The sequence below is a fragment of the Streptomyces sp. NPDC036764 genome (assembly GCF_055609385.1).
The window spans coordinates 55,854-111,643 of sequence record NZ_JBVJPT010000003.1; the positions used below are offsets into that span (position 1 = coordinate 55,854).

At 70.7% G+C, this 55,790-nt stretch carries 51 protein-coding genes and 1 tRNA gene (2 of these 52 cut by a window edge); 18 read left to right on the forward strand and 34 right to left on the reverse strand.

The features are described 5' to 3' along the window. Positions 1-1,080: the 5' portion of a hypothetical protein gene (locus tag ACZ69Q_RS15125; protein ID WP_471041636.1), read on the reverse strand. 516 nt of this gene lie to the left of the window's left edge; only the first 1,080 of its 1,596 coding nucleotides appear in the window; it begins with the start codon at positions 1,078-1,080; its stop codon lies off the left edge, out of view. A gap of 144 nt (positions 1,081-1,224) precedes the next feature. Next, the gene (locus tag ACZ69Q_RS15130; RefSeq protein ID WP_471041638.1) at positions 1,225-2,343 is read right to left on the reverse strand and encodes an alpha/beta hydrolase; all 1,119 of its coding nucleotides are present in this window, start codon (positions 2,341-2,343) and stop codon (positions 1,225-1,227) included. A 257-nt stretch (positions 2,344-2,600) separates the two neighbouring features. Between ACZ69Q_RS15130 and ACZ69Q_RS15135 the strand changes: the two genes are divergently transcribed. The 6 genes from ACZ69Q_RS15135 to ACZ69Q_RS15160 all read left to right on the forward strand — a co-directional run bounded on the left by ACZ69Q_RS15135 (position 2,601) and on the right by ACZ69Q_RS15160 (position 7,897). Then, entirely contained in the window at positions 2,601-4,430 is a 1,830-nt protein-coding gene (locus tag ACZ69Q_RS15135; protein WP_471041639.1) for a phosphatidylglycerol lysyltransferase domain-containing protein, read from the forward strand. Between the two features lie 196 nt (positions 4,431-4,626). Further along, entirely contained in the window at positions 4,627-5,532 is a 906-nt protein-coding gene (gene folP / locus ACZ69Q_RS15140; RefSeq protein ID WP_471041641.1) for a dihydropteroate synthase, read from the forward strand. Beyond that, positions 5,529-6,032 carry a nuclear transport factor 2 family protein gene (locus ACZ69Q_RS15145; protein ID WP_471041643.1) on the forward strand — a complete coding sequence of 168 codons (504 nt, stop codon included), beginning with the start codon at positions 5,529-5,531 and terminating at the stop codon, positions 6,030-6,032. Before folP ends, ACZ69Q_RS15145 begins: the two co-directional genes overlap by 4 nt. A gap of 351 nt (positions 6,033-6,383) precedes the next feature. After that, positions 6,384-6,743: a dihydroneopterin aldolase gene (folB, locus tag ACZ69Q_RS15150; protein WP_471041644.1), complete on the forward strand. Its 360-nt coding sequence runs from the start codon at positions 6,384-6,386 to the stop codon at positions 6,741-6,743. Then, complete coding sequence (gene folK, locus ACZ69Q_RS15155) at positions 6,740-7,351, forward strand: 2-amino-4-hydroxy-6-hydroxymethyldihydropteridine diphosphokinase (protein ID WP_471041646.1); 612 nt, start codon at positions 6,740-6,742, stop codon at positions 7,349-7,351. The genes folB and folK overlap by 4 nt, the downstream gene beginning before the upstream one ends. 57 nt (positions 7,352-7,408) lie before the next feature. Continuing rightward, positions 7,409-7,897, forward strand: a complete 489-nt coding sequence (locus ACZ69Q_RS15160) for a DUF3180 domain-containing protein (protein WP_471041647.1) — start codon at positions 7,409-7,411, stop codon at positions 7,895-7,897. 22 nt (positions 7,898-7,919) lie between these two features. Here the strand turns inward: ACZ69Q_RS15160 and folE are convergent, their stop codons facing one another. The 6 genes from folE to dacB form a co-directional block, all read right to left on the reverse strand. After that, on the reverse strand, positions 7,920-8,525 hold the full coding sequence (gene folE / locus ACZ69Q_RS15165) for a GTP cyclohydrolase I FolE (protein ID WP_062723369.1): 606 nt from the start codon (positions 8,523-8,525) through the stop codon (positions 7,920-7,922). A 138-nt stretch (positions 8,526-8,663) separates the two neighbouring features. Further along, positions 8,664-10,703 (reverse strand): ATP-dependent zinc metalloprotease FtsH, encoded by a 2,040-nt coding sequence (gene ftsH / locus ACZ69Q_RS15170; protein ID WP_471042583.1) that lies wholly within the window; start codon positions 10,701-10,703, stop codon positions 8,664-8,666. A gap of 207 nt (positions 10,704-10,910) precedes the next feature. Further along, entirely contained in the window at positions 10,911-11,471 is a 561-nt protein-coding gene (hpt, locus tag ACZ69Q_RS15175) for a hypoxanthine phosphoribosyltransferase (protein WP_471042586.1), read from the reverse strand. Between the two features lie 71 nt (positions 11,472-11,542). Next, positions 11,543-12,709 (reverse strand): tRNA lysidine(34) synthetase TilS, encoded by a 1,167-nt coding sequence (gene tilS, locus ACZ69Q_RS15180; RefSeq protein WP_471041649.1) that lies wholly within the window; start codon positions 12,707-12,709, stop codon positions 11,543-11,545. A gap of 213 nt (positions 12,710-12,922) precedes the next feature. Beyond that, entirely contained in the window at positions 12,923-14,062 is a 1,140-nt protein-coding gene (locus tag ACZ69Q_RS15185) for a zinc-dependent metalloprotease (protein ID WP_471041650.1), read from the reverse strand. 70 nt (positions 14,063-14,132) lie between these two features. Further along, positions 14,133-15,749, reverse strand: a complete 1,617-nt coding sequence (gene dacB / locus ACZ69Q_RS15190; RefSeq protein WP_471042587.1) for a D-alanyl-D-alanine carboxypeptidase/D-alanyl-D-alanine endopeptidase — start codon at positions 15,747-15,749, stop codon at positions 14,133-14,135. A 94-nt stretch (positions 15,750-15,843) separates the two neighbouring features. On the opposite strand from dacB, the gene ACZ69Q_RS15195 reads away from it, so the two are divergent. Both ACZ69Q_RS15195 and ACZ69Q_RS15200 read left to right on the forward strand, forming a co-directional pair. Next, entirely contained in the window at positions 15,844-16,335 is a 492-nt protein-coding gene (locus ACZ69Q_RS15195) for an inorganic diphosphatase (protein ID WP_015658794.1), read from the forward strand. Between the two features lie 118 nt (positions 16,336-16,453). Further along, positions 16,454-18,085, forward strand: coding sequence for a threonine/serine exporter family protein (locus ACZ69Q_RS15200; RefSeq protein WP_471041652.1), 1,632 nt, complete (start codon positions 16,454-16,456; stop codon positions 18,083-18,085). Positions 18,086-18,113: 28 nt separating this feature from the next. Here the strand turns inward: ACZ69Q_RS15200 and ACZ69Q_RS15205 are convergent, their stop codons facing one another. Next, positions 18,114-19,043, reverse strand: a complete 930-nt coding sequence (locus tag ACZ69Q_RS15205; protein ID WP_471041654.1) for a DedA family protein — start codon at positions 19,041-19,043, stop codon at positions 18,114-18,116. 137 nt (positions 19,044-19,180) lie between these two features. Here ACZ69Q_RS15205 and ACZ69Q_RS15210 point away from each other — a divergent pair, with 137 nt between their 5' ends. Further along, positions 19,181-19,546 (forward strand): YbjQ family protein, encoded by a 366-nt coding sequence (locus ACZ69Q_RS15210; RefSeq protein WP_471041656.1) that lies wholly within the window; start codon positions 19,181-19,183, stop codon positions 19,544-19,546. Between the two features lie 78 nt (positions 19,547-19,624). Here the strand turns inward: ACZ69Q_RS15210 and ACZ69Q_RS15215 are convergent, their stop codons facing one another. Further along, positions 19,625-20,386 (reverse strand): MerR family transcriptional regulator, encoded by a 762-nt coding sequence (locus ACZ69Q_RS15215; RefSeq protein WP_471041658.1) that lies wholly within the window; start codon positions 20,384-20,386, stop codon positions 19,625-19,627. Positions 20,387-20,474: 88 nt separating this feature from the next. Between ACZ69Q_RS15215 and ACZ69Q_RS15220 the strand changes: the two genes are divergently transcribed. Then, positions 20,475-21,893, forward strand: a complete 1,419-nt coding sequence (locus ACZ69Q_RS15220; RefSeq protein ID WP_471041659.1) for a glutamate decarboxylase — start codon at positions 20,475-20,477, stop codon at positions 21,891-21,893. Between the two features lie 16 nt (positions 21,894-21,909). On the opposite strand, the gene ACZ69Q_RS15225 is transcribed toward ACZ69Q_RS15220, so the two are convergent. The 5 genes from ACZ69Q_RS15225 to ACZ69Q_RS15245 form a co-directional block, all read right to left on the reverse strand. After that, positions 21,910-22,671: an ABC transporter permease gene (locus ACZ69Q_RS15225; RefSeq protein WP_471041660.1), complete on the reverse strand. Its 762-nt coding sequence runs from the start codon at positions 22,669-22,671 to the stop codon at positions 21,910-21,912. Further along, on the reverse strand, positions 22,668-23,648 hold the full coding sequence (locus ACZ69Q_RS15230) for an ATP-binding cassette domain-containing protein (RefSeq protein ID WP_471041662.1): 981 nt from the start codon (positions 23,646-23,648) through the stop codon (positions 22,668-22,670). The genes ACZ69Q_RS15225 and ACZ69Q_RS15230 overlap by 4 nt, the downstream gene beginning before the upstream one ends. Positions 23,649-23,722: 74 nt before the next feature. Then, complete coding sequence (locus ACZ69Q_RS15235) at positions 23,723-24,364, reverse strand: PadR family transcriptional regulator (RefSeq protein WP_471041663.1); 642 nt, start codon at positions 24,362-24,364, stop codon at positions 23,723-23,725. Between the two features lie 102 nt (positions 24,365-24,466). Continuing rightward, positions 24,467-25,927 (reverse strand): aldehyde dehydrogenase family protein, encoded by a 1,461-nt coding sequence (locus ACZ69Q_RS15240; RefSeq protein ID WP_471041664.1) that lies wholly within the window; start codon positions 25,925-25,927, stop codon positions 24,467-24,469. Between the two features lie 91 nt (positions 25,928-26,018). Then, the gene (locus tag ACZ69Q_RS15245; protein WP_471042590.1) at positions 26,019-26,843 is read right to left on the reverse strand and encodes a helix-turn-helix domain-containing protein; all 825 of its coding nucleotides are present in this window, start codon (positions 26,841-26,843) and stop codon (positions 26,019-26,021) included. 333 nt (positions 26,844-27,176) lie between these two features. Here ACZ69Q_RS15245 and ACZ69Q_RS15250 point away from each other — a divergent pair, with 333 nt between their 5' ends. Next, positions 27,177-27,701 (forward strand): ATP-binding protein, encoded by a 525-nt coding sequence (locus tag ACZ69Q_RS15250; protein ID WP_471041666.1) that lies wholly within the window; start codon positions 27,177-27,179, stop codon positions 27,699-27,701. Between the two features lie 99 nt (positions 27,702-27,800). On the opposite strand, the gene ACZ69Q_RS15255 is transcribed toward ACZ69Q_RS15250, so the two are convergent. The 8 genes from ACZ69Q_RS15255 to rpmG all read right to left on the reverse strand — a co-directional run bounded on the left by ACZ69Q_RS15255 (position 27,801) and on the right by rpmG (position 31,374). Beyond that, entirely contained in the window at positions 27,801-28,019 is a 219-nt protein-coding gene (locus tag ACZ69Q_RS15255; protein ID WP_471042593.1) for a DUF397 domain-containing protein, read from the reverse strand. A 192-nt stretch (positions 28,020-28,211) separates the two neighbouring features. Next, complete coding sequence (locus tag ACZ69Q_RS15260; RefSeq protein ID WP_471041668.1) at positions 28,212-28,697, reverse strand: SRPBCC family protein; 486 nt, start codon at positions 28,695-28,697, stop codon at positions 28,212-28,214. Further along, entirely contained in the window at positions 28,694-29,047 is a 354-nt protein-coding gene (locus ACZ69Q_RS15265) for an ArsR/SmtB family transcription factor (protein WP_471041670.1), read from the reverse strand. The genes ACZ69Q_RS15260 and ACZ69Q_RS15265 overlap by 4 nt, the downstream gene beginning before the upstream one ends. Positions 29,048-29,062: 15 nt before the next feature. Further along, positions 29,063-29,434 (reverse strand): VOC family protein, encoded by a 372-nt coding sequence (locus ACZ69Q_RS15270; RefSeq protein ID WP_471041672.1) that lies wholly within the window; start codon positions 29,432-29,434, stop codon positions 29,063-29,065. An 87-nt stretch (positions 29,435-29,521) separates the two neighbouring features. Next, complete coding sequence (gene rpsR, locus ACZ69Q_RS15275; protein WP_147994901.1) at positions 29,522-29,752, reverse strand: 30S ribosomal protein S18; 231 nt, start codon at positions 29,750-29,752, stop codon at positions 29,522-29,524. A 5-nt stretch (positions 29,753-29,757) separates the two neighbouring features. Beyond that, positions 29,758-30,948, reverse strand: a complete 1,191-nt coding sequence (locus ACZ69Q_RS15280) for a CobW family GTP-binding protein (RefSeq protein WP_471041675.1) — start codon at positions 30,946-30,948, stop codon at positions 29,758-29,760. 4 nt (positions 30,949-30,952) lie between these two features. Next, positions 30,953-31,201: a type B 50S ribosomal protein L31 gene (locus tag ACZ69Q_RS15285; protein ID WP_030944086.1), complete on the reverse strand. Its 249-nt coding sequence runs from the start codon at positions 31,199-31,201 to the stop codon at positions 30,953-30,955. An 8-nt stretch (positions 31,202-31,209) separates the two neighbouring features. After that, positions 31,210-31,374, reverse strand: a complete 165-nt coding sequence (gene rpmG / locus ACZ69Q_RS15290) for a 50S ribosomal protein L33 (protein WP_015658813.1) — start codon at positions 31,372-31,374, stop codon at positions 31,210-31,212. A 62-nt stretch (positions 31,375-31,436) separates the two neighbouring features. On the opposite strand from rpmG, the gene rpmB reads away from it, so the two are divergent. The 4 genes from rpmB to ACZ69Q_RS15310 all read left to right on the forward strand — a co-directional run bounded on the left by rpmB (position 31,437) and on the right by ACZ69Q_RS15310 (position 33,185). After that, the gene (gene rpmB / locus ACZ69Q_RS15295) at positions 31,437-31,673 is read left to right on the forward strand and encodes a 50S ribosomal protein L28 (protein WP_471041677.1); all 237 of its coding nucleotides are present in this window, start codon (positions 31,437-31,439) and stop codon (positions 31,671-31,673) included. Further along, positions 31,673-31,978: a 30S ribosomal protein S14 gene (gene rpsN, locus ACZ69Q_RS15300; RefSeq protein ID WP_471041679.1), complete on the forward strand. Its 306-nt coding sequence runs from the start codon at positions 31,673-31,675 to the stop codon at positions 31,976-31,978. The genes rpmB and rpsN overlap by 1 nt, the downstream gene beginning before the upstream one ends. A 158-nt stretch (positions 31,979-32,136) precedes the next feature. Continuing rightward, positions 32,137-32,610, forward strand: a complete 474-nt coding sequence (locus tag ACZ69Q_RS15305) for a hypothetical protein (RefSeq protein ID WP_471042596.1) — start codon at positions 32,137-32,139, stop codon at positions 32,608-32,610. A 53-nt stretch (positions 32,611-32,663) separates the two neighbouring features. Beyond that, the gene (locus ACZ69Q_RS15310; RefSeq protein ID WP_471041681.1) at positions 32,664-33,185 is read left to right on the forward strand and encodes a DUF4232 domain-containing protein; all 522 of its coding nucleotides are present in this window, start codon (positions 32,664-32,666) and stop codon (positions 33,183-33,185) included. A gap of 225 nt (positions 33,186-33,410) precedes the next feature. On the opposite strand, the gene ACZ69Q_RS15315 is transcribed toward ACZ69Q_RS15310, so the two are convergent. Next, a complete protein-coding gene (locus tag ACZ69Q_RS15315) occupies positions 33,411-34,526 on the reverse strand; it encodes a DUF2786 domain-containing protein (RefSeq protein ID WP_471041682.1) in 1,116 nt (371 codons plus the stop codon). Between the two features lie 96 nt (positions 34,527-34,622). On the opposite strand from ACZ69Q_RS15315, the gene ACZ69Q_RS15320 reads away from it, so the two are divergent. Then, positions 34,623-35,390 (forward strand): Clp protease N-terminal domain-containing protein, encoded by a 768-nt coding sequence (locus ACZ69Q_RS15320; RefSeq protein WP_471041684.1) that lies wholly within the window; start codon positions 34,623-34,625, stop codon positions 35,388-35,390. 34 nt (positions 35,391-35,424) lie between these two features. Continuing rightward, on the forward strand, positions 35,425-37,134 hold the full coding sequence (locus ACZ69Q_RS15325; RefSeq protein WP_471041686.1) for a bifunctional 3'-5' exonuclease/DNA polymerase: 1,710 nt from the start codon (positions 35,425-35,427) through the stop codon (positions 37,132-37,134). A 332-nt stretch (positions 37,135-37,466) separates the two neighbouring features. Here ACZ69Q_RS15325 and ACZ69Q_RS15330 read toward each other — a convergent pair whose 3' ends face one another. From ACZ69Q_RS15330 to ACZ69Q_RS15340, 3 genes are all read right to left on the reverse strand, one after another. Continuing rightward, on the reverse strand, positions 37,467-38,360 hold the full coding sequence (locus tag ACZ69Q_RS15330; protein ID WP_471041688.1) for a glycosyltransferase family 2 protein: 894 nt from the start codon (positions 38,358-38,360) through the stop codon (positions 37,467-37,469). Positions 38,361-38,508: 148 nt separating this feature from the next. Further along, positions 38,509-38,955 (reverse strand): DUF3052 domain-containing protein, encoded by a 447-nt coding sequence (locus ACZ69Q_RS15335; RefSeq protein WP_471041689.1) that lies wholly within the window; start codon positions 38,953-38,955, stop codon positions 38,509-38,511. Positions 38,956-39,201: 246 nt separating this feature from the next. Beyond that, positions 39,202-40,629: a Tat pathway signal sequence domain protein gene (locus ACZ69Q_RS15340; protein WP_471041691.1), complete on the reverse strand. Its 1,428-nt coding sequence runs from the start codon at positions 40,627-40,629 to the stop codon at positions 39,202-39,204. 550 nt (positions 40,630-41,179) lie between these two features. On the opposite strand from ACZ69Q_RS15340, the gene fxsT reads away from it, so the two are divergent. After that, positions 41,180-43,744, forward strand: a complete 2,565-nt coding sequence (gene fxsT / locus ACZ69Q_RS15345; RefSeq protein WP_471041692.1) for an FxSxx-COOH system tetratricopeptide repeat protein — start codon at positions 41,180-41,182, stop codon at positions 43,742-43,744. A 179-nt stretch (positions 43,745-43,923) separates the two neighbouring features. On the opposite strand, the gene ACZ69Q_RS15350 is transcribed toward fxsT, so the two are convergent. The 7 genes from ACZ69Q_RS15350 to ACZ69Q_RS15380 form a co-directional block, all read right to left on the reverse strand. Beyond that, positions 43,924-43,997, reverse strand: a tRNA-Thr gene (locus ACZ69Q_RS15350). 106 nt (positions 43,998-44,103) lie between these two features. Continuing rightward, positions 44,104-45,747 carry an alpha/beta hydrolase gene (locus ACZ69Q_RS15355; protein WP_471041694.1) on the reverse strand — a complete coding sequence of 548 codons (1,644 nt, stop codon included), beginning with the start codon at positions 45,745-45,747 and terminating at the stop codon, positions 44,104-44,106. A gap of 150 nt (positions 45,748-45,897) precedes the next feature. Then, positions 45,898-47,103 carry a DNA polymerase III subunit delta' gene (locus ACZ69Q_RS15360; protein ID WP_471041695.1) on the reverse strand — a complete coding sequence of 402 codons (1,206 nt, stop codon included), beginning with the start codon at positions 47,101-47,103 and terminating at the stop codon, positions 45,898-45,900. 175 nt (positions 47,104-47,278) lie between these two features. After that, positions 47,279-50,527, reverse strand: coding sequence for a dTMP kinase (tmk, locus tag ACZ69Q_RS15365; protein WP_471041697.1), 3,249 nt, complete (start codon positions 50,525-50,527; stop codon positions 47,279-47,281). 168 nt (positions 50,528-50,695) lie between these two features. Further along, entirely contained in the window at positions 50,696-53,518 is a 2,823-nt protein-coding gene (gene topA, locus ACZ69Q_RS15370) for a type I DNA topoisomerase (RefSeq protein ID WP_471041699.1), read from the reverse strand. A gap of 244 nt (positions 53,519-53,762) precedes the next feature. Next, positions 53,763-53,960: a hypothetical protein gene (locus ACZ69Q_RS15375; protein WP_471041701.1), complete on the reverse strand. Its 198-nt coding sequence runs from the start codon at positions 53,958-53,960 to the stop codon at positions 53,763-53,765. Positions 53,961-54,536: 576 nt separating this feature from the next. Next, positions 54,537-55,790, reverse strand: partial view of a DUF7059 domain-containing protein gene (locus ACZ69Q_RS15380; protein ID WP_471041702.1) — the 3' portion only. 273 nt of this gene lie beyond the right edge of the window; 1,254 of the gene's 1,527 nt are visible here — the last part of the coding sequence; the start codon falls outside the window, past its right edge — the gene reads right to left on this strand; the stop codon is at positions 54,537-54,539.

Consider the following 55,790-nt stretch of genomic DNA (forward strand, 5'->3'; position numbering starts at 1 on the left):
GCCGTCGCCCTTCGGAGGGTGGTCGTTCTTCGGGGACTCGACCTTCGAGGGGTCCTCCTTGGAGGACTCGCCCTTCGCAGATGCGTCCGTGAGCGGCTGGTCCGTGAGCGGCTGGTCGGTGGCCGACGGGTCCTTGACCGACGCGTCCTTGACCGACTCGTCCAAGGCCGATTCGCCCAGGGCCGATTCGCCCACGGGCGACTGCGACTCGTCCTCGGAGGAATTCCCTTCGGGCGAGTCCTCGTCGAGCGCCTCGCCCGCCGCCTCGTCCTTCGCCTCGCCCGCAGCTTCGTCCTTCGCCTCGCCCGTCGCTTCGTCCTTCGCCGGCCCGCCGTCCTCGTCGAACCGCGCCAACGCGGCCTTGGCCCGCAGGAACAGCCGCGAGCCCTCCGGCGAGAAGACCTTCGCGTCCGCCGGCGTCTCCTCGGCGGCCTGCACGTCCTCGCCGTCCCCGACCGTCCCGACCGCCTCGTCGTCCGCCCCGCTCTGCGCGCTCTCCGCACCCTCCGCCTCGGCCGGGGCAGCCACAGCCCCCGCCTCCTCGGCGGTCTCGGCGGCGACGTCATCGGCGGCGGCCTCACCCGCACCGTCACCCGGAACCGGCGGCAGCGCCCGCGCAGGCGTGGCGGCCTCTATCTCCAGAACCCGGCGCTCCTCCAGGACGCTCGCCCGCTCGGTCTCCGCCGTGGCGTACCGCCGCAGCAGCGAGGCGTGCTCGTTGCGCAGGCCGGCGAGCTCCGCCCGCTTGCCCCGCAGCCGCTGTTCCAGCTTCACGCGCAGCTCGCGCGACTCGTCGAGGTCGGCCTCCAGTTCGGCGACCCGCTCCTCGTACCGCCACTCGTCGCTGGCACGCGCGCGCGTGAGGTCGGCGACCTGCTTGCCCGCCTGCGTGTCCCAGCGGCGCATGACGACCGCACCCAAGACCGCCGTCGCCGCGGCGGCCGCGGCGAGGCCGCGCAGCGCCATGGGTTCGGTGAACACCCAGGGGGCGAGCGCACAGACGACGGACACGCCCGCGATCGCCGACGGGGGCAGCATCCTGTGCAAGGGCGGGGAATGGCGGTGACGTCCACGTGGCATGGCCAGAAACTTACCGCGCGTAGGCGAATCTTGGTGCCCCGCCCCGTAAAAAGACAGCCATCCCGAGTCGTTCACTTGGCATCAGGATTCAGTTCCGTCACCGAATTGGCCACGAACCAAGATCAAAAAGCCGGATCGGCCACCTCACCTGCCGCCCAGCCGTCCGCTCACCCACTCCAATGTCCCGGGAATCTCCCGCCGCCAGGTGTTGAAGTTGTGCCCTCCGCTTTCGAGGACGATCGATGAGATCCGGGTCAGCCCGGTCGCCTTCACGCGCTCAATGAACTTCAACGTGGCCTTGTAGTTGGATTCTCCAACTTTGCTGCTGCTGACGAGCAATGAAGTGTCCGGAGCCGGCATGTGCTTGAGGTACCACCACAGGTTCGCGCGATTGCGCAGTTCCTCGTCGCCGTGGAAGAGATCGCCGGTCGTGGCGTCGATCGGTGCCTTGTAGTAGGCGGAAAGTCCCGCCCCCGCGGCATACACCCGCGGATGGTGCATGGCGAGCTTCAGCGCGCAGTAACCGCCCGTGGAGTCGCCGATGATGCCCCAACTGCCCGGATTCCCGCTCACCCGGTAGTGACCGCTCACCGCCTCGGGCAGGTCCGACGCGAAGAACGTCTCGGTCTGCGGGCCCCCGGGAACGTCCACGCACTCCGTGTCCCGCGGCGGGGCCACGGTCGGCCGCATCATCACCAGGATCATCGGCTCCATACGGCCCTGCGCGACCAGCCGGGCGGCCGTGCGCGGGTAGTCGAGCTTGTCCACCAGCGCCTTTGCCGTACCCGGATAGCCGGTGAGGACTACGGCCGCCGGGAACGTACGCGTGCGGTACTCCGGCTGAAAATACTCGGGCGGCAGATAGACGTACGCGGGCGTCGCGATGTGCGTCGTACGCCCCACGATGTCGACCTTCTGGACCTGGCCGCCCCACTGCGGCGCGGCGTTCGCCGACCCCGGCACCCGCTGCGTCCCGGCGACCCGCAGCGGCCCGCCCGCCGGAACGTGGTCCACGACGACGCCCTGGCCCTTCTCCTGCCCGAACAGGTCGGCCCAGCCGGCGTAGAACCCGAAGGCCTGGTTGGCGAGGAGCCCGACCGACGCGAAGAGCGCCAACTGCGTGGCGAGCAGCAGCCCGACCCGCCCGGCGACGGCCCGCAGGCCCCGCCGCGCCAGCCGTGGCCACAGCCACACCGTGCCGACGAACAGCCCTACGGCCGCGAACACCGCCAGCGCCAGCACCTTGTCGCTCGTGAGACCCATCGATGCTTACCTGCCCGCACTTTCCGCCCGGGACCACGCGCGGGCACCTGTCCCACGCGTCGTCTCCCCCGCTCCTTCGCGAGGGCTTGCCCCGGACTTTCCTTGGCCTTTGAAACGCTTTTGGAGAGCTGAGTGAACCTCTCCCTTCAAGACACCGTCCTAGAGGGCGCAATGTCGCCGGATGCCCGAATCGGCACCGGATCCAAGGTCTCTCGCAGAACTAATGGGATGCGATGTCTGTCAGGACAGATGTGGAAATGTCGGGCAAGGTTCCTCAACGATCTCCCCAGGTGGGGCATCTGTCGAGCCGTGTGCGGAACGTGCTGCGCGGCCCGCGCCCCGAGGCCGTTCCCGTCGTCCTCGGCAGGGCCTGCGCCCTGGTGGGCCTGCTGGACGTCGCCGCCGGCGTCTTCCCGCGCTTCCGGCACAGCCGTATGCACGCCATCGCCGAAGTGCTGCCGGGCTCGACGGGCCCGTTCGCGGCCGCGCTCTCGCTCAGCGCCGGCGTGCTGTTGCTGCTGCTCGCGCACGGCCTCAAACGCTGCAAGCGCAGGGCCTGGCGCGCCGCCGTGGTCCTGCTGCCCGCCGGAGCGGTGGCGCAGTTCACGTACCGCCACTCCATCATCGGCGTCCTGATCTCCCTCGCGCTGCTCGCGCCCCTGCTGCGCCACCGCGACCAGTTCGCGGCCCTGCCCGACCCGCGCAGCCGCTGGCGCGCGCTGGCCAACTTCGTCCTCATGGGCGCCGGTTCGCTCGCCCTCGGCCTGGTCATCGTCAGCGCCCACCCGAAGACCCTGATCGGCGACCCGAGCCTGGCGGACCGCATCACCCACGTCCTGTACGGCCTGTTCGGCTTCGAGGGCCCGGTCGACTACCAGGGCAACACCTCCTGGACGGTCGCCTTCTCCCTCGGCGCCCTCGGCCTGCTCACCGCCGTCACCACCATCTACCTGGCCTTCCGCCCCGAGCACCCGGCCGCGGCCCTGACCGAGGACGACGAGGTCCGCCTGCGCGCCCTGCTGGTCAAGCACGGCGCCCGCGACTCCCTCGGCCACTTCGCGCTGCGCCGCGACAAGGCCGTCGTCTTCTCCCCCAGCGGCAAAGCCGCGGTGACCTACCGCGTCGTCTCCGGCGTCATGCTCGCCAGCGGCGACCCCATCGGCGACGTCGAGGCCTGGCCCGGCGCCATCGAGCGCTTCATGGACGAGGCCAAGGCCCACTCCTGGACCCCCGCCGTCATGGGCTGCTCCGAGACCGGCGCCGAGGTGTGGACCCGCGAGACCGGGCTCGACGCCCTCGAACTGGGCGACGAGGCGGTGGTGGACGTCCCGGATTTCTCGCTCACCGGCCGTGCGATGCGCAATGTGCGCCAGATGGTCAAGCGCATCGAGCGCGCCGGTTACGAGACCCGGGTACGGCGCGTCCGTGACCTCGGCGAAACCGAGCTGGAGCGGATCCGGCAGGCCGCCGAGGCCTGGCGCGGCACCGACACCGAACGCGGCTTCTCCATGGCCCTGGGCCGCGTCGGCGACCCGTCCGACGGCGACTGCCTGATCGCCACCGCCCACAAGGCCGACGACGAACCGGGTCCGTACGGCGACCTCAAGGCGATCCTGCACTTCGTGCCCTGGGGCACCGACGGAGTCTCGCTCGACCTGATGCGCCGCGACCGGGCGGCCGACCCCGGCATGAACGAACTGCTCATCGTGGCCGCCCTCCAGGCCGCCCCGAAGTTCGGCATCGCGCGCGTGTCCCTCAACTTCGCCATGTTCCGCTCGGCGCTGGCACGCGGCGAGAAGATCGGCGCAGGCCCGGTGCTGCGCGCCTGGCGGGGCCTGCTGGTCTTCCTCTCCCGCTGGTTCCAGATCGAGTCGCTGTACAAGTTCAACGCCAAGTTCCAGCCCCGCTGGGAGCCCCGCTTCGTGGTCTACCGGGCCTCGGCCGACCTGCCCCGCCTCGGCTTCGCCGCCATGCAGGCGGAGGGCTTCGTGAACATGGCCCTGCCACTGCCGCGCTTCCTGCGCCGCCGGCCGGCACCGCGTCCGTGCCAGCACCGGGTGGCGGAACAGGGCGTGCGCGCCGCATAGGGGTGTGCGCGCCTCATAGGGGTGTGCCCACCACATAGGGGCGTACGCCCCCGAGAGGCGTACGCCCCCGGCAGGCCGGCACCCCATGCCCGGCCGGACCCTCCCCCTGACAGGCCCGAGCGGAAGCCCGCCCCCCCCACTGGCTCCCGCTCGGGCCGCGGCACGTCGCGGCCCGAGCGGGGCCTACGCTGAACGTATGAGCAAGCACAGCGGACGCGGGCGCGTCGCGGGCCTTCCCCAGTGGGACCGGTGCGCGGTCATGGGGGTCGTCAACGTGACCCCGGACTCCTTCTCCGACGGTGGCCGCTGGTTCGACACGACGTCCGCCGTCAAGCACGGCCTCGCTCTGGTCGAGGAGGGCGCCGACCTGGTCGACGTCGGCGGCGAGTCCACCCGCCCCGGCGCCACCCGGGTCGACGAGGCCGAGGAACTGCGCCGCGTCATCCCCGTCGTGCGCGGCCTCGCCGCCGAGGGCGTCACGATCTCCGTCGACACCATGCGCGCCTCCGTCGCCGAGCAGGCCCTCGCCGCCGGCGCCGCCCTCGTCAACGACGTCAGCGGCGGCCTCGCCGACCCCGCGATGATCCCGGTCGTCGCCGACGCCGGCGCCCCCTTCGTCGTCATGCACTGGCGCGGCTTCCTCGACGGCGCGAACATCAAGGGCGGGTACGACGACGTGGTCGCCGAGGTCGTCGAGGAGCTCCACGCGCGCGTGGAGGCCGTTCTGGCGGGCGGCATCGCCCCCGACCGCATCGTCGTGGACCCCGGCCTCGGCTTCTCCAAGGACGCCGAACACGACCTCGTCCTGCTCGCCCACCTCGACCGGCTGCTCACCCTCGGCCACCCCCTTCTCGTCGCCGCCTCCCGCAAGCGGTTCCTCGGCCGGGTCCTCGCCGGCCCGCAGGGCGCGCCGCCGCCCGCCCGAGAGCGCGACGCCGCCACGGCCGCCGTATCGGCGCTCGCGGCGCAGGCCGGCGCGTGGGCCGTGCGTGTCCACGAGGTGCGCGCCACGGCGGACGCGGTACGCGTCACACGCGCCATCGAGGAGGCGCGTGACGTCCAGAACGCGCCCCGCGCGGACTCCGCTGAAGGAGCCCGGTGAACGCCCCCCACACCGACGTCGAGCAGGCGGAGGCGGCCAACACCGCCTTCTACGAGGCCGTGGAGCGCGGCGACTTCGAACAGCTCTCCAAGCTCTGGCTCAGCCCGTCCGACCTCGGCATCGACGAGACGTACCACGACCCGGCCGACGCCGGGGTCATCTCCTGTGTGCACCCCGGCTGGCCGGTGCTGACCGGGCGCGGCGAGGTCCTCAGGTCGTACGCGCTGATCATGGCGAACACCGACTACATCCAGTTCTTCCTCACCGACGTGCACGTCTCCGTCACCGGCGACACCGCCCTGGTGACCTGCACCGAGAACATCCTCAGCGGCGGCCCCGCGCCCGACGCCGGGGAGGAGCTCGGCCCGCTCGTCGGCCAGCTCGTGGTCGCCACCAACGTGTTCCGGCGCACGACCGAGGGCTGGAAGATGTGGTCCCACCACGCCTCGCCGGTTCTGGCCGAAAACGACGACGACGAAAGCGACGACACCCCCGCCTGAGTGGGTAGGCGCCCTGGTGGAGCCTTCAGAGTCCACCAGGCCACGCGTGGATTCCCGGGGACGGCCAGGGTGACGCGTCCGGACCCGCACGACCACCCACAAGGACGCCCGCGGGACCCGCCGGGACCAAGAAGTGGTTGGAATCACGTGTGTGCGGGTAGGGGCGGCTACCAACCCGTGAGCCGCCGGATTCCCCAGGGGAAACACACGGTGAATCCTGCCGGCCCGGACCGGGCCCACGCCCCCGTGGCCCGGCCCTGCCAGTGCCCGCAGGTAGATTCGTTCGAGGCCGGTGTGCCGCCCGCACACGGCATCGACCGGCCGTCACCGACGATTGCAGGAGTGATTCGCGTGGATCGTGTCGCGCTGCGCGGCCTGAAGGCCCGCGGGTACCACGGCGTGTTCCCCGAGGAACGCGCGCAGGGCCAGATCTTCGTCGTGGACCTCGTCCTGGGGCTCGACACCCGGCGCGCCGCCGCGGACGACGACCTGGCGAAGACCGTGCACTACGGCATCGTGGCGGAGGAGGTGGTGGCCGTCGTCGAGGGCGAACCGGTCAACCTCATCGAGACGCTCGCCGAACGCATCGCCCAGGCCTGTCTGAAGCACGAAGGGGTCCACGAGATCGAGGTCACCGTCCACAAGCCGGACGCGCCGATCACGGTCCCCTTCGACGACGTGACCGTCACCATCACCCGGAGCCGAGTATGACTGCACCGTTCATCAAGGGCCCCAGCGACCCGACCGTACAGCCGGTACCCGCCTCCGTCGTCGACCAGGTCGACGCCGCCGACACCACCCTCAGCAACCCCAAACGGGCGGTGATCTCCCTCGGCTCCAACCTCGGCAACCGCCTGGAGACCCTCCAGGGCGCCATCGACGCGCTGGAGGACACCCCCGGCGTGCGCATCAAGGGAGTCTCCCCCGTCTACGAGACGGAGCCCTGGGGCGTCGAGCCGGGCAGCCAGCCCTCCTACTTCAACGCCGTCGTGGTCCTCAAGACCACGCTCCCCCCGTCCTCCCTGCTGGAGCGGGCGCACGCGGTCGAGGAAGCCTTCCACCGGGTCCGCGACGAGCGCTGGGGCGCCCGCACCCTCGACGTCGACATCGTCGCCTACGCCGACGTCGTCTCCGACGACCCGCACCTCACGCTCCCCCACCCGCGCGCCCACGAACGGGCCTTCGTCCTCGCCCCCTGGCACGACCTGGAACCCGAAGCCCAGTTGCCCGGCCGCGGCACGGTCGTCGAACTGCTCGGCACGGTCACCCTGGACGGCGTGGCGCCGCGCGCGGACCTGGAACTCCGGCTGCCCGAATAGTCGTTAAGGTCAAGACGACCACAATCCGCGGGCACCCGGGGGAGCTGAAGAAACACCGTGAGAGAGCTGCGCATCAGGCTGCTGGCCGGCGTGTTCATCATCGCCGGAGTCCTGTCCTGGGCAGGCGCCCGCCTGTGGAACGCCGTCGGGACCCTGCCCAGCGTCCCTCTGGCCGCCCCCATCGTCCTCGCCCTGATCGCCGTGGTGCTCCTGTCCACGGCGATCTCGATCCGCGCCCGGCTCAAGGCCCAGCGCGAACGCCAACCCGAGGCCAAGGGCGTCGACCCCCTGATGGCCGCCCGCGCGGTCGTCTTCGGCCAGGCCAGCGCCCTGGTGGCCGCCCTCGTCGCCGGCATGTACGGCGGCACGGGCGTCTTCCTCCTGGAGTACCTCGAGATCCCCGCCCGCCGCGACCAGGCCATCTACGCCGGCTTCTCCGTCCTGGCCGCCCTCGGCGTAATAGCGGCAGCCGTCTTCCTGGAACGAGTCTGCAAACTCCCGGAGGACGACGAACACAACGGCGCGGGCGCTACGCCGACGACGTAGCGCGCGATCGGTGCGCGGTGGGTCAGCGGGCCATGATGAGGCTCATCGCCTCGTTGCGCGTCGCCGCGTCCCGTAGCTGACCGCGCACCGCCGACGTTATGGTCTTCGCGCCCGGCTTGCGGATGCCGCGCATCGACATGCACATGTGCTCGCACTCCACGACGACGATCACCCCGCGCGGCTCCAGGATCTCCATCAGCGAGTCCGCGATCTGCGTAGTGAGACGTTCCTGCACCTGCGGCCGACGGGCATAGACATCCACAAGGCGGGCCAGCTTGGACAGCCCGGTGATCTTGCCGGAGGTGGCCGGGATGTATCCGACGTGAGCGACGCCCCGGAACGGCACCAGATGATGCTCACAGGTCGAGTACACCTCGATGTCCTTCACGAGCACCATCTCGTCGTGCCCGATGTCGAACGTCGTCGTCAGCACGTCCTCGGGCTTCTGCCACAACCCCGCAAAGATCTCCTTGTACGCCCGCGCCACCCGCCCCGGCGTCTCCCGGAGGCCCTCGCGGTCCGGGTCCTCGCCGACCGCGATCAGCAGTTCGCGTACGGCGTTCTCGGCGCGCTTCTCGTCGAACTCGCCGATGCGGCCCTCGCCGTCCAGCGTCACGGGGTCGGTCATGTGGTGCCTCGTTCCTTCGCGGGTGGCGCGTGTGGGTCACGCGTCTGAACTGCGGGCATACGAAATGCCGCGCCCCCCAGGCTAGAACCAGGGGGGCGCGGCATCCATTCCGGCCCGGTGGGCTCACCGGGCAGGGCGTCAGCTCTCGGGACGCTCCTCGGGTGCCGGCTCGGCCACCGGGGCGGGCTCCGTCACCGTCGACTTGGCGGTGCTGATCGCCGGGGTCGCGCCGTTGGCGCCGTTCGTCAGTGCGAGCTCCTTGGGGGAGAGCACCGGCGGACGGGTGGACGGCGTGCGGCGGGAGGACCCGGTCCAGGCGGGCCGCGGCGGGCGCTTGACGATGGGGGCGAAGATCTCGGCGATCTCCTCCTTGCCCAGCGTCTCCCTCTCCAGCAACTGGAGCACCAGGTTGTCGAGGACGTCGCGGTTCTCGACCAGGATCTCCCAGGCCTCGTTGTGCGCGTTCTCGATGAGCTTCTTGACTTCCTCGTCCACCAGCGCGGCGACCTCTTCCGAGTAGTCGCGCTGGTGAGCCATCTCACGTCCGAGGAAGGGCTCGGTGTTGTCGCCGCCGAACTTGATCGCGCCGAGACGCTCGGTCATGCCGTACTGCGTGACCATCGCGCGGGCGGTGGTCGTGGCCTTCTCGATGTCGTTCGCGGCGCCCGTGGTCGGGTCGTGGAAGACGAGCTCCTCGGCCGCGCGGCCGCCCAGCATGTAGGCGAGCTGGTCCAGCATCTCGTTGCGGGTCGTGGAGTACTTGTCCTCGTCCGGCAGGACCATCGTGTAGCCGAGCGCGCGGCCTCGCGACAGGATCGTGATCTTGTGGACCGGGTCGGAGTTCGGGGAAGCCGCCGCGACCAGGGCGTGTCCGCCCTCGTGGTACGCGGTGATCTTCTTTTCCTTGTCCGACATGATCCGGGTCCGCTTCTGCGGGCCCGCCACGACGCGGTCGATTGCCTCGTCCAGCATCTGGTTGTCGATGAGCTTCCGGTCCGAGCGGGCGGTGAGCAGCGCGGCCTCGTTGAGGACGTTGCTCAGGTCCGCACCGGTGAAGCCCGGCGTGCGGCGGGCGACCGCCGACAGGTCGACGTCCGGGGCGACCGGCTTGCCCTTCTGGTGGACCTTGAGGATCTCCAGACGGCCCTGCATGTCCGGACGGTCGACCGCGATCTGGCGGTCGAAGCGGCCGGGGCGCAGGAGGGCCGGGTCGAGGATGTCGGGCCGGTTCGTCGCGGCGATGAGGATCACGCCGCCCTTGACGTCGAAGCCGTCCATCTCGACGAGGAGCTGGTTCAGGGTCTGCTCGCGCTCGTCGTGACCGCCGCCGAGGCCGGCGCCGCGGTGGCGGCCGACCGCGTCGATCTCGTCGACGAAGACGATCGCCGGGGCGTTCGCCTTGGCCTGCTCGAACAGGTCACGGACTCGGGAGGCACCGACACCGACGAACATCTCGACGAAGTCGGAACCGGAGATCGAGTAGAAGGGGACGCCCGCCTCGCCGGCGACGGCGCGCGCGAGGAGCGTCTTGCCGGTACCGGGAGGCCCGTAGAGCAGTACGCCCTTGGGGATCTTGGCGCCCACGGCCTGGAACTTGGCCGGCTCCTGGAGGAATTCCTTGATCTCCTGGAGTTCCTCGACGGCCTCGTCCGAGCCGGCGACGTCGGAGAACGTCGTCTTCGGGGTGTCCTTGGTGATGAGTTTCGCCTTGGACTTCCCGAAGTTCATGACTCGGGAGCCGCCGCCCTGCATCTGATTCATCAGGAACAGGAAGACGACGACGATGAGGACGAAGGGGAGCAGGGAGAGCAGGATCCCGACGAACGGGTTCTGCTTCGACGGCGAGACGGTGTAGCCGTCCGGGATCTGCTTGTCCTGGTACTTGTTCTGCAGCGTGCTGGCGATGGTCACGCCTTGGTCGCCGATGTAGCTCGCCTGGATCTTGGTGGCGCCCTCGACCTTTTCGCCGTCCTTGAGCTGGACCTTGATGGTGTTCTCGTCACCAGTGGTCAGCTTGGCCGACTCGACCTTGTTGTCATTGATCGCCTGGACGACCTGGCCGGTGTCCACCGTCTTGTAGCCGCCGGACGAGCCGACGACCTGCATCAACACGACCACGGCAAGGACGGCCAGCACGATCCACATGACCGGCCCACGGAAGTATCGCTTCACGTCCATCCATACGGAGCGGTGCCGCCCCGTCCCTCCTGCCATAGTGAGTTTGATAAGACAGTTCTTCTGACGGTACCCCAGCTTTGTCGCGCGTAGCCGCACGGGACGGCTGGCAAGCCCGTCTGCATGCTCCAACGGCGCGAGGCCCGCCGGGGTTCCCGATCTTCGTACAGCGCTTGGGCTCTTCGGGTCCGCGGTCGCGGACCGTCGGGCTCAGCCGCCGTAGACGTGGGGCGCGAGCGTACCGACGAACGGGAGGTTGCGGTACTTCTCGGCGTAGTCGAGGCCGTAGCCCACGACGAACTCGTTGGGGATGTCGAAGCCGACCCATTCGACGTCGATGGCGACCTTCGCGGCGTCCGGCTTGCGCAGCAGCGTGCAGATCTTCAGGGACTCGGGCTCGCGCGAGCCGAGGTTGTTGATCAGCCAGGACAGGGTCAGGCCTGAGTCGATGATGTCCTCGACGATCAGGACGTGCCGGCCCTTGATGTCGGTGTCGAGGTCCTTGAGGATCCGCACGACACCGGAGGACTGGGTGCCGGCGCCGTAGGACGACACCGCCATCCAGTCCATGGTGACGGGGGTGGACAGTGCCCGGGCGAGGTCGGCCATGACCATCACCGCGCCCTTGAGGACACCGACGATGAGCAGGTCCTTACCCTCGTACTCCGCGTCGATCTTCGCCGCCAGCTCTGCCAGCTTGGCGTCGATCTCTTCCTTGGTGATGAGCACCTGCTGGAGGTCGGCACCCATGTCTTTCGCGTCCACCCGCATCACTTTCGGTCGGTCGTCCCGCATTCTCGGCCCACCGGCCCCTCCGTGATCTGCTGTGGAGGGGTCGGGAATCAGCCTTGCCGAATCACCAGTCTGCCACCCTGGCGCTGGGCGACGACTTTGCCGGGGAGATTGATGGCTCCCTGGCCGCGCCAGCCGGTGATCAGCCGGTCGACTTCCTCGATGTGACGGGCGAACAGCGAACCGGCGGGTGCCCCGGCTTCGATGGCGGCGCGGCGCAGGATCCGGCGGCGTACGGCGGGCGGCAGCGCGTACAGCTTGGCGCACTCCAGGAGGCCGGTGGCGTCGCGTACGGCGGCCTCGGCCTGGCTGGCCCAGGCGTCGAGGGCGTCGGCGTCGTCGCGGGAGAGCTGGGCGGTGCGGGCGAGGGCCTCCACGACGCCCTTGCCGAGTGCCTTCTCCAGGGCGGGCAGGCCCTCCTGGCGCAGGCGCGACCTCGTGTACGCGGGGTCGGAGTTGTGGGGGTCGTCCCAGACCGGCAGGGCCTGGACCATGCACGCCTTGCGGGCGGTCTGCCGGTCGAGTCCGAGGAAGGGGCGGCGGTATCGGCCGCCGGCCCCCGAGACCGCGGCCATTCCGGACAGGGAGCGGATGCCGGAGCCGCGGGCGAGGCCGAGCAGGACGGTCTCTGCCTGGTCGTCGCGGGTGTGGCCGAGCAGGACGGCGAAGGCGCCGTGGCGTACGGCCGCGTCGTCGAGGGCGGCGTAGCGCGCGTCGCGGGCGGCGGCCTCGGGGCCGCCGGTGCGGCCGACGGTCACGGCGAGGGACTCGACGGGGTCGAGGCCGAGTTGGCGCAGCCGCAGGACGACTTCTTCGGCGCGCAGGTCGGAGCCGGGCTGCAGGCCGTGGTCGACGGTGATGCCGCCGGCGCGGATGCCGAGTTTGGGGGCCTCGAACGCGAGGGCGGAGGCGAGGGCCATGGAGTCGGCGCCGCCGGAGCATGCCACGAGCACGAGCGGGGAGGGGGGCCGCTCGTGCGGGGCAGCGCGCGGGGGCTCCTGCGGGCTCTGGCCGGGGAGCTCGTACGACGTTTCGAGCGCGGTGCCGTGGGCGGCGCGCCGGGTGCCGGGGGACGGCGCGTGCGGCGTATGGGAGGCGGCCGCGCGCGGGCTGCTCGGTGCGGGTACGTCGTAGATGCGGCTGTGCTCGGTGAGGATGTCGTGGAGGACGCGGCGGACCGCCAGGCGTATCGCCGCGACCGCAGGATGGGGACCCATGTCCGGTTCCCTTCATGAAGTTGTCGGGGGGGTGAGCCCGAAGTTCGGTCACTCAGAGTGTGTAGATGGTGACAGAACCGGGCCGTTCCCCGAGCATTGCACGCCTACCCATGACTCACGGTCCCTCGGACGGGTGATTGGAGGGGCGTTCGCCTGCCGTCGGCCGGATTCGGTTCACGACCTTCGTATGAGATGCACAACTCGGCGCGTGTTTCACGACTCCGCCTTGCGGTGCACCCGCGCGATCCAGTCCGCCGGTTTGGCGATCTCCGCCTTGGTGGGGAGGGTGTTCGGGGACGTCCACACACGGTTGAAGCCGTCCATGCCGGTCTGTTCCACGACGGCCCGCACGAAGCGTTCGCCGTCGCGGTACTGCCGCAGTTTGGCGTCGAGGCCGAGCAGTTTGCGCAGGGCGATGTCCAGCCGTGACGCGCCCTTGGCGCGGCGCTGCTGGAACTTCTCGCGGATTTCGGCGACGGACGGCACCACGGCGGGGCCGACTCCGTCCATCACGAAGTCGGCGTGGCCCTCCAGGAGGGACATCACGGCGGTGAGGCGGCCGAGGATCTCGCGCTGGGCCGGGGTCTGCACCAGTTCGACGAACGAACGTCCGCCGTCGTCCTCCTCGGCCTCGGGCCGGCCGCCCGAGAGGGACTGGGCCGCCTCGCGGATGCGCTCCAGGACGGTCATGGGGTCGACGTCCGTCTCCCCCAAGAACGACTGGATTTCGCCCTCCAGGTGGTCCCGCAGCCAGGGAACCGCGCTGAACTGCGTGCGGTGGGTCTCCTCGTGCAGGCACACCCACAGGCGGAAGTCGTGGGGCTGTACGTCGAGTTCGCGCTCCACGTGCACGATGTTCGGGGCGACGAGGAGGAGGCGGCCGCCGCCACTCGGTGAACCAGGGGGGCCGCCCGCCGGGAGGTCGCGAGTGGCCGGGGCGAACGTCTCGTACTGGCCGAGGACCCGGGAGGCCAGGAAGGACAGCAGCATGCCGAGTTCGACGCCGGTGACCTTACCGCCGACCGCGCCGAGGACGGCGCCGCCGGGGCTGGTCGTGCGCCGCTCCTGCATCTTGTCGAGCAGGGGCTTGAGGATCTCCCGGAAGCCCGCGACGTTCGCCCGGACCCAGCCGGGGCGGTCGACGACGAGGACCGGGGTGTCATGGATGTCGTCCGTGCCCATACGAGTGAAGCCCCGGACGTGTTCCTCCGAGGCCTTGGCATGTCGGCGCAGCTCGGCGACGACGGCGCGGGCCTCGTCGCGGCTCACCTCCGGGCCCGGCCGTACGAACCGGGTCGCGGTCGCCACCGCGAGATTCCAGTCGACCATCTCGGCACCACCGATGCTCGTCATGTGTCAACCGTACGTGAGCGGTCCCGCTTGGGGCAGGCCGTGGAGTTCGGCGGAACCGGGGCCGGTGAGGTCAGCGGCAGCCGCAGGACGCCAGTGCCGTAGCCGTCCTGTCGAGTGCCGAGCGGGCCGCGTCCGCGTTCTCGCCCGTCGACAGGAACGCGAAGGCGAGCAGCCGGCCGTCCTGGTCGACGACTGTGCCGGCGAGGGAGTTCACGCCGTGCAGGGTGCCCGTCTTCGCGCGGACGATGCCGGCCGCGCCGTCGGTGTAGCGGCTGCTCAGGGTGCCGGTGAAGCCTGCCACGGGGAGGCCGGTGAGGACCGGGCGGAGTTCGGGGTGGGTCGGGTCGGCGGCCTTGGCCAGCAGGGCCGTGAGCAGATCGGCCGTCAGTCTGTCGGCGCGGTTGAGGCCGCTGCCGTCCTTGAAGTCGGCGCCCGCCACCGGGAGCCCGAGCTTCTTCAGCCGCGCCCCGATCGCCTTGCCCGCGCCCTTGAAGTCGGCGCGTGCGCCGCTCGCCACGGCGGTCTGGCGGGCGAGGGCCTCGGCGATGTCGTTGTCGCTGTTGGTGAGCATGCGCTCGACGACGGAGGACAGCGGCGGTGAGGAGACCTCGGCGAGCGGTTCGGCCCGGTCGGTGGCCTTGGAGGGGCCGGGCGCGGTCGTCTTGATGCCGCGGTCGGCGAGGAGGGCCGCGAACTGGGCGGCCGCGTCCGTCGCCGGGTCCTCCAGCCGCTTCACCGGGCCGCTGGTGGAGTCGTCGGTGCGGGCCTCGTCGACCATCAGGGCGCTGACCGGGGCGAGGTTGCCGTTGTCCCCGATGGGGTGCAGTTCGGTGCCGGCGTAGAGCGTCTTGTCGTACGAAAGGGTGACCTGGCGCAGGTCCCGCTTCTTCAGCGCCCGGGCGGTGCGGTCCGCCAGTTCGCGCAGGCTCGCCCAGCCTTCGGCGTCCTTGCGGGCGGTGAGCGTGGGGTCGCCGCCGCCGACGAGGACCAGTTCTCCGGTGTCGGGTTCCAGGGCGGTACGGGTGGTGAGGCGGTGGTCGGGGCCCAGGGCCGCGAGGACCGCCACGGCGGTGGCGATCTTCGTGGTGGAGGCGGGGGTGAGGGCCTTGTCGGAGCCGTCGCCGTAGAGGCGTTCGCCGCTGGCCACGTCGACGATCGCCACCGACCTGCTGCCGAGCGCCGGGTCGGCCAGGAGCGGGCCGACGAGCCCGGCCACCGCCTTGCCGTTCGGGGCCGTCCCCGCGGTGCCCGCGCCGCCGCCGAGGCCGGTCAGGACGGAGGCCGCGCTGGGTGCGGGGCTGGGCCCTTCGGCAGCCGGGCCGGAGGAGTCGGAAGTATCGGTATTACGGCCGTGATCTGTGCCACCCGTGCCTTCCCGGGCGGCCGCCCAGTCCCGCTCGGCCGTACGCTGACCGGTGGAGTCCCAGGGGCCGGCGGCGGTCACCACTCCGGCGGCCAGTGCCAGTCCGGCGGTGGCGGCGCCCGCGGTGTACTGCCACGTCTTCGGCCTCGTGATCCGCGCGGCCTGCGGCAAGGCAGCTCGCGTGAGCCGTGCGACCCGCGGTTTCGCGGCGGTCGCGGCGCGTGTGAGACGTGGGCGTACGGCCTTAGCGGCTCGTGCCAGACGGGGTCGTACGGCGCCCGCGACCCGCGTCACATGCGGTTTCGCGGCACGCCAAGGCCTCATCTCCGGCACGACCACCAGCCCCTTTCGCGATCACACACCTGCGTGAGGGACACTTAACCACCAGAACTATGTGTTGATCATGGAGGAGCCACCGGTGGAGTTCGACGTCACGATCGAGATTCCGAAGGGTTCGCGGAACAAGTACGAGGTGGACCACGAGACCGGTCGGATCCGCCTGGACCGTCGCCTCTTCACCTCGACCGCCTACCCGACCGACTACGGCTTCGTCGAGAACACCCTCGGCGAGGACGGCGACCCGCTGGACGCGCTGGTCATCCTGGACGAGCCGACGTTCCCGGGCTGCCTCATCAAGTGCCGCGCGATCGGCATGTTCCGTATGACGGACGAGGCCGGCGGCGACGACAAGCTGCTGTGCGTGCCGGCGACGGACCCGCGCCAGGAGCACCTGCGTGACATCCACCACGTCTCGGAGTTCGACCGCCTGGAGATCCAGCACTTCTTCGAGGTGTACAAGGACCTGGAGCCCGGCAAGTCCGTCGAGGGCGCCGACTGGGTGGGCCGTACCGAGGCCGAGGCCGAGATCGAGCGGTCCTACAAGCGCTTCAAGGACCAGGGCGGCCACTGAGGCAAACCCCTGGCCTTCGGCCATGTGAACGGGCTGTACGCGTGCGCGTGCAGCCCGTTCGTGCGTCTGTGCGCATACTGAGGGCCGCAGGAGGTGTCGTACGAGGAGTGCTGCGCACGTGACGGACGCGGAGGACCGCAAGCCGCAGTCGGACGAGGCGAGGATGGCTTTCACGCCGCCGGCGGGCATCGAGGTGGGGGAAGGCGAGTCGGAGACCACGTCCGAGTTCGCCGTCCCCGAGGGGCTGGACGTACTGCATCCGCCGGCTGCGGAAGCCGAGGGTTCGGCGTTCAGCACACCGAGCGGCTACACCGTCGAGGACGCCCTGCCCGCCTTCACCCCGGCCACCGGCATACCGCGGATCAGCCTGACCAAGGACCTGCCCTGGCAGGACCGGATGCGCACGATGCTGCGCATGCCGGTGGCCGAGCGGCCCGCGCCGGAGCGGATGCCGAAGGCGGAGGAGGAGGGTCCGGCCGTCCCGCGCGTGCTGGACATGACCCTGCGTATCGGCGAGTTGCTGCTGGCGGGCGGTGAGGGCGCGGAGGACGTGGAGGCCGCGATGTTCGCGGTCTGCCGGTCCTACGGGCTGGACCGCTGCGAGCCGAACGTCACCTTCACGCTGCTGTCGATCTCGTACCAGCCCTCGCTGGTGGACGATCCGGTGTCGGCGTCACGCACGGTGCGGCGGCGCGGCACCGACTACACGCGCCTGGCGGCCGTGTACCAGCTCGTGGACGACCTCAGCGATCCGGAGAGCCACATCTCCCTGGAGGAGGCCTACGGGCGGCTCGCGGAGATCCGCCGCAACCGGCACCCGTACCCGACCTGGGTGCTCACCTCCGCGAGCGGGCTGCTGGCGGGCGCGGCCTCCGTGCTGGTCGGTGGTGATCTGATCGTGTTCATCGCGGCGATGCTCGGCGCGATGCTCGGGGACCGGCTGGCGTGGCTGTGCGCGGGGCGCGGGCTGCCGGAGTTCTACCAGTTCACGGTGGCGGCGATGCCGCCGGCCGCGATAGGGGTCGCGCTGACGCTGGCGCACGTCGACGTGAAGGCGTCCGCGGTCATCACCGGTGGGCTGTTCGCGCTGCTGCCGGGACGGGCGCTGGTCGCGGGGGTGCAGGACGGGCTGACCGGCTTCTACATCACCGCGGCGGCGCGGCTGCTGGAGGTCATGTACTTCTTCGTCGGCATCGTGGTCGGGGTGCTGGTGATCCTGTACTTCGGTGTGAACCTGGGCGCCAAGCTGGACCCGGACGCGGCGCTGAACATCTCCCCGCGGCCGTACTGGCAGATCGCCGCGTCGATGCTGCTGTCGCTGACCTTCGCGGTACTGCTCCAGCAGGAACGGTCCACCGTGCTCGCGGTGACCCTCAACGGGGGTGTCGCCTGGGTCGTGTACGGCGCCATGCACTACACCGGCGGGTTCTCGCCGGTTGCCTCCACGGCTGTCGCGGCGGGGCTGGTGGGGCTGTTCGGGCAGTTGATGGCCCGGTACCGGTTCGCGTCGGCGCTGCCGTACACCACCGCGGCGATCGGGCCCCTGCTGCCGGGTTCCGCGACGTATTTCGGGCTGTTGTCGATCGCGCAGAACAACGTCGACAAGGGGTTGGTGTCGCTGGCCACGGCCGCTTCACTCGCCATGGCCATCGCCATCGGAGTCAATCTGGGGTCCGAGATCTCCCGGCTGTTCCTGCGGATCGGGTCCCCGGAGAAACGGCGAGCCGCCAAGCGCACCCGAGGATTCTGAGCGCCTGGCGGCTCGGTGGCGGGATGCCTCAGTAACCCTGGTTCGGCGGGTACTGCTGGTTCTGCTGTCCGCCGTAGGGCTGCTGCCGGCCGTAACCCTGGGGGTACTGCTGGGCGTACGGCTGCTGGGGCTGGTTGCCGTAGTACTGCTGGTCGTAGCCGTACTGCTGGCCGCCCTGGTTGCCGTAGTGCTGCTTGTCCTGGTTGCCGTACGACGGGTCCTGGTTGCCGTACGGCTGCTGGGGCTGGTCGTCGGAGGGGATGCGGCGCAGTTGGGTCGTCGCGTCGTCCATCTGGGGGTGCTGGGGCTGTGCGGCGGCAGGTGTCTCGGCCGCGGCGCGCTTCTTCTTGGCGCGCTCGCGCAGGACCTCGATGATGATCGGGACCACGGAGACGAGGACGATCAGGACGAGGATCGCCTCGACGTTCGTCTTGATGAGCTCGATCTGGCCGAGCCAGTAGCCCGCGAGGGTGACGCCGGTGCCCCAGGCGATACCGCCGATGACGTTGTACGTGAGGAACGTGGCGTACTTCATGCGGCCGGCGCCCGCCACGATGGGGGCGAAGGTGCGCACGATCGGCACGAAGCGGGCCAGCACGATCGCCTTGGGGCCGTACTTCTCCATGAACTCGTGCGCCTTGTCCAGGTTCTCCTGTTTGAAGAGCTTGGAGTTGGGCCGGCTGAACAGCTTCGGGCCGAAGAACTTGCCGATCATGTAGCCGACCTGGTCGCCGATGACGGCCGCCAGCACGATGAGCGTGCAGACCAGCCACAGCGGCTGGCTGATGTAGTTCCCCTCGGCCACGAACAGGCCCGCCGTGAACAGCAGGGAGTCCCCGGGCAGGAACGCGAAGAGACCGGACTCCGCGAAGACGATCAGCAGGATGCCGGGGAGGCTGAAGGTCTGGATCAGATAGTCCGGGCTGAGCCACTCGGGGGCGAGCGCAAGCGTGGTCACGGGATCGTGGCTCCTGCGGGGGAAGAGGCGGGGGGCTGTGACTGGCGCGTCAAAAATATCAACGCTGCACCGGTCGCCCAGGTTCCATGGACCCGTTCAGGATGCACTGTGCCCCCGCTGGGACAAAGCTGTGAGCCATGGGCATCGAAGAGTACGGCGGCGGGCAGGGACCCCAGCCCGACGTTCTGGTAGTGACCACGAACGACATTCCCGGCCACCGGGTCACGGAGGTCATCGGTGAGGTCTTCGGGCTCACCGTGCGCTCCCGGCACGTCGGCAGCCAGATCGGCGCGGGGCTGAAGTCGCTGGTCGGCGGTGAGCTCAAGGGGCTCACCAAGACGCTCGTGGAGACCCGTAACCAGGCCATGGAGCGACTGGTCGAGCAGGCACGCGCGCGTGGCGCGAACGGCGTGCTGGCGTTCCGGTTCGACGTGACCGAGGCGGCCGACGTGGGCACCGAGGTGTGTGCCTACGGGACCGCGGTGGTCCTGGCCCGGGATTGACCCGTAGGGGATCCCGGGCCAGGGATCACGAGGGGTGCCGGGCCCGGGATTGACCCGTACGGGATCCCGGGCCAGGGATCACGAGGAGTGCCGGGCCGCGTTCGCGACGATCGCGGCCCGCAGGTGCTCGGCGAGGCCGGGACGCATGGTGTCGTAGAACGCCGTGAAGCGTTCGTCCGCGACGTACATCTCGGCGAGGCACTGGTGCATCTCGTAGCCGCACTCGTAGTACCAGGTGCCGATGTGCTGCCGGTGTTCCTCGGCGAGGTCCATGGCGCCCTCACCGGTCGGCGGCTCGCCGGCGGCCATCAGGGCGACGTAGCGCTCGCCCCACTCGGCCGCCTCCGCCTGGATCCGCTTCCAGTCCTCCTTGGTGTAGGTCGCGGCGCGGCGCTGTGACTCGGCGTACGCCTCGGTGTCGCCCCAGCGCTGTTCCGTCTCCTCGGCGTACTGCTCCGGGTCGTTGTCGCCGAAGACCTCGAAGCGCTCCTCCGGCGTGAGATTGATCCCCATCTTGCGTGCCTCCATGGCGTGCTCCACGGCCTCCGCCATCTGGCGCAGCTTCTCGATCCGGGCGGTCAGCAACTCGTGCTGCCGGCGCAGGTGTTCGCGCGGGTCCGCGTCCGGGTCGTCGAGCAGGGCGGCGACCTCTTCGAGCGGGAAGCCGAGCTCGCGGTAGAACAGGATCTGCTGAAGCCGGTCGAGGTCGGCGTCGTTGTAGCGCCGGTGGCCCGCGTGGCTGCGCTCGCCGGGTACGAGCAGGCCGATGTCGTCGTAGTGGTGCAGGGTCCGCACCGTCACGCCGGCGAAGCCCGCGACCTGTCCCACGGAGTAGCTCACTTCCGCTCCCTTCTCGGTACGCGCTCCACACTGGGTCCTTACGTGGCGTGAGGTGCAAGCCCGGCGGCTCGGACCTACCGTCGATTACATGCCACTGCATCGCGGGAACAGCGAAGCACCGGAAAAGGACGGCCTGCGCAGGCTGTCCGTGAATCCCTTCTACGGCGAGGCGAACCCGGTCGGCGGCATGACCGAGGCGCCGCCCACACACCGGCTCCCCGACGCCCCGATGTCACCGTCGACGGCGTATCAGCTCGTGCACGACGAGCTGATGCTGGACGGCAACTCACGGCTCAATCTCGCCACCTTCGTCACCACGTGGATGGAGCCGCAGGCGAGCGTGCTGATGGCGGAGTGCCGCGACAAGAACATGATCGACAAGGACGAGTACCCCCGCACCGCCGAGCTGGAGCGGCGCTGCGTGTCGATTCTCGCCGATCTGTGGAACGCGCCCGACCCGTCGGCGGCCGTGGGCTGTTCCACCACCGGCTCCAGCGAGGCGTGCATGCTCGCCGGGATGGCGCTGAAGCGGCGCTGGATGGCGCGCAACGCCGACCGTTACCCCGCGGCCCGCCCCAACCTGATCATGGGCGTCAACGTCCAGGTCTGCTGGGACAAGTTCTGCAACTTCTGGGAGGTGGAGCCCCGGCTGGTGCCGATGGAGGGCGAGCGGTTCCATCTCGATCCGCAGGCGGCGGCCGAGCTGTGCGACGAGAACACCATCGGGGTCGTCGGGATCCTGGGCTCGACCTTCGACGGTTCGTACGAGCCGATCGGGGACCTGTGCGCCGCGCTCGACGCCCTCCAGGAGCGCACCGGGATCGATGTCCCGGTGCATGTCGACGGGGCGTCCGGCGCCATGGTGGCGCCGTTCCTCGACGAGGACCTCCAGTGGGACTTCCGGCTGCCGCGGGTCGCCTCGATCAACACCTCGGGGCACAAGTACGGCCTGGTCTACCCGGGTGTCGGCTGGGCCCTGTGGCGGGACAAGGAGGCACTGCCCGAGGAGCTGGTGTTCCGCGTCAACTATCTGGGCGGCGACATGCCGACGTTCGCGCTGAACTTCTCGCGGCCGGGCGCACAGGTCGTGGCCCAGTACTACTCGTTCCTGCGGCTCGGGCGGGAGGGGTACCGGGCCGTGCAGCAGGCCGCGCGGGAGGTGGCCGGGAAAGTCGCCGAGGCCGTGGCGAAGCTCGGCGATTTCCGGCTGCTGACCAGGGGCGACGAGCTGCCCGTGTTCGCCTTCACCACGGCTCCGGACGTCAAGGCGTACGACGTCTTCGACGTCTCGCGGCGGATGCGTGAGGCCGGCTGGCTGGTTCCGGCGTACACGTTCCCGCCGAACCGCGAGGACCTGTCGGTGCTGCGGGTGGTCTGCCGCAACGGCTTCTCCACCGATCTCGCCGAGCTGTTCGTGGAGGACCTGAGCCGGTCCCTGCCCGAGCTGCGCCGGCAGTCGCAGCCCTTCACCCAGGACAAAGGTGCGGCCACCGGCTTCCACCACTAGGGCCTGCGGCGGCCCGTCAGCGGCTCAGGCGCGCGAACCGCCGTACGGCCAGCGGGAAGAACACCGCCAGGAGCAGCAGGGGCCAGACGATCGCGGCTCCGAGGTGTTCGATGCCGGTGCCGCGGAACAGGTCCCGTACGGCCGTCGCCGTGTGGGACATCGGGTTCCACTCGACGACCGTGCCCAGCCATCCGGGCATGGACTCGGGCAGGGCGAGGGCGTTGGACAGGAAGCCGATCGGCCAGACCAGGATCTGCACGGCCTGCACCAGCTCCGGCTTGCCGGCCACCAGGGCCAGGTGGATGCCGATCCACAGCATGGCGAAGCGGAAGAGCAGGAGCAGCCCCACGGCGCCCAGGAAGGCCCCCGGGCCGCCGTCCACGCGCCATCCGATCGCGAACCCGACGCCCATGAGGACCAGCAGGGACAGCGCCGACTGGAGCATGTCGGCCACCGAACGGCCCACCAGGACCGCCCCGTTGGTCATCGGCATGGACCGGAAGCGGTCGATCACGCCCTTGTTGAGGTCCTGGGTGACCGCGATCATCGTGCCCTCCAGGCCGAAGGCCATGGTGAGCGCGAGCATGCCGGGCAGGAGGTAGTCGATGTAGGAGCCCGCGACGCCGCGGCCGCCGCCGATGAGGTAGCCGAACATCAGCAGCAGCATCACGGGGAAGATCAGATTGACGACGACCTGCACGGGCTGGCGCGCCCAGTGGGCGAGTTCGCGGCGGGTCATCGTCCAGGAGTCGGCCAGGGCGTAGGCGTTCGTACTCATGCGGGCTCCTTGACTCGGTTGTCGTCCCCGGTGAGGTGCAGGAACACCTCGTCCAGCGTCGGGCGCCGAAGAGCCACGTCCTCGGCCTCGATCCCGGCCGCCTCCAGGGCCCGTACGACGCCGGAGAGCGCCGCCATCCGGTCGGTGACCCGGGCGCTGAGCAGCCGGCGGTCGGCGTCCACGGAGACGGCGTCCTTCGGTACGGGCAACAGGGCCACGGCGGCGCCCAGTTGGCCGGCGTCGCGCAGGACGACGTCGATGCGGTCGCCGCCGGTGAGTGCCTTCAGCTCGTCCGCCGTGCCGTCGGCGGTGACCCGGCCGGCGTCGACGACCGAGATGCGGTCGGCGAGCTGGTCGGCCTCCTCCAGGTACTGGGTGGTCAGCAGGACCGTGGTGCCGCCGCCGACCAGGGAGCGGACGGCGGACCAGACCTCGGCGCGGCCGCGCGGGTCGAGTCCGGTGGTGGGTTCGTCCAGGAAGAGCACCTGCGGGTCGGTGCCGTGCCGGTTGCCGATGAGCGAGGCCGCGAGGTCGAGGCGGCGCCGCATGCCGCCGCTGTACTGCTTGACCGGCTTGCGGCCGGTGTCGGCCAGGCCGAAGCGCTCCAGGAGCTCGCCGGCGCGCACGCGCGCGTGGCGGGCGCCGAGGTGGTGCAGGCGGCCGAACATCTCCAGGTTCTGCCGGCCGTCCAGTTCCTCGTCCAGGGCGGCGTGCTGGCCGAGGAGGCCGATGCGCAGGCGCACCTCGTACGCCTGGCGGACCACGTCGTGCCCGGCCACCTCGATGCGGCCGCTGTCCGGCCGCAGCAGGGTGGACAGGATGCGGACCAGGGTGGTCTTGCCCGCGCCGTTCGGGCCGAGCACCGCCTGCACGGTGCCGCGCGCGACTTCGAGGTCGAGCCCGTCCAGTGCGTTCTTGCCGGCTTTGCCGCCGTACTTCTTGCGTGCCCCTTCGACGATGATCGCCGTGTCGGCCACAGAGAACCCCTTCGCTAGTCAAACTTGACTACCAGCTCGAAGCTAATACCCCGCAGCCGGTTAGTCAAACTTGATTAGCGGTCGTCCTCCGGGTGCCGCTCCCCCGTCGCGTACGGGTTGTCCTCGTCGTCGGCGAGGACCCCGACGAAGGGCTCGCCCTCCCCGGCGAACGTGTACGCGCCGCCCTCGATCCGCCCGATGAGCCCCTGGGTCCACTCGGCCTCGGCGTCGGCCGTGTGGATCCAGAGGTTCATGATCTCGCCGATGTGGCCGAGCTGGCCGGGGCCGGCCTCGGGCACGTAGTGCTCGGTGACGGCGGAGCGCCAGCCCTCGATGCGCCGGATGCGCTCCTTGAGCAGGGCGACCGTCTCACCGCGCGGCAGGTCGACCATGAAGCCGATGGCCGCCGACTTCACGTCCATCTTCTGGTCGTAGGAGGTCAGCGCCTCGCGGACCAGCCCGAGGTACTCCTCGACGCCCTTGTCGGTGATCTCGTACTCCGTGCGCGGCGGCCCGCCGGCCGTGGACGGCGCGACCTCGTGGGCGTGCAGCAGCCCCTGCTTCGCCATCTGCTTCAGGGCGTGGTAGATCGAGCCGGGCTTGGCGTTGGACCACTCGTGCGCGCCCCAGTACTCCAGGTCGTTACGCACCTGGTAGCCATGGGCACGCCCGTGCTGGCGCACCGCACCGAGCACGAGAAGACGGATCGCTGACATGCGCTCCAGGTTAGGACCGTGACGGGCGGGAGCCGAGGTCAGCCCCGCGAGGCGCACCGCTCGACACGGAGCGTGTGCGCCTCGGGGCCGGGGCCGGGACGCTCAGAACGGGAAGCCACTGCGGCCGTGCTGGACGGAGATCCACTTCGTCGTCGTGAAAGCGTCCAGCATCGTCTCGCCGTTGAGGCGGCCGAGGCCGGAGTGCTTCTCGCCGCCGAAGGGGACGATCGGCTCGTCGTGGACCGTGCCGTCGTTCACGTGGAACATGCCCGTGTCGATCTGCTTGGCGAAGGCCACACCGCGCTCGATGTTCCCGGTGTGGACGGCACCGCTCAGACCGTACGGGGTGTCGTTGACGAGGCGTACGGCCTCCTCCTCGCCGTCGAAGGTGAGGAGGAAGGCGACCGGGCCGAAGACCTCCTGCCTCAGCAGGGGCGAGTCGGCCGGGAGGCCGGTCAGGACCGAGGGCTCGACGAGGTTGTCCGTGGTCGTGCCGTGCACCAGCGCCGTCGCGCCCTCGGCGATCGCCTGCTCGACGGCGCCCGAAATGGCGTCCGCCTGGGAGGAGTTGATGACCGGGCCGATGACGGTCTCGGGGTCGCGCGGGTCGCCGGCCTTGAGCGACTTCACCTTGGCGACGAACTTCCCGGTGAACTCGTCCGCGACCGAGCGGTCCACGAGGACGCGGTTCGCGGCCATGCAGACCTGGCCCTGGTGGACGTACCGGCTGAAGACGGCCGCGTCGACGGCGTAGTCGACATCGGCGTCGTCGAGGACCACGATCGCGCTGTTGCCGCCCAGTTCGAGGACCGAGCGCTTGAAGTGCGAGGCGCAGACGGTGGCGACGTGACGGCCGACCTTGTCGGAGCCGGTGAAGGAGATGACCTTCGGGACCGGGTGCTCGATGAAGGCGTCGCCGATCTCGGCGATGTCCGTGATGACGACGTTCAGCAGACCGGCCGGGAGCCCGGCGTCCTCGAAGATCTTCGCGACCAGGGAGCCACCGCAGATCGGGGTGTTCTGGTGCGGCTTCAGCACCACGCCGTTGCCGAGCGCGAGCGCCGGGGCGACCGACTTGATCGACAGCAGGAAGGGGAAGTTGAAGGGGCTGATCACACCCACGACGCCGACCGGGACGCGGTAGACGCGGTTCTCCTTGCCGTCCACCGGAGAGGGGACGATCTTGCCCTCGGGACGCAGCGCCAGATGGACCGCCTCGCGCAGGAACTCCTTGGCGAGGTGGAGTTCGAACGCCGCCTTCAACCGGGTGCCGCCGAGCTCGGCGATGATCACCTCGGTGATCTCCTGCTCCCGGTCCTCTATCAGGCGCAGCGCCTTCTCGAAGACGGCACGGCGGGCGTAGGGGTTGGTCGCGGCCCACTGCTTCTGGGCGCGGGCGGCAGCCTTGTAGGCGTCGTCCACCTCGTCGACCGTGGCTATGGTGATCGACGCCAGCTTCTCGCCGTCGTACGGGTTGAAGTCGATGATGTCCCAGGAACCGGTGCCCGGGCGCCACTCACCGTCGATGTACTGCTGAGCCAGGTCGGTGAAGTAGGACGACATGTGATCCCTCAATCTCTGGCAGACCCGCGATCGGCACGGTCGCCATCGCGCTCGTCTTCACGGTCTGATCACACGTCATCGTACTTGCGTTTCAAGAGAGTTGAAGGAGACCTCGGAGAAGATCACGGCTCTCGTCCGGACCCGGACTGTCCTGCTGGAGCTCCTTGAGCGCCTTCTCGTACTGGGCGACGTCCTCATGCTTGTCGAGATAGAGCGCGGAGGTGAGCTGCTCCAGGTAGACGACGTCCGACAGGTCGGACTCGGGGAAGCTGAGGATCGTGAAGGCACCGGACTCGCCGGAGTGGCCGCCGAAGCCGAACGGCATGATCTGGAGCCGTACGTTGGGCCGCTGGGAGACCTCGATCAGGTGCTGGAGCTGGCCGCGCATGACCTCGCGGTCGCCGTAGGGGCGGCGCAGGGCGGCCTCGTCCAGGACGATGTGGAACTCGGGGGCGCCCTCGGCGACGAGGTACTTCTGCCGCTCCAGGCGCAGCGCCACGCGCTTTTCGACGTCGGCCGCGCTCGCGCCCTGCATACCGCGCCGGACGACCGCACGGGCGTACGCCTCGGTCTGCAGCAGACCGTGCACGAACTGCACCTCGTAGGCGCGGATGAGGCTGGCGGCGCCCTCCAGGCCGACATATGTGGGGAACCAGCTCGGCAGGACGTCCGAGTAACTGTGCCACCACCCGGCCACGTTGGCCTCACGGGCGAGGGAGAGCAGTGAGGCGCGCTCCTGCTCGTCCGTGATGCCGTACAGCGTCAGCAGGTCCTCGACGTCCCGTGTCTTGAAGCTCACCCGGCCCAACTCCATGCGGCTGATCTTCGACTCGGACGCTCGGATCGAGTAACCCGCCGCCTCGCGAGTGATCCCGCGCGCCTCCCGAAGTCGCCTCAGTTGCGAGCCGAGCAGCATGCGCCGCACCACCGATCCGGGCTCTCCCGCGCTCACGTTCGCCAGCCTCCCCAACCGTCTTCAGGGCCCGCAGTCTGCCACTAAATCACTTCGAGCAGTACTCGTCCGATTACAGAGACGGAAAGAAGACAAGGATTTCTCCCAGGAAGGAGTCAGCGGAACGCAAGGAGAGGGGGTGAAGTTGGCGGAAAAAATGGCCAACAAGCGGTACGGGAGCGTCCAATTCGGTCACGTGCACGTGCATCTGCCCTTGCATCTGCTCTGCGCATCAGAAACCATGGTCCCGCGCAACCGCTGCATCGCAACGACCGCGAACTCCCGGGAGTGCCTCGCATGGGGACGAATGGATCGACCATGCTCGAGCCGTTACGGCAGGGCCTTCCGCCGCTGGATCCCGCAGCCGTCTCCAACGCCGCCTCCTGTGCTCTGCCCGCCCGTTACGAAGCGGTGCGCGAGGCACGCAAGTTCACCCGCCGCACGCTGGACCAGTGGGAACTGGGCTACCGCTTCGACGACGTCTGCCTCGTGGTCTCGGAACTGGTGACCAACGCGCTGCGGCACGCACTGCCGGCCGGCGCCCAGCGGCTGCCGGAGCAGACGCCGCCCGTGCGGCTGCATCTGATGCGGTGGACCGAGCGGCTGGTCTGCGCGGTGCGCGATCCCAGCCACGACAGCCCGGTGGCGCGCGACTCCGACGACTTCTCGGCGGAGTCCGGACGCGGTCTCTTCCTCGTCGACTCCTTCAGTGACGGCTGGGGGTGGCAGCCGCTGGCGGGAACGCTCAGCGGCAAGGTGGTCTGGGCGCTGTTCCGGCTGCAACCGGGCCAGGCCGCCGCAGGCGGCTCGGCGGACTCATGAACTGCGGCGCTCGACGGCGCCGCGGTTCTACGCGCGTCACGGAGCGATACGCATCGATTGCCCTGAGTTGCACACTCGGGTTTCGCCGGCGGATGTCTCTCAGCCCGCGACCAGGTGGTCGAACTCGCCGTCCTTGACGCCGAGGAGCATGGCCTCGATCTCGGCGCGGGTGTAGACGAGTGCCGGGCCGTCCGGGAAGCGCGAGTTGCGTACCGCCACGTCACCGCCGGGCAGTCGCGCGAACTCCACGCAGGAACCCTGCGAGTTGCTGTGCCGGCTCTTCTGCCAGGCGACCCCGTTCAGCTCCGTGGCCGCCATGCCGTTGTACACGTCGTGGTCCACAGGTCGCTCCCCGGTGGTGCGGTGGCTCGAGGCCATTGAGGCAAAAGGTGGTGCAGTGGTGCGGAAGTCAACTGCTTCCGGATCATAGCTCTGTTCACGTGCAACTGCATGAGCAGATGCACGTGCACGAGGGGTGTTCCTGTGGTTACTCCTGTGACGTACGCGGGCCTACATGCGTTCCAGCGCTTGCCCCAGGGATCGCATCACATGCGTCCGCCAGCCACCGCCCATGATCTTCCTGGCCATGAGCTGAGCGGGGTCGTCCGGATCGAATCCCTCGTGCACTAGGAAGAGACGCGTTCCGTGCCCTTCTTGTTCCAAACGCCAAGTAACCTTCCACTTGGCGGAGTTGACCGGAGAAGGGTCACTCCAGCCCAGGCTCAGCATCCGCCCGGCCTCGTACGCCAGGACCTCCACCTCGACGGTGCCGGAGAAGTCGGTATTGGGCCGAGGCACGGAGGTCATCGTGTACCGGTGCCCGATCTCCAGCCGGAAGCCCTCGACGCCCTGCATCTGCCACTGCACGAGCAACTCGGGCTCGGTCAGGGCACGCCAGACCTTGGCGGGCGGGTGCGCGAAGTACTGGTCCACGCGGATGACGGTCAGGTCGTCGTCGGACTCGGGGCCGAGGTGGGGGCCGGGTTCGGTGCTCATGTCGGCTCATCGTCGGGCATGCGGTCGAGCAGTTCGCCGAGGCCCTTCATACGGTCGCGCCAGAACCGCTCGTACGGATGGAGCCAGTCCTGCACCTCGGCGAGCGGGGCCGCCTCCAGTCGGTAGATGCGCTGCCGGCCGGAGCGCTCCTCGGAGACGAGGCCGGCGTCCCGGAGCACCTTCAGATGCTCCGAGAGGCTGGGGCGGCGCATGTCGAAGTGATCGGCCAGGACCTGGACCGGCTGGGGCCCGCCGTCACGCAGCAGCCGCAGCACCTCGCGGCGGGTGCCGTTGGCGAGCGCGGCGAAGACGCGGTCCTCTGCGGCCTCCCGGGCCCCGGTCGCGGTCATGCCCTGCCCTTCCCGTTACTGAGCGGCCTCCGTCAGCAGCATCAGGCCGTTGCCGTCGGGGTCCTGGAAGCCGGCCATCCGCCCCCAGGGCATGGCGTCCGGCCCCTGCACGGGGACGCCCGCCTCCGCGAGCCGCGCGCAGTCCGCGTCGACATCGGTCGTGACCAACATGATCCCCCGGGTCGTGCCCGGCTCGAAACCGCCCATCCCGGGACCGGAGAGCGTGAAGACCGTCTGCGCGCCCTTGGGCGCGACCTGGAGCCACCTCCCCTGCGGCATGTCCAGATCGGCGGTGACCTCGAAGCCGAGGACCTCCGTGTAGAAGCGCAGGGCGCGGTCCTGGTCCGCGACGGGGAGCGTGACGAAGGAGGCGTGAGTGATGTTCATGGGAACGACAATAGGTAGGAGATTCCCTACGCGTCAAACGTAGGGAATCTCCTACCTATGGATCCGTGGAGCGAGACCACCGAACCGCTACCGGGGCGAGTACGGCAGCAGCGCCATCTCCCGCGCGTTCTTGATGGCCTTCGCCAGCTTTCGCTGCTGCTGGACCGTGACGCGGGTGACCCGGCGGCTGCGGATCTTGCCGCGGTCCGAGATGAACCGGCGCAGGAGGTCGGTGTCCTTGTAGTCGATGTGGGTGATGCCGGCCTGGTCCAGGGGGTTGGGTTTCCTGACGGGCTTGCGTTCGGGCTTGCGGGGCATGGGGGTCAGACCTCCAGGAGGGTGTCGAAGGCGGGCGGGAGCCGCTTCCAGGCGTCGCGGCCGGCGGCGTACTCGGAATCGGTGAGCAGGCAGGACTCCAGCAGTTGTTCGAGGCCGTCGCGGTCCAGGCCGGGCGAGGTGAAGACCAGGTGCTGGCAGCAGTCGCCGTGCTCGGGATGCCAGTCCAGCGCGGCGGCGGCCCGGCGCACCGGCGGGACCATGTCCCAGGCCGCGTCGGGCAGGGAGGCGAGCCACGGGCCCACGCTCTCCACGCACAGGGCGCCGCCCGCCGCGTCCCAGTGCAGCAGCACGTCGGGCTTGTCGGCGAGCCAGAAGCGGCCCCTGCTGCGGGCCGCCGCGCAGGTGATGTCCTCCAGCGCCTCGTAGAGCCGCTCCGGGTGGAAGGGGCGGCGGCGGTGCCAGACGAGGGTGGCGACGCCGTGCGCGTCGGCCTCGGCGGGGAGCAGGGCGCACGCCGGATGCTGGGCGGCCGCGGCCGACTCGACGTCGAACCCGGCCAGCGCCGCCTGCGCGAGGGTGGTGAGCGGACGGCGGCGCGGGGCCGGCACCGTCAGGTCGTCGGCGGGTGCGCCCGGGTCACCGTGGCCGATCGGCACCTGGCGGGCCGTCGGGTGGAGCTGGGCGAGCAGCTCACGGTCCTCGTCGTCGGCCTCCGCGGAGTCGGCGACGGCGAGGACGGGGGCGTACTCCAACTGGCGTGCGAAGGTGTCGGCGATCGTGCGCTGGTCGGTCGCGGCGGCGGCCAGGCCGCGCTCGGCCAGGTCGTCGCCGTTGCCCAGATACGGCAGCACCAGCGCCGGGTCGACCGCGGTGATCACCCCGGTGACCGTGAGCCCGCCCGCCGTGACCACCTCGGCCATGGCCTTCGGCTCGACCGAGTCCCACAGTTCGACGACGGCCATACGTGTGCCGCCCGCGTCCCGGATCCTCAGCAGCTCCGGCACCAGGTCCTCGCGCAGGGCACAGCAGGCGCAGTCGTTCACGAGAGGCGCCTCGCCTGCGCCGAGGAGTCCGGTGGCGTCTCGGATCGTCCGTACGACGGTGCCGGCGGCCGCCGTGGCCAGGTCGTGGTGGAGTACGACGCTGCCGGGGACGTCGGCGAGCAGCCGCTCGACGGCCGCCTTTCGGGCGTCGGCGTGCAGCCCGCCGACGATCACGACGGAGAGGTCGGGCACGGTCTCAGCCCTGCTTCCCGTACCGGCGCTCGAAGCGCTCGACGCGGCCGGCGGTGTCCAGGACGCGGGCGGTGCCCGTGTAGAAGGGGTGGCTGACGTTGGAGATCTCGACATCGACCACGGGGTAGGTGTTGCCGTCCTCCCACTCGATCGTCTTCTCGCTGGTCATCGTCGAGCGGGTGAGGAAGGCGTGGTTGGCGGCGCGGTCGCGGAAGACGACGGGACCGTAGGCCGGGTGGATCGCGTTGCGCATGGCGTGCCTCAGCGCTCCTCTCGGAAGTCGACGTGCCGACCGGCGACCGGGTCGTACTTGCGCAGGGTCATGCGGTCGGGGTCGTTGCGGCGGTTCTTGCGGGTCACATAGGTGAAGCCGGTGCCGGCGGTGGACCGGAGCTTGATGACCGGACGGAGTTCGTTGCGTGCCATGCTGCTATCTTACTGAAAATGAATTCCATTAACAGCAACGAGCGAGGAGAGGTGCGTCACCCATGTCCGCCCACTGCATGCTGACCGGCGCCCGGCCCGGCTTCGGCAACACCGTTTCCCACTCGCACCGGCGGACCTCCCGCCGCTTCGACCCCAACATCCAGACCAAGCGCTACTGGCTGCCGAGCGAGGGCCGCAACGTACGACTGCGGCTGAGCACCAAGGGGATCAAGACGGTCGACGCCATCGGTGTCGAGGCGGCCGTCGCGCGGATCCGCGCCCGGGGAGTGAAGGTCTGATGGCCAAGAAGAGCAAGATCGCGAAGAACAGCCGGCGCCAGGAGATCGTCGCGCGGTACGCCGAGCGACGGGCCGAGCTGAAGGAGATCATCCGCCGCCCGTCGTCCACGGACGCCGAACGGCTCGCCGCCCGGCGCGAGTTGGGCCGCCAGCCGAGGGATGCGAGCGCCACGCGCGTACGCAACCGCGACCAGGTCGACGGGCGCCCGCGCGGTTACCTCCGCACCTTCGGACTGTCCCGGGTGAACCTGCGGGAGCAGGCGCACGCCGGGTATCTGCCGGGGGTGCGCAAGGCGTCCTGGTAGGTCGGTCGGATGCTGGGGCCGGGACCGGACTCCCTGGTAACTTGCTGCGGTCGTTTCGGCCACGTCGGCCGAATCGGCCGTATGCCGACCGCTACAGCTTGGAGCTTCCAGTGACCTCGGCGACTTTCTCGCGTACGCGCACGATGTCGGGCCGGCGGATGCGGGTCGCGGCGGTGGCCGCGACGCTGGCGGGCGCGCTCGCGCTGACCGCGTGCAGCAGTGACGGCGACTCCGACGGCGACGCCGGCCCCAGCGGTTCCGCGACCGCGAGCGCCGACACCGGCGGCGGTACGGGCGGCGGGTCCGCCTCCGCCTCCGGTGAGCTGGAGGGGAGCTGGCTCGCCACGACCGACGGCAAGGCCGTCGCGCTGGTCGTCACCGGCAAGCAGGCCGGTCTCTTCGCGACCGGCGGGACCGTGTGCAGCGGGACCGCCGGCAAGGAGGGCGGCATGCAGATGATCCGGCTGAAGTGCACCGACGGCAGCAAGGACCGGGCCACCGGAATGGTCGAATCCCTCGACAAGACCTCGCTGAAGGTGACCTGGGAGGGCGGCATGGGCGCGGAGACGTACACCAAGGCGGAGGGCGGCAAGCTGCCGACGGGGCTGCCCACGGCGAATCTGGGATCGTGAGGTTTGATTCGGTGACTGCCCGCGATCACCGACGTGACTCCCTGAAGGACTCCATGCGCGCCACCTCCCTCACCGTCGCCGCCCTTGCCGCGGCCCTCGTCCTGACCGCCTGCGACAGCGGCGGGAGCGGGGACGGCACCCAGGACAGCAAGGCCGACTCCGTCTGCGTCGACAAGCTGGCCGTGGAGTTCGGGCCCGGCAACGCCGCCCCTGCCGCCGGGGACACCGGCAACGTGCCGGTCACGGTCACCAACCAGGGCGGCGGCAAGTGCACCCTGGACGGGCTTCCGGCCTTCGCGTTCGAAGCGGACGGCACCTCGACGGCCGTCGCGCCCGACCAGGCCGCCGCGGCCGGAAAGACGACGCTCACGAAGGGCGCCTCCACCTCCTTCACGCTCACCTACGTGCTGGGCGAGAAGGGCGGCAAGGGTCTCGCCGCCCAGAAGGCCAAGGTGACGCTGCCGGGGGCCGGCAAGGCCCACAGCTTCAAGTGGACGTACGGCCTCGTCGCCCTGAAGAGCGACGGGAAGACGCCGGACGCCTCGGTGAGCGGGTTCCAGCGGATGGGTGACTGAGGTCCTGACTTCGGTGCGGGGGCTGGGCTGACGCCGGTGCGAGGGCTCGGCCGACGACCGTCCGGCGGTTGGGTTGACGGCCATTCGATGGCAGGGCTGACGGCCGTCCGGCGGCTGGGCCGATGCCGGCTCGGCGGCGGTTCGGCCGGCTCGGGTGCGACGGTTCGGCCGGCTTCGGCTTGGCGGTACTGCTGACGCCGGCTTGGTGATACGGCTCCCGGCGGTTCAGCGCAGCGGTCGGCGAGGGGTCATCTTCGCTCGGTCGGCCGCCTCCGCGCCCTCGGCCCAGCCCGCCTCGTCGCTGACGCCGCGCAGACGGGTCGTGGTGGTCTCTGGGAACATGCGGTCCAGGCGGGCCGTGACCGCGACCTCGCGCGAGGCGAGGACCGGAAGCAGGTCCTCGGTCACCGGGGTGCGCGCCGCCGCGGTCAGCCGGGTGCCGATGCGGTGGGCGTAGGCCGCCAGGAACGACTGCCGGAAGGTCTTGGTCCGTTTGCGGCCGCCCGCGCGCTGGGCCGCCTCCGCCCTCGTCATCGCGGTCTGCGCCTGCACGAGGAGCGAGGTGTAGAGGAGTTCGACCACCTCCAGGTCGGCCTCGAAGCCGACGACCGTGGAGAAGGCGAAGGGCTCGTTCCACACGGCGCGGCAGTGGTTGGCGCTCGCCACCGCGTCCAGCAGGACGGCCTTGGCCTGCTCGTACGGCGGCTCCACACCCATCCGGCAAGCACCGGGCGCGTTCTTCGCGTCGGGCGCCCGGGACGCCAGCAGCGCCTCGTCGATGCTGTGCCGGGCCATCAGCTCCTGCGCCTTCGCACTCAGCGCCTCCGCCTCCTCGGGGAACCCGGTCGCCTCCGCCTTCGCCAGCAGCGCGCGGATACGGGTGAGCATGCGGGACTCGGGCCGGGCGGGCCTGCCGGCCGGATCGGCCGCCTCGTCCAGGGGCTCCAGCGCGGGCAGGCGCAGCAGGAGACGGTACAGCTCCAGGACGGTGGTCACGTGCGAGAAGCGGTCGGTGCGGGGCGGGGCGTCGGTGGACAGATCGTCGAGCTGCGCCTGCCAGCGGGGGCCGCGGGGGCGGTCGTTCGGCGCCTGTTCGCGGATCAGCGCGGAAAGCAGTCGTATGTGTACGTCCTCCAGCTCGCGCCGCACTAGCCGTACGACATCCGCCGGCTGCCAGCCGCGCCGCCAGGCCGCCGCCACGAACTCCTGGCCGCGCCGGGCGAGTTCGGCGTCCGCGCCGGGGTCGGCCGCGAGCAGGGAGGCGCCGGTGTCGAGGGTGGAGTGCTCGGTGTCGTAGAGGGCCGCCTCGAAGGCGCGGTCGACGGTGCTGGGCTTGCTCACCAAGGGATCGTAAATCCTGCCGTGGAGAGGACCGGGGCCGAAGATCGATGTCAACCTCGGGTTGACACCTTCAGGGTGTCAACCTACGGTTGACACATGTCGACGAACCCGACCATCACGTCATCCGTACGTCTCGACGAACTCATCGCGGCCATCAAGAAGGTCCACCCCGAGCCCCTCGACCAGCTCCAGGACGCGGTGATCGCCGCGGACCACCTCGGTGAGGTGGCCGACCATCTGATCGGTCACTTCGTGGACCAGGCCCGGCGATCGGGTGCGTCCTGGACCGACATCGGCAAGAGCATGGGCGTCACCCGACAGGCGGCACAGAAGCGGTTCGTGCCGAAGGAGGGGACCGACCTGGACCCCCAGCAGGGCTTCGGCCGCTACACGCCGCGTGCCCGCAACGTGGTGATGGCCGCCCACAACGAGGCCGTCTCGGCCCGCAACCCCGAGGGCCGCCCCGAGCACCTGGTCCTCGGACTGCTGGCCGAGCCGGAGGGCATCGCCGCGAAGGCGATCACGGCCAGGGGCGTCCTCCTGGACTCCGTACGCCAGGCCGCCGCGGCCGCGCTGCCGCCCGCCGCCGACGAGGTCCCCGAGCTCATCCCCTACGGCTCCGACGCCAAGAAGGTCCTGGAGCTGACCTTCCGCGAGGCCCTGCGCCTCGGCCACAACTACATCGGCACCGAGCACATCCTGCTCGCCCTGCTGGAGTTCGAGAACGGCACCGGCGTCCTGTCCGGCCTCGGCATCACCAAGCAGGAGGTCGAGCAGTACGTCGTCGAGCTGCTGGCGCAGTTCCTCAAGAGCGGCGAGGAGACCACCAAGCAGGCCCGGGAGCAGGGCGAAGGGCAGGGCTGAGGCCGTTGTCAGACCCGGGTGCCACACTCGCAGCATGACCGACCGGTGGGCACTGGCTCCGGCCGAGGACAGTGGCGTGGACCTCGCCCCCCTCGGCCCGGACGGGCTGCTCGCCGGGCCGGTGCGACGGGAGCCGGACCTGGCCCGGGCCGTGCGCGGGCGGCCCGAGGTCGCGCGGTGGGTGTGGCGGTCCACCGCCGAGGTCTATCCGAGGCTGCTCGCCACGGGGGTGCGAGTGGAGCGGTGCTACGACATCGAGGACGCCGAGACCCTCCTGCTCGGCCACGAGGGGCGGTACGGCGAACCGAGATCGGCCGCCGCCGCGCTCGCCCGGCTGCGCGGCGGCCCCGTGCCGTCCGACCCGCCCCAGCGCTCGGCCGAACCCGGCTCGCAGTCCCCGCTGTTCGAGCCCCAAGCGGTCCATGTGCCGCTCACCGACCTCGTCGAGGTCTATGCCGAGCAGCAGCGGCGGCATGAGCGGACCGCGCATCCGGAGCGGATGCGGCTGCTGACGGCGGCCGAGTCGGCGGGGATGCTCGTGGCCGCCGAGATGAACCGGGCAGGGCTGCCGTGGAGCACCGACGTGCACCGCGCGCTCCTGCACGAAATGCTGGGCGAGCGCTATGCCGGCGGTGGGGAGCCGCGCAAGCTGGCCGAGCTGGCGGACGAGGTGTCGGCGGCCTTCGGGCGCCGGGTGCGGCCCGATCTGCCGGCCGATGTGATCAAGGCGTTCGCGCAGGCCGGGATCAAGGTCAAGTCGACCCGGCGCTGGGAGATCGAGTCCGTCGACCATCCGGCCGTGAAGCCGCTGATCGAGTACAAGAAGCTGTACCGGATCTGGGTGGCCCACGGCTGGTCCTGGCTTCAGGACTGGGTGCGGGACGGGCGGTTCCGGCCGGAGTTCCTCGCGGGCGGCACGGTGACCGGGCGTTGGGTGACCAACGGCGGGGGCGGGCTGCAGATCCCCAAGGTCATCCGGCGTGCGGTGGTCGCGGACCCGGGCTGGCGGCTGGTGGTGGCCGACGCCGACCAGATGGAGCCGCGCGTGCTCGCCGCGATCTCCCGTGATCCCGGGCTGATGGAGGTGGCCGGGCGCGAGAGCGACCTGTACCAGTCGGTGTCCGACCGTGCCTTCTCCGGGGACCGCGCCCAGGCCAAACTCGCCGTGCTGGGCGCCGTCTACGGACAGACCTCCGGCGACGGACTCAAGAACCTCGCCGCCCTCAGACGCCGCTTCCCCAAGGCGGTGGCCTACGTCGACGACGCGGCGCGGGCCGGCGAGGAGGGACGGCTCGTACGGACGTGGCTGGGACGGACCTGTCCGCCGGCGGCCCGGGCGACGGCCGACGCCGACGAGGAGGCCGGCATCCCGATCCCGGACTCGCCCGACGAGCCGGCCGACGGCTCCGGGCCGCAGGAGTGGGGACGGGTCAACGGCTACGCCTCAACCAACGCCCGCGCGCGCGGCCGCTTCGCCCGCAACTTCGTCGTGCAGGGCAGCGCCGCCGACTGGACCCTCCTGCTGCTCGCCGCGCTACGGCAGTCCTGTGCGGGGATGGCGGCGGAGCTGGTCTTCTTCCAGCACGACGAGGTGATCGTGCACTGTCCGCAGGAGGAGGCCGAGACGGTGGTGACGGCGATCCGGGAGGCGGCGGAGCTGGCGGGGCGGCTGACGTTCGGGCAGACACCGGTGCGGTTTCCGTTCACCACCGCGGTGGTGGAGTGCTACGCGGACGCGAAGTGACAAAGGCGCGCCGAGGTCGCGCGCGACGTGTCCGACGTGTCTGACGTGTCTGACCTGGTTGCCTCAGGTGACAGTCGCGTGTCGCGGAACACAATTGGCGAGACGTCGGCGATCAGTTGGCATGGCTTAATCTGATCACTACATCGGATCCGGCCCGACGGTGCGCGCGTATGACGCGCAGCTCGGGGGAGCGTCGCCGCCGTGGCCGGATCCGGGGACGCAGTGGGTCCCGGTCGGCAGAGGTGAACGACCGGGGCCCGCGTCCCGCTCCCCTGCTCTCCCCGGCCATCGGCGCTCGTCCGCCGTTCTCCCCGGCCCCTCGCCCCCTCAGGTCAGATGACCGGCGGTCGTCCCAGCTTGCTCAGCCGCCACACCGTGCGCCAGCGCATGGGCCGCCGCTCGCCGGCCGATTCCCGCACTCCTTCCAGGAGGCCGCCGAACCAGGCGCGCAGGCCGCCGAGCGACCGGGTGCGTGCGAGGGTGAGCAGCACCCAGATGCCCAGATGGACCGGGATGAGCGGCAGGGGCAGCCGGCGCCGGGTCAGCCAGACACGGTTACGGGCGTTCACGCGGTAGTAGATGGCGTGCCGGGCGGGCGAGGTCTTCGGGTGCTGGAGCAGGAGTTCGGGCGCGTAGAGGATGCGCCAGCCGGCGTCGAGGGCACGCCAGGCCAGGTCGGTCTCCTCATGGGCGAAGAAGAACTCCGCGGGCCAGTTGCCGGTCCGGGCCAGCATCGCCGTACGCAGCGCGTGCCCGCCGCCCAGGAAGCCGGTGACGTAACCGCCTCTGAGCGGATCGGACTTGCCGATCCTGGGCACATGCCGCTGCTGGGTCTCCCCGTGCTCGTCGGCGATGCGGAAGCCGACGATGCCGAGCCGGTCGTCGGCGGCGTACAGATCTCGTACCCGACGCAGTACATCGGCGTCGACGAGGAGCCCGTCGTCGTCCAGCTCGACCACGACATCGACGTCCCCGAACGCGTGCAGTTGCTCCAGCGCCGCGTTGCGGCCGCCCGGACAACCGAGGTTCTCGTCCAGCTCGACGGGCGTGAACTCACCCGGCAGGGCGAGCCGTTCGGCGAACTCGGGCAGCGGGCAGCCGTTGCCGACGACGACGATCCGATCGGGGGCGAGATCCTGCTTGGCCACGGACTCCAACAGCGCGTCGACCTCGGCGGGCCGGTTGCCCATGGTCACCACGGCGACCGCGATCCTCAGCTCCGGCATACCCCACCCCCTCGCTTCGTTCCGGCATCGATCACCGGCGCGATGCTAGTGGTTAACGGTAAGGACTTTTCAAGTTCGCCGTATTGAAGGGCAGTCGGGGGGGAGGGGCGGGGATGGTGACCGGCTGACGGCACGGTGGGTGGGCTAGCTACTTGCGCGGGGTCCCGCTCTCCGCGGCGCCCTGCTTTGCACGGTTCTCCAGTCGCCGTACGAACTTCAGGCCCGACCAGTCCTCCCCCAGCGCCGCCACCTTCACGTCGACCACGCCGAGTGGGAGGAAGAGGTCGCGCAGGGCGTTCTCGGTGATGTCGCTGACGTGGCCGGCCGCGCGCCGGGGCCAGGCGATCCACAGCATGGCGCCGTCGGCGAGGTCGCCGACCAGCGCGGGCCCTTCGGCGGCCAGCTCGCCGTACGACCGGTAGAACGCGAGGGCGACGTCCGCGCCGCGCGGACCCCCCTCGGCGACCTCGCAGCCCTCCGGCAGCCCGGCGATGTCCCACCGGGCGGGCGCGTGCCGGAGCCGGACGCGGTGGCCCGGCTTGATGCCGATCTTCCTGGCGAGGGGCGTACCAGAACCCCGGTCGGATTCACCCATACCGACCCACCGCCTCTCCCCGCGCCGTTCACGCGCCGACCGGCACCGCACCGTCCAGATGCCATCTTCACTCACTGGCGACCGACTTGTCCGATTCCCCGGCGACACGCAGGCCGGGGACGAGGGCACCGGCGGGAGCACGATCCGAGCCGACGGCTTCGCTCACACCGAGCCGACGGCTTCGCTCGCACCGCCGAGCGACTCACCGGCGTCGCCCTCGTCACCGCACCCGCGGCGAGGGCGGGCTCAATTGCTGCCGAGGCGCAACGGATTGAAGCGCGCGGCCGCCATGAGATACCAGGCGGTCGCCCCCACATGCCGGTACGGGTAGTACCCGAACCCGAACCCGGTGTCGAGCGGACTGCTGGCCGACACCACGCCCGCCCGCTCGGGAAGCGCCCGCCCGCCGACGGTCTGACCGCCCCCGAGCAGTTCCTGCGCCCGCTCGATGGAGTGGATCAGCCGTCGAGCGCGCGCCTCGTCGCCACGCCCGTGCCGCTCTCGCAGGGCGAGCGCGAGATGGGCGGTCCCCTCGAACCACACGCCGTTCCGGTCCGGCTTGGGCTGGGAGTCGGCGATCGGCAGGTCCTCGTCGGCGAGCAGACTGGCGGAACTGAAGGTGACACCGTCGTACGACTGCCCCGCCGGCACCGTGCTGTTGCGCCGCTCGGCGTGGTCGAGGACGGCGAGCTCACGCGCGGCCCAGTCCAACGACCGGGCGTGGGCACGGGAGTCGAGGGCGAGGTGGGTCCAGGTCTGCGTGTCCTCGGGAACCGGCGAGGTATTGACCGTCACCCCGTCATTGGTCCCGGTGTAGAAGAACCCGCCGTCCGCCTCCCACATCCTCAGGACGAACTCCCGGGCGCGGTCACGCCGTTCCCACCACACCCGGTCCCCCGTCAGCCGCGCGAGCCGCCCGAAGAGACAGACGAGGTCGGTGTTGTGCTCGGTGGAGGTGAAGGGCAGCCTCTGATTGGCCCCGTCGACCCCGAACTTGTAGCCGCCGAGCGGTTCGTCGGTACGCCCGTTCCGCTCGATCCACTCCCCGATCCGCACGGCACCGCGAAGAAACCGCCCCTCCCCCGTCCGCCGCGCGAGCGCACTGAGGGCGATCCCGGCCCAGGCCATGTCCCCCACGGCCGTACCCGTGAACCCGAACTGCGTCCCCACATTGACGGTCCCGTCCGCCCGCACGAACCCGTCCGGCTGCCGCGAGCCGTCGTAGAAGGTGTACGGCCCGACGTTGTACCCCTGCCGAAGCCGACCGTCGTCATGAACCGGATCATGCGCCTGCGCGTACAGCAACGCGTCCCCGAGCGAAACGGCCCGATCCCGCCCGCCGGCGGTACGGACGGCGATAAGGGCGAGGATGGCAAGGCCGTTGTCGTACGTGAAGGCGGTACTGAAGAGCCCGGCCTGGTCGGAGTAACTCTGGACCAGACGGGTGGGGCCGTGGTCGGGGTAGGCGTCGGTGGCGGCGGCGAGGAAGGCGAGCGCGCGGCGCTGTGCGGGGGCGTGCGCGGAGCTGGATACGGAGGCGTGCGCGGGGCCGGATACGGAGGGGGAGGCGGAGGCGTACGCCGATCCCGCCCCGCCCGCGGTGAACACCGCGGCACCGATACCGGCCCCGATGAGCGTCCGACGGCTGAACGCCGGGTCAGGTCTGCCGGACATACCGTTCATGGGTCTCCCTTGCACGGCTTGAGAGCGCTCTCAATTGGAGCGGAGTCATTCTGCTGGTACGGGTGGGGCGGGTCAACGGGGTTGGCGGATTGGGGAGTTGGGGGGGGTGGGGGGGTGGGGGGTAGGGACGTTGGCTGCCAGGTCCGAGCGGCGGCGGCCGACCAACATGCAAGGACAGGCCGACCGCGTACTGAGGCTGCGCGGAGCTGATCGCAGGAACTCGGCAGATGTCCCCCACGGGGTGCCCATTCGCCAGGTGTTCAGCGGGGCCGCCGTATGGGACGTACGACGGCACGCCGTGGTCGGGATGCCCGCCACGCGCGGACGGCTCGACTTCTCGGCCGGGGACCGGCTGTACGCCATGTGGCACCTGATCGCCTTCCACGGTCTGCATCGCCGCGAGGGGCGCGGCGGGCCCTGGTCGCTCCCAGATCCTGTCTGTTCTGCTGGCTTGTGTGGGAGAACGCAGGTCGGTTGGGGGTGGGGGGTCCTAGGCTCGGAGGTTCGGTGCTGTGGCTGGACTCGGGGGATCGGGATGGGGATGGGCGACGTTGAGGCGCCTGGCGGGGCGTGGTTTGTCAGTCATGCCGGGGCTGATCGGGCCTGGGCGGAGTGGGCGGCGTGGCAGTTACTCGACGCCGGTTTCCAGGTGGAGTTGGACTACTGGGACTGGGGCGCGGGTGACAACTTCATCCTGAAGATGAACGCCGCTTTGGAACGGGGGCGTTTTCTGGCGCTGTTCTCCCCGGCCTACTTCGAACCGGACCGGTTCACCACGCCCGAGTGGACCGCCATCATGGCGATGAAGGAGAAGGTCACCCCCGTTCGTGTGGCCGAGGTCGTCTCGCCGCCGATCCTGCGCCCGCTCCTCGCCCGGAACCTGTTCGGCATGAGCGAGGAGGCCGCCCGCCAGGCGTTGCTGGAGGCGGTCAACGGCCCGCAGCGGCCGACGGTTGCGCCGACCTTTCCCGGGGCGTTGCGGCAACTTGGTGGCAGCGGGCCGCGCCTGCCCGGGTCGCTGCCGCGGGTGTGGAACCTGCCCGCCCGCAACGCCTCCTTCACCGGCCGCGACACCCTCCTGGTCCGGCTGCGCCAGGCGTTGTCCGCCAGTAGCCGGGTGGCTGTGCAGGCGCTGCACGGCCGCGGCGGGGTGGGCAAGACCCAGCTCGCCGTCGAATACGCGCATCGCTTCGCCGGCGAGTACGAGCTCGCCTGGTGGATCGCCGCCGAGGACCCCGCCCTCATCCCCGACCAGCTCGCCCAGCTCGCCGCCCGTATCGGCGCAGCACTCATCGGCGCTCCCTCCGCCGATGCTGTGGACGCGCTGTTGGGTGAGCTGCGTACCCGTTCCCGCTGGCTGCTGATCTTCGACAACATCGAAGACCCCGCAGCTCTGACCCCCTACCTGCCGGGCGGCGGCGGCCATGTGCTCATCACCTCCCGCAACCCGCACTGGCACGCCCATGCCAGCCCGCTGAACATCGACGTCTTCACCCGTACCGAATCCCTCGCCCTGCTCCACTCCCACGGCGCCGTCCTGGACGACACCGACGCCGACCACCTCGCGCAAACCCTCGACGACCTGCCGCTCGCCCTCGCCCAGGCCGCGGCTCTGCTCACCGACGGCTTGTCCGCCGCGGACCTGGCCGCCGAACTGGCCCGGAGCACCGCCGAGGTGCTGACCGAGGGCCGCCCCGCCGGCTACCCCGTCTCGCTGGCCGCGCAGGTCCGTCTCACCACCACCCGCCTGGAATCCGAACACCAAGGCGCAGCCGCCCTGCTGTCCGCCCTGAGCCTGCTGGCTCCCGAACCCTTCCCCCTGACTACCTGTGCCGGCCATCTACCCGACCATGCATCCACGCCGCTGGTTGATGCCTTGGTCACTCGCCTGGCCGCCAGCGCAACACTGCGCGCCATCACCCGGCACAGCCTGGCCCGGGCCCAGGACGGCACGATCCAGCTCCACCGACTCACCCAGACCGTCCTGCGCGACCAACTCACACCCGATCAGCGGCAGCAGGCGGGCCAGGACGCCGAAGCCCTCCTGGCCGCGGCCCATCCCGGAGACATCGTCCATCCCTCGACATGGCCCGGCTGGCGGGTACTTCTGCCCCACCTCCTCGCTGTGGACCCGGCCCTGATCACCACCGAAGCAGGGCGGGATGTGGTCCGCAACGCCTGCTGGTACCTGTTGGACCGCGGCCAGGCCCGCGCTGCCCGAGACCGTCTCCAGCATCTGTACGACATCTGGTCCCAGCGACTCGGCCCCGACCACGAAGGCACACTGTGGACCGCCCACTACCTCGCTCGCGCCCACGGCGAGACCCAGAACCATGCGGCCGCCCGCGCCCTGGACGAGGACGCCCTGGCCCGGCGCCGCAGAGTACTGGGCGAGGACCACCCCGACACCCTGCGCACCGCCTCCAACCTGGCCATCCGGCTGGCGGCACTGAGACACATGGAGGAAGCCCGCGCCCTCAATGAGGACACCCTCACCCGGCAGCAGCGAGTGCTGGGCGAAGACCACCCTGACACCCTGACCACCGCCAACAACCTGGCCATCTATCTGTCGGTACTGGGACACACGGAGGAAGCCCGCACCCTCGGTGAGGACACCCTGAGCCGCAGGCAGCGGGTGCTGGGCGAAGACCGCCCCGACACCCTGAGCGCTGCCAGCAACCTGGCCTTCTATCTGTCGGTTCTGGGACACACGGAGGAAGCCCGCACCCTCGGTGAGGACACCCTGACCCGCCAGCGGCGGGTGCTGGGCGCGGACCACCCCGACACCCTGGCCACCGCCCACAATCTGGCCATCCGATTGGCGGTGCTGGGACACACGGAGGAAGCCCGCGCCCTCAACGAGGACACCCTCACTCGGCAGCGGTGGGTGCTGGGCGAAGACCACCCTGACACCCTGAGCACTGCCAGCAACCTGGCCTTCTATCTGTCGGTACTGGGACACACGGAGGAAGCCCGCACCCTCAGTGAGGACACCCTGAGCCGCAGGCAGCGGGTGCTGGGCGAAGACCACCCCGACACCCTGACCATCAGAAGGATTAGGGAGCAGTTGGATGAGGAAGGAAAGGACCCCGACAGCGGGGAGTGAGAGGAGACGCGAGCCGCCACGGAGCTGTGGCAGGAGCACCACATCGTCTTCTCGCGGCCCGGCGGGCGCCCCCTCGACCCCCGTGCCGACTACGAGGAGTTCAAGGAACTGCTCCCCGCCGCACGCGGTGAACGAGAAAACCCCAGGTCGGAGAGGATCCGACCCGGGGTTCTAAGATGAGCCGCCTTCGGGATTCGAACCCGAGACCTACGCATTACGAGTGCGTTGCTCTGGCCATCTGAGCTAAGGCGGCGCGCCGTACGCACTATGGTGCGATCGGCAACGTCGGTAAGTCTACACAGTTTCCGAGGTGCTCCGTACCAGCCCCCCACCAGCCCCTTCGGCGGCCGCGATCAAGGCTATGAGCAGCGCTTTCCCCCGGTTGGCGGCGTCCCCCGGAGGAGGTACGCGTTGATCGTGTCGTCGATGCAGTCGCTGCCCCGCCCGTACGCCGTGTGGCCGTCGCCGTCGTAGGTGAGTAGGCGGGACGAGGAGAGCTGGCGGGTGAGGGCCTGGGCCCAGCGGTACGGGGTCGCGGGGTCGCGCGTCGTGCCGACCACGACGATCGGGGCCGCGCCCTTCGCCTCGATGCGGTGCGGCTCCCCGGTGGCGGCCACCGGCCAGTACGCGCAGTTCAGGGTCGCCCAGGCGAGGCCCTCGCCGAAGACGGGGGACGCCTTCTCGAACGCGGGCAGGGACGTGCGGACTTCGTCGGGGGTGGCGAAGGCGGGCGGGAGATCCACGCAGTTCACGGCCGCGTTGGCGAACATCAGGTTCGAGTAGCGGCCGTCGCCGTCGCGTTCGTAGTAGCTGTCGGAGAGGGCGAGCAGGCCCGCTCCGTCGTTCTCCCGCATCGCCGAGGTCAGCGCGTCGCGCAGCGCCTCCCAGGCTCCCTCGTCGTACATCGCCGCGATCACGCCGGTCGTGGCGAGGGATTCGCCCAGCTCACGGCCGTCCGCGTCGCCGGTCGGGATGGGCTGGGCGTCGAGCTTGTCGAAGAAGGCCTTGAGGTTGCGGCCGACCTCGCCGGCCCGGCTGCCCAGCGGGCAGTCCCGTTGCCGCACGCAGTCCCTCGCGAACGCCCGGAACGCCGTCTCGAACCCCGCGGTCTGGTCGAGGTTCATCCGGCGGGCCGGCAGGGAGGGGTCCATCGCGCCGTCCAGCACCAGCCGGCCGACCCGGTCCGGGAAGAGTCCGGCGTACGTCGCCCCGAGGAACGTGCCGTACGACGCCCCCACATACGTCAGCTTCTCGTCCCCCAGCACCGAACGCAGGATGTCCATGTCCCGGGCCGCCTCGGCGGTGGACACATGACGCAGGAGACCCGGCGCGTCCGCCCCGCAGCCTTCCGCGAACTTCTTGTACGCCGCGACCAACTCACCGGTCTCCGCGCTGTCGTCGGGAGTGAAGTCCGTCTGCGTGTACGCGTCCATCTGGCGCCCGTTGAGGCATTCGACGGGCTCACTGCGGGCGACTCCGCGCGGGTCGACCGCGACCATGTCGTAGCGGGCGCGTACGTCGGTCGGGTAGCCGATCCCTGCGTACTGCTGGAGGTAGCCGATCGCCGATCCGCCCGGCCCGCCCGGGTTCACCAGCAGCGACCCAAGGGACTTGCCCGGCCCCGTCGCCTTCTTGCGGGCCACGGCGAGCCGGGTGTCCCCGGCCTCCGGCTTCGCGTAGTCGAGCGGCGCCCGCATGGTGGTGCACTGGAAGCCGGGCACCCCGCAGCTTCGCCAGGTCAGCTCCTGTGTGTAGTACGGCGTGAGCGCGGCCGGCGTCGACCGCGGCAGCGCGGCCAGCCCGGCCTCGGCCGCCCCGCTCCCCGGGTTCGTCGACCCGCCGGAGGTGCAGGCGGAGGCGAGCAGCGCGACGGCGCCGAGGAGGGCGCCGAACATGCCCGCGCGACGACGGTCTCGGGGGCGGATGCGCGCGCCCGGGCCGTCCGGACCGACCGGGCTCGGGTCTGGGGCTGAGCTGACTGCGGAGCTGCGCCTGGTGTGCATCAGCCGAGCGTAACTCTGTGCAGTCGGCCGGATGCCCTGTGTGCACGGCACGGCTCGTACGTGTTACACGGTCAACCTCCTGTTGATCATTCAGTGGGTGCCGTCGGGCTGTCGGACTCGTGCCGCCGCCGGGAGGGTGGCCGCGGCTTCTCAGCCCGCTCTGAGCGCCATCGTCATCGCCTCCACCGCCAGCAGCGGCGCCACATTGCTCTCCAGGGCGTCCCGGCAGGCGGCGATCGCCTCGATGCGGCGGAGCGTGGACTCCGGCGAGCTGTCGCGGGCGAGGCGCTGAAGAGCGTCCTCGGCGTCGGTGTTGGCGAGGGCGATCCTGGAGCCGAGCTGGAGGGCGAGGACGTCGCGGTAGAAGGCGGTGAGGTCGGTCAGGGCGAGGTCGAGGCTGTCGCGCTGGGTGCGGGTACGGCGCCGCTTCTGCTTGTCCTCCAGCTCCTTCATCACGCCCGCCGTGCCGCGCGGCATCCTGCCGCCCTGCGTCGCGCCGAGCGCCGCCTTCAGCTCCTCGGTCTCCTTGACGTCGATCTCCTCGGCGAGCTGCTTGGCGTCCTCGGCGGCGGCGTCGACGAGTTCCTGGGCGGCCTTGAGGCAGGCGCCGACCTCGCCGACGCGCAGGGGCAGCTTGAGGACGGAGGCCCGGCGCTCCCGGGCCGCCGGATCGGTGGCCAGGCGGCGGGCCCGGTCGACGTGACCCTGGGTGGCGCGGGCCGCCGCTGCGGCGACGTCGGGCTCGATGCCCTCCCGCCGTACGAGCATGTCGGCGACGGCGTCGACCGAGGGCGTGCTCAGGTTCAGGTGGCGGCAGCGGGAGCGGATGGTGGGCAGGACGTCCTCGAGGGAGGGGGCGCAGAGCAGCCAGACGGTGCGCGGGGCGGGCTCCTCCACGGCCTTCAGGACGGCGTTGGCCGACTTCTCGTTCAGCCGCTCGGCGTCTTCGACCAGGATGATCTGCCAGCGGCCGTTCGCCGGCGAGGTGAACGACTTGCGGACGGTGTCCCGCATGTCGTCGGCGAGGATCTGGGTGCCGACGGCGGCGACGGTGGTGACGTCGGCGTGCGTGCCCACCAGAGCCGTGTGGCATCCGTCGCAGAAGCCGCAGCCGGGGGCGCCGCCGAGCGCCCGGTCGGGGCTGACGCACTGCAACGCGGCGGCGAAGGCCCGCGCCGTCTGGTTCCGGCCCGCTCCGGGCGGCCCTGTGAGCAACCAGGCGTGCGTCATTCTGGACGCCTCGGGCAGCGGCGCGGCGCCGGCAACGGCGGTGACCAGGGCATCGGCGTCCCGAGCGGCAGCCTCTAGCTGCTCACTCACCCGCTCCTGCCCCACCAGGTCGTCCCACACGGTCATGGGCCCCGCCCGCCTTTCGTCACACCTCGCGTCGTGCAGTCCATTGTGCGGGGCGGCACTGACAGCGGGGTGCCGACGACGAGGTCACCGACGAAGAACCCGGGGCGGGCGGCGCACCCCGGCGCCACCCCATGCCCCGTCGGCCTCAGCCCCGTCGGTCTCAGCCCCGTCGGCCTCAGCGCCGACGGCCCCGTCCCCGGCCGCCGTCCTCGTCGTACTCGTCCTCATGCGGGCCCAGCAGCTCGTCCGCCAGCGTCGGCAGGTCGTCCAGCGGGGTCTCCTCGGCCCAGTCGGACCGGGCCCTGCGTCGCGGGGCGCCCGCCTCGTCGACCTGGGGCATCTCGCGCGTACGGTCCTCGTCCCGGAAGTAGCCGGGCGGAACCCGACCCCCGGGCTCGTCGGCCGGCACGGGAGGCAGCACGGCCGTCTCGTCCGCGGCCCCCGGAGGAACCGGCGGGAGCACAGCCGTCTCATCGGCCGCACCCGGCGCCACCGGCGGCAGCACAGCCGTCTCGTCCGCCGCACCCGGCGCCACCGGCGGCAGCACAGCCGTCTCGTCCGCCGCACCCGAAGGCACCGGCGGCTGCGGCAGCTTCGTCGTGACCTCGGACGCGGACTCCTTGGCGGGACGGGGAGAGGCAGACCGCCCGCCTTCCGTCTGCTGCGGGCCCTCGTCGCGCACCGGGCGCAGCACGGTCGTCTCGTCCGAGGCACCGCCCTGTGCCTGCTCCGGCGTCACGACGGGCGTGGGCATCGTCGCCGCGTCCCCGAAGCCGGTCCCGGTCGCGGGCGCGGCCGGCTTGGGACCCGCCTCGGCGGCGGCAGCCGCCTGCTCGGCCAGTCGCCGGGCCTCCTCCGCCCGCAGCAGGGCCTCCTCCGCCTTGCGCTGCTTCTCCTGGCGCCGCTCCTCGGCCTCGGCACGAATACGCGCCTCCTCCTCGGCCTGCTTACGGCGCCGCTCCTCCTCGGCCTTGCGGCGCGCTTCCTCCTCGGCGCGCACCTTCTCCTCGGCGAGGAGCCGCTGCCGCTCCTCCTCGGCACGCCGAGCCGCTTCCTCGGCCCGCTGCCGGGCCTCCTCCGCCTGCCGTTCGGCCTCGCGCCGCTGCGCCTCCTCCAGCTCGCGGCGCTTGCGCTCCTCCTCCTCGGCGCGCAGCCGGGCGAGCTGCTCCTGGCGCTCACGCTCCAGGCGCTCCTCCTCGGCCTTGCGGGCGGCCTCTTCCTCGGCCTTGCGGCGGGCCTCCTCCTCGGCCTTGCGGCGCGCTTCCTCCTGCGCCTGGATCTCGGCCTCGGACAGCGGCAGCATCTGGTCGAGCCGGTGCCGGACGACCGTCGTCACCGCCTCGGGCTCCTGGCCCGCGTCCACCACCAGGTAACGCCCGGGGTCGGCCGCGGCCAGCGTCAGGAAGCCGGAGCGCACGCGCGCGTGGAACTCCGCCGGCTCCGACTCCAGCCGGTCCGGCGCCTCGGTGAACCGCTCGCGGGCGATCTCCGGCGAGACGTCGAGCAGCACGGTCAGGTGGGGTACCAGTCCGTTCGTGGCCCAGCGGTTGATGCGGGCGATCTCCGTCGGCGACAGGTCGCGGCCCGCACCCTGGTAGGCGACCGAGGAGTCGATGTAGCGGTCCGAGATCACGACCGCGCCGCGCTCCAGCGCGGGCCGCACCACCGTGTCGACGTGCTCCGCGCGGTCGGCGGCGTACAGCAGCGCCTCCGCGCGGTGCGACAGACCGGCGCTCGACACGTCCAGCAGGATCGACCGCAGCCGCTTGCCGACGGGCGTGGCGCCCGGCTCGCGCGTGACGACGACCTCGTGGCCCTTGCCGCGGATCCACTCGGCGAGCGCCTCGGCCTGGGTGGACTTCCCGGCGCCGTCGCCGCCCTCCAGGGCGATGAAGAAGCCGGACGTCGCGGGCACCTGCTCCGGGTCGTCCCCGCCGAGCACCGCGTCCCGCAGGTCCTGCCGCAGCGGCACGCCGGACCGGTCGTCGACCTTGGCCAGCACCAGCACGGCCACCGGCAGCAGCAGCGCGCCGACCAGCATCAGCGTGAACGCAGCTCCGCCGTGCGCGAAGACGAACTTGCCGCTCTCCAGCCGGTGCGGCCCGATGAGCGCGGCCACCAGCGGCGCGATCACCGCGCCGAGCGCGACGCAGACCCGTGCGACCGCGTGCAGATGTTCCGTCGTGCGTGCCCGGCGGAACTCCTCGGCCTCCTGGTCGAGCAGGGTGTGCCCGGTGTTGGCGGACACGCCCGCGCCGACGCCGGCCAGGGCGAGGATCAGCAGGACGGTGGTGACGTCCGGGACGAGTCCGGCGGCCAGCAGGGCGACGCCGGTGAAGGCGATCGCCAGCGCCAGCAGACGGCGCCGGGACAGGGCGGGCAGCACGGCGGGGGCCGTACGGATGCCGACGACCACTCCGCCGGTCAGGGCGAGCACCAGCAGGCCGTAGAGCACCGGCCCGCCGCCCAGGTCCTTGGCGTGCAGCACGGACACGGCGACCGCTGCGGCAACCGCGGCGGCGACGGCGGCACAGGCCGTCACGAGCAGGGCGATAGCGCCGGTACGGCCCTTGTCGACGCCCGAGCCGGTCTTCGGCCGGCGCAGACCCTCGAGCGGCGACCGCGCGCGCGGGGTGCGCGTGCCGGGCAGCTCCAGGAACGTCACCACGGACAGCGACGCGGCGAACAGGCCGGCCGCGACATACGAGGCGAGAGCCGCCTGGTGCTGCTCGAACCAGTCGAGCCCGGCACCGAGCAGGTTGTTCAGCAGGGCGGCGGCGACGAGCGCGGCGGCGGCCAGCGGGACCGCCACGAAGCTCGTGCGCAGCGACAGGCGGCGCAGCGCGTCCATGTGGTCCGGCAGCGGTCGTACCGTCGCGCCCTCCGGCGGCGGGGGCGGCAGCAGCGCGGGCGCCGCGCTCTCCCGGCACACCGTCCAAAAGCGCTCGGCGACGCCGGTCACGAAGACCGTCACCAGGAGGAACGCCAGTGCGTTGTCCGGCGTCCAGTCGATCCACAGGGGCGCGACGATCAGCAGCGCGGCCCGCAGTCCGTCGGCGAGGACCATGGTCCAGCGCCGGTCGAGCGGGCCTTCCTGGGAGGTCAGCGACGTCAGCGGGCCGAGGAGTACGGCGCCGAAGAGGAGCGTGGCCAGGATGCGCACGCCGAAGACGGTCGCCACTGCGAATGCCACGCCTCGGTAGCCGCCGCCGAACGACCCCTCGGCGATCGCCGCTTGAAGGGCCAGCAGCACCAGCACCAGAAGGGCGAGGATGTCGCCGACACCCCCCACCAACTGCGCACTCCACAGCCGCTTGAGCTGCGGTCGGCGCAGCAGGGCGCGGACAGCGCGCTCGCGGGAGTCCGCGGCCAGGGCGTCGTCGGGGGCCGGATTGGGGGCCGTTGGCTGCTCGGCACGGGTCATGCTTTCAGCCTATCGGGACGCACCGACAGCCCGGCGCCCCCGCCCGAACGTACGCACGCCCCGACACCAAACTGATGCCGAGGCGTTCGTTTTGCGAACCGGAGGTGAAGGACCCGGCCCTCAACCGGCCCCGGAAAGGGCTCGGTTGCGAACCGGATCCGTCCCCGCTCAGTCCTCGCTGGACGACTTCGAGGCGGTGGCCTTCTTCGTCGCTGTCTTCTTCGCGGCCGTGGTCGTCTTCTTCGCCGCGGTCTTCTTGGCGGCCGTCTTCTTGGCCGGGGCGGCCTTCTTGGCGGCCGTCTTCTTCGCCGGGGCCTTCTTCGCCGTCTTCTTGGCGGGTCCCTTGGCGCGCTTCTCGGCGAGCAGCTCGAAGCCGCGCTCCGGGGTGATCGTCTCGACGCTGTCGTCGGAGCGCAGGGTCGCGTTGGTCTCGCCGTCGGTCACGTACGGCCCGAAGCGACCGTCCTTGACGACGACCGGCTTCTCGCTCACCGGGTCGGTGCCCAGCTCCTTAAGGGGCGGCTTGGCGGCCGCGCGGCCACGCTGCTTGGGCTGGGCGTAGATCGCCTGCGCCTCCTCCAGCGTGATCGTGAAGAGCTGCTCCTCGGTCTGGAGCGAGCGCGAGTCCGTGCCCTTCTTCAGGTACGGGCCGTAGCGGCCGTTCTGCGCGGTGATCTCCACGCCGTCCGCGTCGGTGCCGACGACACGCGGCAGGGACATCAGCTTGAGCGCGTCCTCCAGCGTGACCGTGTCGAGGGACATGGACTTGAAGAGGGAGGCCGTGCGCGGCTTGACCGCGTTCTTGCCGGTCTTCGGGGTGCCCTCGGGGAGCACCTCGGTGACGTACGGGCCGTAGCGGCCGTCCTTGGCGACGATCTCGTGACCGCTCTGCGGGTCGGTGCCCAGCTCGAAGTCACCGCTCGGCTTGGCCAGCAGTTCCTCGGCCAGCTCGACGGACAGCTCGTCCGGCGCGAGGTCGTCCGGGATGTCGGCGCGCTGGTGCTGCTCGGTGTCCTTCTCGCCGCGCTCGATGTAGGGGCCGTAGCGGCCGACGCGCAGCACGATGTCGTTGCCCACCGGGAACGACGACACCTCGCGGGCGTCGATCGCGCCCAGGTCGGTCACCAGTTCCTTGAGGCCGCCGAGGTGGTCCCCGTCGCCGTTGCCGGCGTCGGCCGCGGTGCCGTTGTGGGTGCCCTCGCCGAAGTAGAACCGCTTCAGCCACGGCACGGACTGGGCCTCGCCGCGGGCGATGCGGTCGAGGTCGTCCTCCATCTTGGCGGTGAAGTCGTAGTCGACCAGTCGGCCGAAGTGCTTCTCCAGGAGGTTGACCACGGCGAAGGACAGGAAGGACGGGACGAGTGCCGTGCCCTTCTTGAAGACGTAGCCGCGGTCGAGGATCGTGCCGATGATCGACGCGTACGTCGACGGGCGGCCGATCTCGCGCTCCTCGAGCTCCTTGACGAGGCTGGCCTCGGTGTAGCGGGCCGGGGGCTTGGTGGCGTGCCCGTCGACCGTGATCTCCTCGGCGCTGAGCCGGTCGCCTTCACTGACCTGCGGCAGCCGGCGCTCGCGGTCGTCGAGCTCGGCGTTCGGGTCGTCGGCGCCTTCGACGTAGGCCTTCAGGAAGCCGTGGAAGGTGATCGTCTTGCCGGACGCGCTGAACTCGACGTCGCGGCCGTCGGCGGACGTGCCGCCGATCTTGACCGTGACCGAGTTACCGGTCGCGTCCTTCATCTGGGAGGCGACGGTCCGCTTCCAGATCAGCTCGTAGAGCTTGAACTGGTCGCCGGTCAGCCCGGTCTCCGCAGGCGTGCGGAAGCGGTCGCCGGAGGGGCGGATCGCCTCGTGCGCCTCCTGCGCGTTCTTGACCTTCCCGGCGTATGTCCGGGGGGCCGACGGCAGGTAGTCGGCGCCGTACAACTGCGTGACCTGGGCACGGGCCGCGGCGACGGCGGTGTCGCTCAGCGTCGTGGAGTCCGTACGCATGTACGTGATGTAGCCGTTCTCGTACAGCTTCTGCGCGACCTGCATCGTGGCCTTCGCGCCGAAGCCGAGCTTGCGGCTGGCTTCCTGCTGCAGCGTCGTCGTACGGAACGGGGCGTACGGCGAGCGGCGGTACGGCTTGGACTCGACGGACCGGACGGCGAACTGCGTCTGCTCCAGGGCGGCGGCGAGGGCGCGGGCGTTCGCCTCGTCGAGGTGGAGGGTGTTCGCGCTCTTGAGTTGTCCCAGGGAGTCGAAGTCGCGGCCCTGCGCGACCCGCCTGCCATCGACGGTCTGCAGGCGTGCGACCAGCGACGACGGGTCCGACGAGTCCCCTGCGCGGCCGGTCGCGAAGGTGCCCGTCAGGTCCCAGTACTCAGCAGAACGAAACGCGATGCGCTCGCGTTCCCGCTCCACGACGAGCCGTGTGGCGACGGACTGGACACGGCCCGCCGACAGCCGCGGCATGACCTTCTTCCACAGGACCGGCGAGACCTCGTAGCCGTAGAGGCGGTCGAGGATGCGGCGGGTCTCCTGGGCGTCGACGAGCTTCTGGTTGAGCTGGCGCGGGTTGGCGACGGCGGCCTGGATCGCGGCCTTGGTGATCTCGTGGAAGACCATCCGCTTGACCGGGACCTTGGGCTTGAGCACTTCCTGGAGGTGCCACGCGATGGCCTCGCCCTCGCGGTCCTCATCGGTGGCGAGGTAGAGCTCGTCGGATTCCTTCAGCAGGTCCTTGAGCTTCTTGACCTGGGCCCGCTTGTCGGCGTTGACCACATAGATCGGCTCAAAGTCGTGTTCGACGTCCACACCGAGGCGGCGGACCTCGCCGGTGTACTTCTCCGGCACCTCCGCGGCGCCGTTAGGAAGGTCGCGGATGTGCCCGACGCTCGCTTCGACTACGTAGCCGGGGCCCAGGTAGCCCTTGATCGTCTTCGCCTTGGCAGGCGACTCGACGATGACGAGTCGGCGGCCGCCCTGTGCGGTCTCGCTGGTCGGGGACAACTTCGCTCTTCTCTCCGGTCGACGCTGGGCCTCCCCAGGCCGTAATCCCGGGGTCGGGTGGTGGTGACGCTGCGGAGTGTGACGGTACATCCCGCCCCGTTGTCAAACGGGAAAAGCCCGCAACGGCCACTCGAACGGTAACCCGACTTCCGCCATTCCTGCCGCCCGGAGTGCCCACAGGTCTTTTCGAGCCTTTCCGGAAGAGGCCCTGCCAATTACCGGCTGCCCAGCTCGGGGGCCGTTCTCAGAGGCGGGTGAGGCACCAGGTTCCGAGGATCAGAGCGATCAGCGAGACGGCACCGGCGAGCGTCGCCGATGCGACGGGGTTCACACCGTGAGCGACAGGCCGGCGCTGCCGTACCCGTACCGCGGTCCACACCAGCAGCCCGCCTCCGAACAGGGCGAACACGATCCCCGCGAAGAGCGCCGGTCCCCTTTCCATGGTTCCGCTTGCCCCTTTTCTCCCGTCCGCGCATGCCCAGCCCGGCGAGACTGGCACGCGCGGACGGCGCACAGACGAACCTCAGGTGAACGCGGGACCGACGTGACTGTGGACTCAGGAATCCCTCCGGGCCCGGCAGCCACGACAGCCCCTCGGCATCCTCCGCCCTCACCGGCCCTGTCCGCCACGGACCGCGCCGGTCACGTCGTCTTTCCGATCGGCTTCACGCAGTCGGCCCGGCCGATCTTGTGCACGGCCTTGATGAGGCCCGCTTTGCAGCTCGGCGACGTTGTCCGGGCCCTTCTTGCGACTCATTTCGCCCACTGCCCGAACCATGCCTATGGCCTGGTCGCTGTGCGGATTGACGCGTCGATCAAGGGGGTGTGGAAACTGTCGCCGTCTTCACTCACAGGTTCGCTCCGCCGTCGCGGAATCCCCCCATTCGACGTTGGCCGGTTCCACATCCCTGTGGAGGATGCCGGTCCGGTGCCCGACGGTCAGCGCGTGAGAACGGCGGGCCCGGCACCGGCGACCTGAGTGGGCGTCAGCGGCCCAGAACTCCTCAGGCGAGACGGCTCACCGCGCCGGTTCGATGAACCCCTGCCCCACCAGCAGCCGGATCTGGGCGGGCGTACGGTCGCGCAGCATCACCGGGTCCTCGCCCATCAGTTGGGCGATCGCGTCCAGGATGCGGCCCGCGCTCAGCGAACCGTCGCACACGCCCGCGAAGCCCGCGCCGACCGTGTCCACCTGGGTGGCCCGGCGCATGCCCCGGTGCTGACGCAGCACCACGTGCTCCGGGTCCTCGGCGCCGGGCAGCCCGACCTGCTCCTGAACCACCTCGGCGACGAGCCTGAAGTGGTCCTCCAGCAGGGCCGCGTCGTCCCGGCCACGCAGGTAGTCGAGCCGGGCGAAGTGCGCGCGGACCGTGTCGCCGAGCGGCTGCTCGACCGGATGCGGCCACTCCTCCACCGTGATCGAGGGCACGGCGGCCGACGTCCTGCGCAAGGTGATCCACCCGAAGCCCACGGCCTTGACCTTGCGCGCCTCGAACTCGTCCAGCCACGCGTCGTACCGCGCCTGGTACTCGGCCGCGTCACCGCGGTGGTCACCGGCGTCCCTGAGCCACAGCTCGGCGTACTGCGTGACGTCCTGAACCTCGCGCTGCACGATCCACGCGTCACACCCGCGCGGCACCCAAGAGCGCAGTCTGTCCTGCCAGTCCTCCCCCGCGACGTGCTGCCAGTTGGCGAGGAACTGCGCGAACCCGCCCTCGTTCAGCCGTTCCCCCGCTCCCTGAACGATCGACCGGCACAGATCGTCCCCGCCCATGCCTCCGTCGCGGTACGTCAGCCGCGCGCCGGGCGAGATCACGAAGGGCGGGTTGGACACGATCAGGTCGTAGGTCTCGTCGTCCTTCAGCGGCTCGAACAGCGAGCCCTCCCGCAGGTCCGCGGCCGGGGCGCCGGACAGCGCCAGCGTGAGCGCGGTGATGTGCAGTGCGCGCGGGTTGAGGTCGGTCGCCGTCACGCGCGTGGCGTGCTGCGCGGCATGCAGGGCCTGGATGCCGGATCCGGTGCCGATGTCGAGGGCGGAGGCGACGGGCGTGCGGACGGTGATGCCGGCGAGGGTCGTGGAGGCGCCGCCGACGCCGAGGACGACACCCTCGTCCTTGCTGCCGATGCCGCCCGCACCGCCGACCGCGCAGCCGAGGTCGGACACGATGAACCAGTCCTCACCGCCCGGCCCGCCGTAGGGCCGTACGTCCACGGTCGCGGCGACGTCGTCGGACGCACCGCCGACCCGGACCAGCCACCCGCTCTCCAGGCA

Coding starts and splice junctions, on each gene's coding strand:
- tilS (WP_471041649.1), bottom strand. CDS start 12,709: ATGGGTCCCCATCCTGCGGTCGCGGCGATACGCCTGGCGGTCCGCCGC.
- hpt (WP_471042586.1), bottom strand. CDS start 11,471: ATGCGGGTGGACGCGAAAGACATGGGTGCCGACCTCCAGCAGGTGCTC.
- ACZ69Q_RS15220 (WP_471041659.1), top strand. CDS start 20,475: ATGCCACTGCATCGCGGGAACAGCGAAGCACCGGAAAAGGACGGCCTG.
- ACZ69Q_RS15270 (WP_471041672.1), bottom strand. CDS start 29,434: ATGAACATCACTCACGCCTCCTTCGTCACGCTCCCCGTCGCGGACCAG.
- ACZ69Q_RS15135 (WP_471041639.1), top strand. CDS start 2,601: ATGTCGGGCAAGGTTCCTCAACGATCTCCCCAGGTGGGGCATCTGTCG.
- ACZ69Q_RS15335 (WP_471041689.1), bottom strand. CDS start 38,955: ATGGGTGAATCCGACCGGGGTTCTGGTACGCCCCTCGCCAGGAAGATC.
- ACZ69Q_RS15330 (WP_471041688.1), bottom strand. CDS start 38,360: ATGCCGGAGCTGAGGATCGCGGTCGCCGTGGTGACCATGGGCAACCGG.
- ACZ69Q_RS15240 (WP_471041664.1), bottom strand. CDS start 25,927: ATGTCGTCCTACTTCACCGACCTGGCTCAGCAGTACATCGACGGTGAG.
- ACZ69Q_RS15255 (WP_471042593.1), bottom strand. CDS start 28,019: ATGGCGGCCACGGAGCTGAACGGGGTCGCCTGGCAGAAGAGCCGGCAC.
- ACZ69Q_RS15320 (WP_471041684.1), top strand. CDS start 34,623: ATGTCGACGAACCCGACCATCACGTCATCCGTACGTCTCGACGAACTC.
- ACZ69Q_RS15325 (WP_471041686.1), top strand. CDS start 35,425: ATGACCGACCGGTGGGCACTGGCTCCGGCCGAGGACAGTGGCGTGGAC.
- ACZ69Q_RS15250 (WP_471041666.1), top strand. CDS start 27,177: ATGGGGACGAATGGATCGACCATGCTCGAGCCGTTACGGCAGGGCCTT.
- folK (WP_471041646.1), top strand. CDS start 6,740: ATGACTGCACCGTTCATCAAGGGCCCCAGCGACCCGACCGTACAGCCG.
- ACZ69Q_RS15360 (WP_471041695.1), bottom strand. CDS start 47,103: ATGACCGTGTGGGACGACCTGGTGGGGCAGGAGCGGGTGAGTGAGCAG.
- ACZ69Q_RS15130 (WP_471041638.1), bottom strand. CDS start 2,343: ATGGGTCTCACGAGCGACAAGGTGCTGGCGCTGGCGGTGTTCGCGGCC.
- ACZ69Q_RS15185 (WP_471041650.1), bottom strand. CDS start 14,062: ATGACGAGCATCGGTGGTGCCGAGATGGTCGACTGGAATCTCGCGGTG.
- ACZ69Q_RS15375 (WP_471041701.1), bottom strand. CDS start 53,960: ATGGAAAGGGGACCGGCGCTCTTCGCGGGGATCGTGTTCGCCCTGTTC.
- ACZ69Q_RS15340 (WP_471041691.1), bottom strand. CDS start 40,629: ATGTCCGGCAGACCTGACCCGGCGTTCAGCCGTCGGACGCTCATCGGG.
- ACZ69Q_RS15285 (WP_030944086.1), bottom strand. CDS start 31,201: ATGCGCAACGCGATCCACCCGGCCTACGGTCCCGTCGTCTTCCGCGAC.
- ACZ69Q_RS15305 (WP_471042596.1), top strand. CDS start 32,137: ATGCGGGTCGCGGCGGTGGCCGCGACGCTGGCGGGCGCGCTCGCGCTG.
- folE (WP_062723369.1), bottom strand. CDS start 8,525: ATGACCGACCCCGTGACGCTGGACGGCGAGGGCCGCATCGGCGAGTTC.
- ACZ69Q_RS15260 (WP_471041668.1), bottom strand. CDS start 28,697: ATGAGCACCGAACCCGGCCCCCACCTCGGCCCCGAGTCCGACGACGAC.
- fxsT (WP_471041692.1), top strand. CDS start 41,180: ATGGGCGACGTTGAGGCGCCTGGCGGGGCGTGGTTTGTCAGTCATGCC.
- dacB (WP_471042587.1), bottom strand. CDS start 15,749: ATGAGGCCTTGGCGTGCCGCGAAACCGCATGTGACGCGGGTCGCGGGC.
- ACZ69Q_RS15245 (WP_471042590.1), bottom strand. CDS start 26,843: ATGCTGCTCGGCTCGCAACTGAGGCGACTTCGGGAGGCGCGCGGGATC.
- ACZ69Q_RS15310 (WP_471041681.1), top strand. CDS start 32,664: ATGCGCGCCACCTCCCTCACCGTCGCCGCCCTTGCCGCGGCCCTCGTC.
- rpsN (WP_471041679.1), top strand. CDS start 31,673: ATGGCCAAGAAGAGCAAGATCGCGAAGAACAGCCGGCGCCAGGAGATC.
- folP (WP_471041641.1), top strand. CDS start 4,627: ATGAGCAAGCACAGCGGACGCGGGCGCGTCGCGGGCCTTCCCCAGTGG.
- ftsH (WP_471042583.1), bottom strand. CDS start 10,703: ATGGACGTGAAGCGATACTTCCGTGGGCCGGTCATGTGGATCGTGCTG.
- rpsR (WP_147994901.1), bottom strand. CDS start 29,752: ATGCCCCGCAAGCCCGAACGCAAGCCCGTCAGGAAACCCAACCCCCTG.
- rpmB (WP_471041677.1), top strand. CDS start 31,437: ATGTCCGCCCACTGCATGCTGACCGGCGCCCGGCCCGGCTTCGGCAAC.
- ACZ69Q_RS15225 (WP_471041660.1), bottom strand. CDS start 22,671: ATGAGTACGAACGCCTACGCCCTGGCCGACTCCTGGACGATGACCCGC.
- ACZ69Q_RS15265 (WP_471041670.1), bottom strand. CDS start 29,047: ATGACCGCGACCGGGGCCCGGGAGGCCGCAGAGGACCGCGTCTTCGCC.
- ACZ69Q_RS15235 (WP_471041663.1), bottom strand. CDS start 24,364: ATGTCAGCGATCCGTCTTCTCGTGCTCGGTGCGGTGCGCCAGCACGGG.
- ACZ69Q_RS15210 (WP_471041656.1), top strand. CDS start 19,181: ATGGGCATCGAAGAGTACGGCGGCGGGCAGGGACCCCAGCCCGACGTT.
- tmk (WP_471041697.1), bottom strand. CDS start 50,527: ATGACCCGTGCCGAGCAGCCAACGGCCCCCAATCCGGCCCCCGACGAC.
- ACZ69Q_RS15355 (WP_471041694.1), bottom strand. CDS start 45,747: ATGCACACCAGGCGCAGCTCCGCAGTCAGCTCAGCCCCAGACCCGAGC.
- rpmG (WP_015658813.1), bottom strand. CDS start 31,374: ATGGCACGCAACGAACTCCGTCCGGTCATCAAGCTCCGGTCCACCGCC.